This is a genomic window from Pseudomonas sp. FYR_7 (assembly GCF_043106155.1).
GTDB lineage: Bacteria > Pseudomonadota > Gammaproteobacteria > Pseudomonadales > Pseudomonadaceae > Aquipseudomonas > Aquipseudomonas parafulva_B.
Genome location: NZ_JBICMI010000006.1, coordinates 57,672 through 115,342, shown reverse-complemented (window position 1 = coordinate 115,342; position 57,671 = coordinate 57,672). Strand labels below are relative to the sequence as shown.

44 protein-coding genes and 1 pseudogene (2 of these 45 cut by a window edge) are annotated in these 57,671 nt (G+C 63.0%); 28 read left to right on the top strand and 17 right to left on the bottom strand.

Annotation, left to right across the window (positions count from 1 at the left end; translation table 11 throughout):
• Positions 1-1,028: the 5' portion of a TRAP transporter substrate-binding protein gene (locus ACF8R3_RS00635; protein ID WP_196125899.1), read on the bottom strand. It extends 4 nt beyond the left edge of the window; 1,028 of the gene's 1,032 nt are visible here — the first part of the coding sequence; it begins with the start codon at positions 1,026-1,028; its stop codon lies off the left edge, out of view.
• A 388-nt stretch (positions 1,029-1,416) separates the two neighbouring features.
• Between ACF8R3_RS00635 and ACF8R3_RS00630 the strand changes: the two genes are divergently transcribed.
• The 5 genes from ACF8R3_RS00630 to ACF8R3_RS00610 all read left to right on the top strand — a co-directional run bounded on the left by ACF8R3_RS00630 (position 1,417) and on the right by ACF8R3_RS00610 (position 6,497).
• A complete protein-coding gene (locus tag ACF8R3_RS00630; RefSeq protein ID WP_392514594.1) occupies positions 1,417-2,586 on the top strand; it encodes an acetyl-CoA acetyltransferase in 1,170 nt (389 codons plus the stop codon).
• On the top strand, positions 2,583-4,163 hold the full coding sequence (locus tag ACF8R3_RS00625) for an acyl-CoA synthetase (RefSeq protein ID WP_392514592.1): 1,581 nt from the start codon (positions 2,583-2,585) through the stop codon (positions 4,161-4,163). The genes ACF8R3_RS00630 and ACF8R3_RS00625 overlap by 4 nt, the downstream gene beginning before the upstream one ends.
• A complete protein-coding gene (locus ACF8R3_RS00620; RefSeq protein ID WP_058603456.1) occupies positions 4,160-4,711 on the top strand; it encodes a hypothetical protein in 552 nt (183 codons plus the stop codon). Before ACF8R3_RS00625 ends, ACF8R3_RS00620 begins: the two co-directional genes overlap by 4 nt.
• A complete protein-coding gene (locus ACF8R3_RS00615) occupies positions 4,708-5,106 on the top strand; it encodes a PPC domain-containing DNA-binding protein (protein ID WP_078478347.1) in 399 nt (132 codons plus the stop codon). The genes ACF8R3_RS00620 and ACF8R3_RS00615 overlap by 4 nt, the downstream gene beginning before the upstream one ends.
• Positions 5,107-5,171: 65 nt before the next feature.
• Entirely contained in the window at positions 5,172-6,497 is a 1,326-nt protein-coding gene (locus ACF8R3_RS00610) for an OprD family porin (RefSeq protein WP_078478346.1), read from the top strand.
• 259 nt (positions 6,498-6,756) lie between these two features.
• Here the strand turns inward: ACF8R3_RS00610 and cysG are convergent, their stop codons facing one another.
• From cysG to ACF8R3_RS00580, 6 genes are all read right to left on the bottom strand, one after another.
• The gene (gene cysG, locus ACF8R3_RS00605; protein ID WP_028686533.1) at positions 6,757-8,148 is read right to left on the bottom strand and encodes a siroheme synthase CysG; all 1,392 of its coding nucleotides are present in this window, start codon (positions 8,146-8,148) and stop codon (positions 6,757-6,759) included.
• Entirely contained in the window at positions 8,149-9,429 is a 1,281-nt protein-coding gene (serS, locus tag ACF8R3_RS00600) for a serine--tRNA ligase (RefSeq protein WP_392514590.1), read from the bottom strand.
• Between the two features lie 29 nt (positions 9,430-9,458).
• On the bottom strand, positions 9,459-9,833 hold the full coding sequence (crcB, locus tag ACF8R3_RS00595; RefSeq protein ID WP_196132549.1) for a fluoride efflux transporter CrcB: 375 nt from the start codon (positions 9,831-9,833) through the stop codon (positions 9,459-9,461).
• Positions 9,830-11,155: a replication-associated recombination protein A gene (locus ACF8R3_RS00590; protein ID WP_058637922.1), complete on the bottom strand. Its 1,326-nt coding sequence runs from the start codon at positions 11,153-11,155 to the stop codon at positions 9,830-9,832. Before ACF8R3_RS00590 ends, crcB begins: the two co-directional genes overlap by 4 nt.
• A 12-nt stretch (positions 11,156-11,167) precedes the next feature.
• The gene (gene lolA, locus ACF8R3_RS00585; RefSeq protein ID WP_058603462.1) at positions 11,168-11,791 is read right to left on the bottom strand and encodes an outer membrane lipoprotein chaperone LolA; all 624 of its coding nucleotides are present in this window, start codon (positions 11,789-11,791) and stop codon (positions 11,168-11,170) included.
• Positions 11,792-11,852: 61 nt separating this feature from the next.
• Positions 11,853-14,444: a DNA translocase FtsK gene (locus tag ACF8R3_RS00580; protein WP_392514598.1), complete on the bottom strand. Its 2,592-nt coding sequence runs from the start codon at positions 14,442-14,444 to the stop codon at positions 11,853-11,855.
• Positions 14,445-14,825: 381 nt separating this feature from the next.
• On the opposite strand from ACF8R3_RS00580, the gene aat reads away from it, so the two are divergent.
• The 3 genes from aat (at position 14,826) to infA (ending at position 16,590) form a co-directional block, all read left to right on the top strand.
• The gene (gene aat, locus ACF8R3_RS00575) at positions 14,826-15,506 is read left to right on the top strand and encodes a leucyl/phenylalanyl-tRNA--protein transferase (RefSeq protein WP_078478344.1); all 681 of its coding nucleotides are present in this window, start codon (positions 14,826-14,828) and stop codon (positions 15,504-15,506) included.
• 56 nt (positions 15,507-15,562) lie between these two features.
• A complete protein-coding gene (locus tag ACF8R3_RS00570) occupies positions 15,563-16,270 on the top strand; it encodes an arginyltransferase (protein WP_058603464.1) in 708 nt (235 codons plus the stop codon).
• A 101-nt stretch (positions 16,271-16,371) separates the two neighbouring features.
• Complete coding sequence (gene infA, locus ACF8R3_RS00565; protein WP_002553999.1) at positions 16,372-16,590, top strand: translation initiation factor IF-1; 219 nt, start codon at positions 16,372-16,374, stop codon at positions 16,588-16,590.
• A gap of 85 nt (positions 16,591-16,675) precedes the next feature.
• Here the strand turns inward: infA and clpA are convergent, their stop codons facing one another.
• Positions 16,676-18,946 carry an ATP-dependent Clp protease ATP-binding subunit ClpA gene (gene clpA / locus ACF8R3_RS00560; protein WP_058637924.1) on the bottom strand — a complete coding sequence of 757 codons (2,271 nt, stop codon included), beginning with the start codon at positions 18,944-18,946 and terminating at the stop codon, positions 16,676-16,678.
• Between the two features lie 30 nt (positions 18,947-18,976).
• Positions 18,977-19,339: an ATP-dependent Clp protease adapter ClpS gene (clpS, locus tag ACF8R3_RS00555; protein WP_023534830.1), complete on the bottom strand. Its 363-nt coding sequence runs from the start codon at positions 19,337-19,339 to the stop codon at positions 18,977-18,979.
• Positions 19,340-19,569: 230 nt separating this feature from the next.
• Here clpS and cspD point away from each other — a divergent pair, with 230 nt between their 5' ends.
• The 11 genes from cspD to ACF8R3_RS00500 all read left to right on the top strand — a co-directional run bounded on the left by cspD (position 19,570) and on the right by ACF8R3_RS00500 (position 32,815).
• Positions 19,570-19,830 (top strand): cold shock domain-containing protein CspD, encoded by a 261-nt coding sequence (gene cspD, locus ACF8R3_RS00550; protein ID WP_145254748.1) that lies wholly within the window; start codon positions 19,570-19,572, stop codon positions 19,828-19,830.
• A 462-nt stretch (positions 19,831-20,292) separates the two neighbouring features.
• Positions 20,293-22,518, top strand: coding sequence for an NADP-dependent isocitrate dehydrogenase (locus ACF8R3_RS00545; protein ID WP_392514589.1), 2,226 nt, complete (start codon positions 20,293-20,295; stop codon positions 22,516-22,518).
• A gap of 95 nt (positions 22,519-22,613) precedes the next feature.
• On the top strand, positions 22,614-23,054 hold the full coding sequence (locus ACF8R3_RS00540; RefSeq protein WP_058603468.1) for an NUDIX hydrolase: 441 nt from the start codon (positions 22,614-22,616) through the stop codon (positions 23,052-23,054).
• Between the two features lie 58 nt (positions 23,055-23,112).
• The gene (mnmA, locus tag ACF8R3_RS00535) at positions 23,113-24,237 is read left to right on the top strand and encodes a tRNA 2-thiouridine(34) synthase MnmA (RefSeq protein WP_058603469.1); all 1,125 of its coding nucleotides are present in this window, start codon (positions 23,113-23,115) and stop codon (positions 24,235-24,237) included.
• Positions 24,234-24,860, top strand: coding sequence for a high frequency lysogenization protein HflD (gene hflD / locus ACF8R3_RS00530; RefSeq protein WP_058637928.1), 627 nt, complete (start codon positions 24,234-24,236; stop codon positions 24,858-24,860). The genes mnmA and hflD overlap by 4 nt, the downstream gene beginning before the upstream one ends.
• A 271-nt stretch (positions 24,861-25,131) precedes the next feature.
• Positions 25,132-26,502 (top strand): adenylosuccinate lyase, encoded by a 1,371-nt coding sequence (gene purB / locus ACF8R3_RS00525; protein WP_058637929.1) that lies wholly within the window; start codon positions 25,132-25,134, stop codon positions 26,500-26,502.
• An 81-nt stretch (positions 26,503-26,583) separates the two neighbouring features.
• Positions 26,584-27,750, top strand: coding sequence for a cupin domain-containing protein (locus ACF8R3_RS00520; protein ID WP_058637930.1), 1,167 nt, complete (start codon positions 26,584-26,586; stop codon positions 27,748-27,750).
• Positions 27,743-28,177, top strand: a complete 435-nt coding sequence (locus ACF8R3_RS00515; protein WP_058603472.1) for a GNAT family N-acetyltransferase — start codon at positions 27,743-27,745, stop codon at positions 28,175-28,177. The genes ACF8R3_RS00520 and ACF8R3_RS00515 overlap by 8 nt, the downstream gene beginning before the upstream one ends.
• Before the next feature lie 299 nt (positions 28,178-28,476).
• On the top strand, positions 28,477-30,447 hold the full coding sequence (locus ACF8R3_RS00510) for a DNA topoisomerase III (RefSeq protein ID WP_392514587.1): 1,971 nt from the start codon (positions 28,477-28,479) through the stop codon (positions 30,445-30,447).
• An 81-nt stretch (positions 30,448-30,528) separates the two neighbouring features.
• The gene (locus ACF8R3_RS00505; protein ID WP_392514586.1) at positions 30,529-31,902 is read left to right on the top strand and encodes a glutamine synthetase family protein; all 1,374 of its coding nucleotides are present in this window, start codon (positions 30,529-30,531) and stop codon (positions 31,900-31,902) included.
• A 133-nt stretch (positions 31,903-32,035) separates the two neighbouring features.
• Positions 32,036-32,815 carry a TSUP family transporter gene (locus ACF8R3_RS00500; protein WP_058603474.1) on the top strand — a complete coding sequence of 260 codons (780 nt, stop codon included), beginning with the start codon at positions 32,036-32,038 and terminating at the stop codon, positions 32,813-32,815.
• A 66-nt stretch (positions 32,816-32,881) separates the two neighbouring features.
• Here ACF8R3_RS00500 and nudC read toward each other — a convergent pair whose 3' ends face one another.
• Together nudC and ACF8R3_RS00490 are read right to left on the bottom strand one after the other, a co-directional pair.
• On the bottom strand, positions 32,882-33,715 hold the full coding sequence (gene nudC / locus ACF8R3_RS00495) for an NAD(+) diphosphatase (protein ID WP_058603475.1): 834 nt from the start codon (positions 33,713-33,715) through the stop codon (positions 32,882-32,884).
• 35 nt (positions 33,716-33,750) lie between these two features.
• Positions 33,751-34,563, bottom strand: coding sequence for a crotonase/enoyl-CoA hydratase family protein (locus ACF8R3_RS00490; protein WP_182138853.1), 813 nt, complete (start codon positions 34,561-34,563; stop codon positions 33,751-33,753).
• A 184-nt stretch (positions 34,564-34,747) separates the two neighbouring features.
• On the opposite strand from ACF8R3_RS00490, the gene ACF8R3_RS00485 reads away from it, so the two are divergent.
• Both ACF8R3_RS00485 and ACF8R3_RS00480 read left to right on the top strand, forming a co-directional pair.
• Positions 34,748-35,308: a lipocalin family protein gene (locus tag ACF8R3_RS00485; protein ID WP_392514584.1), complete on the top strand. Its 561-nt coding sequence runs from the start codon at positions 34,748-34,750 to the stop codon at positions 35,306-35,308.
• A gap of 30 nt (positions 35,309-35,338) precedes the next feature.
• Positions 35,339-36,298 (top strand): MBL fold metallo-hydrolase, encoded by a 960-nt coding sequence (locus ACF8R3_RS00480; protein ID WP_392514582.1) that lies wholly within the window; start codon positions 35,339-35,341, stop codon positions 36,296-36,298.
• 325 nt (positions 36,299-36,623) lie between these two features.
• Here ACF8R3_RS00480 and ACF8R3_RS00475 read toward each other — a convergent pair whose 3' ends face one another.
• The gene (locus ACF8R3_RS00475; protein ID WP_392514580.1) at positions 36,624-37,907 is read right to left on the bottom strand and encodes a Zn-dependent hydrolase; all 1,284 of its coding nucleotides are present in this window, start codon (positions 37,905-37,907) and stop codon (positions 36,624-36,626) included.
• Positions 37,908-37,985: 78 nt separating this feature from the next.
• Entirely contained in the window at positions 37,986-39,476 is a 1,491-nt protein-coding gene (locus ACF8R3_RS00470; protein WP_058637935.1) for an NCS1 family nucleobase:cation symporter-1, read from the bottom strand.
• Positions 39,477-39,812: 336 nt separating this feature from the next.
• Here ACF8R3_RS00470 and hydA point away from each other — a divergent pair, with 336 nt between their 5' ends.
• The 3 genes from hydA to preA all read left to right on the top strand — a co-directional run bounded on the left by hydA (position 39,813) and on the right by preA (position 44,034).
• Positions 39,813-41,252, top strand: a complete 1,440-nt coding sequence (hydA, locus tag ACF8R3_RS00465; RefSeq protein WP_078478334.1) for a dihydropyrimidinase — start codon at positions 39,813-39,815, stop codon at positions 41,250-41,252.
• Positions 41,253-41,391: 139 nt separating this feature from the next.
• Entirely contained in the window at positions 41,392-42,759 is a 1,368-nt protein-coding gene (locus tag ACF8R3_RS00460; protein ID WP_392514578.1) for an NAD(P)-dependent oxidoreductase, read from the top strand.
• A complete protein-coding gene (gene preA, locus ACF8R3_RS00455; protein ID WP_058606159.1) occupies positions 42,760-44,034 on the top strand; it encodes an NAD-dependent dihydropyrimidine dehydrogenase subunit PreA in 1,275 nt (424 codons plus the stop codon).
• Positions 44,035-44,337: 303 nt separating this feature from the next.
• Here preA and ACF8R3_RS00450 read toward each other — a convergent pair whose 3' ends face one another.
• From ACF8R3_RS00450 to gnd, 4 genes are all read right to left on the bottom strand, one after another.
• Complete coding sequence (locus ACF8R3_RS00450) at positions 44,338-44,958, bottom strand: TetR/AcrR family transcriptional regulator (protein ID WP_078478331.1); 621 nt, start codon at positions 44,956-44,958, stop codon at positions 44,338-44,340.
• A gap of 147 nt (positions 44,959-45,105) precedes the next feature.
• Positions 45,106-46,899, bottom strand: coding sequence for a glycoside hydrolase family 15 protein (locus ACF8R3_RS00445; RefSeq protein ID WP_058639580.1), 1,794 nt, complete (start codon positions 46,897-46,899; stop codon positions 45,106-45,108).
• A gap of 91 nt (positions 46,900-46,990) precedes the next feature.
• Complete coding sequence (gene zwf / locus ACF8R3_RS00440) at positions 46,991-48,499, bottom strand: glucose-6-phosphate dehydrogenase (protein ID WP_196127881.1); 1,509 nt, start codon at positions 48,497-48,499, stop codon at positions 46,991-46,993.
• Positions 48,496-49,479 carry a phosphogluconate dehydrogenase (NAD(+)-dependent, decarboxylating) gene (gnd, locus tag ACF8R3_RS00435; RefSeq protein ID WP_058639578.1) on the bottom strand — a complete coding sequence of 328 codons (984 nt, stop codon included), beginning with the start codon at positions 49,477-49,479 and terminating at the stop codon, positions 48,496-48,498. Before gnd ends, zwf begins: the two co-directional genes overlap by 4 nt.
• A 662-nt stretch (positions 49,480-50,141) precedes the next feature.
• Here gnd and glgA point away from each other — a divergent pair.
• The 4 genes and pseudogenes from glgA to ACF8R3_RS00415 form a co-directional block, all read left to right on the top strand.
• The gene (gene glgA, locus ACF8R3_RS00430; RefSeq protein WP_027916213.1) at positions 50,142-51,701 is read left to right on the top strand and encodes a glycogen synthase GlgA; all 1,560 of its coding nucleotides are present in this window, start codon (positions 50,142-50,144) and stop codon (positions 51,699-51,701) included.
• Between the two features lie 13 nt (positions 51,702-51,714).
• Positions 51,715-53,448, top strand: a pseudogene (treZ, locus tag ACF8R3_RS00425) (malto-oligosyltrehalose trehalohydrolase); the annotation flags it as partial.
• Between the two features lie 6 nt (positions 53,449-53,454).
• A complete protein-coding gene (malQ, locus tag ACF8R3_RS00420) occupies positions 53,455-55,524 on the top strand; it encodes a 4-alpha-glucanotransferase (protein WP_392514596.1) in 2,070 nt (689 codons plus the stop codon).
• Positions 55,521-57,671 carry the 5' portion of a malto-oligosyltrehalose synthase gene (locus ACF8R3_RS00415; protein WP_392514575.1) on the top strand. 624 nt of this gene lie beyond the right edge of the window, so only the first 2,151 of its 2,775 coding nucleotides appear in the window; its start codon is at positions 55,521-55,523; its stop codon lies off the right edge, out of view. Before malQ ends, ACF8R3_RS00415 begins: the two co-directional genes overlap by 4 nt.

Genomic DNA, 57,671 nt, shown 5'->3' with positions numbered 1-57,671 from the left:
GCCAGCTTCCCGGCGTATTGCTCAAGGATGCCCCAGGCCTGGTCGCCGAACTTGTCGTGCCACTGGGCGTAGTAATTGGCACTGCGCAGCTTGTCGCGAAACGGATCGGCAGGCGCCTCGACCAGTTCCAGGCCTTGCCCTTTCAAGGTATCGCGGGTACTGCCCTCGAGCTTGGCCAGGTCCTGGCGTTGACCCATCACCGCCGCGTCGATGTGCTTGCGCAGGATCGCCTGCATATCCGCCGGCAGGCGCCCGATCGAGGCACTGTTGCCGAGCATCCAGAAGCCATCCCACACGTGATTGGTCAGCGAGCAATACTTCTGCACTTCATACAGCTTGGCCGTCGACACCAGGGTCATGGGGTTCTCCTGCCCTTCGACGATGCGGGTCTGCAAGGCCGAATACACCTCGGCGAAGTTGATGCTGGTGGGCGCAGCATCCAGGGCGCGGAAGATCGACATGATGATCGGGCTAGGCGGAACACGCAGCTTCATGCCGCGCAGGTCGTCCGGGCTTGCGACCGGCCGGGTGCTGGTGGTGGTGACGCGAAAGCCGTTGTCCCACATGTGGTCGAATGCGAACAGGGTGCCGGTCTTGGCGATCTCCGCACGCACATGCTCGCCCAAGGCACCGTCCATGGCGCTCCACACTTGCTGGTAGTCCTTGAACGCAAAGCCCACAGCGCTGATCTGCACCGATGGAACCAGGGTGCCCAGGATCACGGGCGAGAGGGAAAACAGATCGACCGCACCGGAGCGCACCTGAGCAAGGGTATCGGTGTCGCTGCCCAGCTGGCTGCTTGGAAACACCTGCACCACCAACGCGCCGTTGGTCTCCTCCTTGATGGCCTTGGCCATGGCCCGAGCACGCACGTTCATGGGGTGGCTGATGGGCAGGTTGTTGGCAAACTTGAGTTTGAAGTCGGCAGCCCGGGCGCCAGTGCTATACAGGCCCAGGCCGGCAGCGGCGACGGCGGCCGATGCCAGGGAGGCAGTCTTGATGAAGGAACGGCGGGTGAAATCGCTCATGAAGCTCTCCTGACCTATTTGTTCTTATTGATCGAGTGGGATACGGCGATGGTGCAGATGACATTGCAATTGAGGTGCCACACTCAAGCGGGTGCACGGGATAGCGTAGTGGGCATCCACAAAGCGCGCTTAACTGACTGATTTTGAAGTGCTAAATAAAATCTCCTGGGGCATGGTGCTGCGCCAATGGGCATCTCGGACCTGCTTGAGGGTGTAACAGGTGTCTCCCTTGAGTGTCGCCTGCCACGTCACTGCGACACCTGTAGCACGTGTTCGCTACCCGCAGCCACCGTCGAACGTGCCACGAATGCGCATGGCAGAGCGCTTGCCGCAGGCCTGGCACCGTTCTTGCCATCGACCTCGCCAACCCCGAGCGAGGATTACTCTCATGCATTCACCCCTCATCAACGGCTGGTACCACGCCCCCTTCGGCAAGTTTCCCGACATCGACCCCGAGCGCATGATGGCTGACGCGGCCCTGGGCGCCCTCAACCACGCAGGGCTCGATGCGCAGCAGATCGATTCGGTACACGTCGGCCACTTCAATGCAGGGTTTCTCTACCAGGACTTTCCGTCCGCGCTGCTCGCCAATCACCTGCCAGCACTGCGTTTCACCCCGGCCGTGCGCGTGGAGAACGCTTGTTCCACCGGCTCGGCAGCCATTCACTCGGCCTTGCACGCCGTACTGAGCGGACAATCGCGCCATGCCCTGGTGGTGGGTTTTGAGAAAATGAACAGCCTGCCTACCGCCGAGGTGGGCAAGATCCTGCTCAAGTGCTGCTACACCCCCGAAGAAGCCAACATAGAGAACGGCTTTGCCGGGGTGTTCGGCAATATCGCCAGCGCCTACTTCGAACGCTACGGCGATCAGTCCGACGCACTGGCCATGATCGCCGCCAAGAACCACGCCAACGGCGCGCTTAACCCGTATGCGCACATGCGCCGCGACGTGGGCTACGACTTCTGCCGCACAGCCTCGGACAAGAACCCCTTCGTGGCGGGCCCCCTCAAGCGCAGTGACTGCTCGCTGATCAGCGATGGCGCGGCCGCCCTGGTGATCAGCCGGGGCGATCAACCGACCGGGGGCGGTCAAGCCGTGCGTTTTCGCGCAGCCGTCCAGGTCAACGACTACCTGCCGTTGTCACGGCGCGACCCCACGGTCTTCGAAGGCGCCGCACGGGCCTGGCAGCAGGCGTTGGGCCAGGCGCGCCTGACGCTTGACGACTTGTCCCTGGTGGAGACCCATGACTGCTTCACCATCGCCGAGCTGCTCGAATACGAGGCCATGGGCCTGGCCGAGCGCGGTCAAGGCGCACGGGTGATCGCCGAGGGCGTGAGCCGCAAGGACGGCAGGCTCCCCATCAACCCCTCCGGTGGCCTCAAGTCCAAGGGCCACCCCATTGGTGCGACCGGGGTCTCGATGCACGTGATGGCGGCCATGCAGCTCACCGGCCAGGCCGGCGACATGCAACTGCCGCGCGCAGACCGGGCTGGCGTGTTCAACATGGGCGGGGCGGCCGTGACCAACTACGTGAGCATTCTGGAGAGCGTACGATGAACGGAATCGACAATGTCATGAACCTGGGGGAGCTGCTGGGCCAGGTGGCTCGGCGTTTGCCTGACCTGCCGGGCTTCATTCGCGGCGAGCAACAGGTGTCCTGGCGTCAACTGCTGCACCGTGTAGACAGCGTCGCTGCCGCGCTGCGTGCACGCGGCCTGGGCAAGGGCGACCGCTTGCTGGTGCACTCGCGCAACAACCTGCCGCTGTTCGAAAGTGCCTGGGTGGCCTTTCGCCTGGGAATGGTCTGGGTGCCCACCAATGTGCGCATCACCCCCCCTGAAGCTGCCTACCTGGGCAGTTCCAGCGGCGCAGTGGCGATGCTCTACGACGAGGGCTTTGAGCATTACGTGGACGCTGTGCGCCAGGCATCACCGGCACTGCGGACCGTGATTGCCATGGCTGCGCCCCGCGCGGGTGAACTGGCCTACGATGCCCTGCTCGATGAAGGCGCCCCGCTTCAGCCTGGTTTTCGCCCGGCTGAGGTGAACTACAACGATCCGCTGTGGTTCTTCTACACCTCCGGCACCACCGGGCACCCCAAGGCAGGGGTACTGACCCACGGGCAAATGGCGTTCGTGGTCAACAACCACCTGGCCGACCTGATGCCCTGCCTGAGCCAGCAGTCACGCTCGCTGGTGCTGGCCCCCTTGTCCCACGGGGCCGGTATCCATGCACTGGTCAACGTAGCCCGGGGTGCTGCCTGCGTACTCCCTGTCGGGGACCGGCTGGACTGTGACGAGGCCTGGCGCCTGGTGCAGCAGCACCGTATCGACAACCTGTTCACGGTGCCGACCATCGTCAAGATGCTTACCGAAGACCCGGCCGTCAGCCGTTACGATCACAGCAGCCTGCGCTACGTGATCTACGCAGGTGCCCCCATGTACCGCGCCGACCAGTGCCATGCGCTACGCACATTGGGCAAGGTGCTGGTGCAGTATTACGGCCTAGGCGAAGTCACCGGCAACATCACGGTGCTGCCCGCCGACTGCCATGATGCCGACGATGGCCCTCAGGCCAAGGTCGGTTCCTGCGGCTACCCACGTACCGGCATGCAGGTGGCCATACTCGATGAGCAAGGCCGCGAGCTGCCCACGGGTACGGACGGCGAAATCTGCGTGCGCGGCCCGGCCGTGTTCGCCGGCTACTACAACAACCCCCAGGCCAATGCCGAATGCTTCCGCCATGGCTGGTTCCATACCGGCGATCTGGGGCATGTGGACGAGCACGGTTTCCTGTTCATCACCGGGCGCGCCTCGGACATGTACATCTCCGGCGGCTCGAACGTGTACCCGCGCGAAGTGGAGGAAGCGTTGCTGACCCACCCTGCCGTCACCGAAGTGGCCGTGCTCGGCATGCCGGACGACAAATGGGGCGAATGTGGTTGCGCGGTGATCGTCACCACTGCCCAGGTCAGCGATGACCAACTGCTCGCGCACCTGGAGCCCCGCCTGGCACGCTACAAATGGCCCAAGCAGTTTGTACGCTGGCATGAGATGCCAAAGTCCGGCTACGGCAAGATCGTCAAGAAACACATCCGCACGTTGCTCGAGACCGGCACGGAGCAACCGGCATGACGCCCCATTTCGAACTGCGCGGCGGGGTGCGCCACTTCAACCATGCAGGCCCGGCCCGCCTACCCAGGCTGCTTGACTGTGAAGTCGCGTGCAGCCAGGAGTTGCGCGTCGAGCTTGCCCCCGGCAGCCAGGTGGGCGAAAGCCTGCTGTCAGTGCTCGAGCGCTGTCGCTACCAGAGTGCAGTCGGCCGCGTGTTGTGGGGCAGCGCGTGCGCCTTGGCCTACCACCGCATGGTGACCACAAGCGACAGCCAACGCCCTTACGACTACGGCAAGCCCGTGGTGCTTACAGGCCCTGTCACCTTCATCAGTGGTGCATTGACTGTCGGCAGGGATGCCAGCGGCGCCCCGCTGCTGCATTGCCATGCCGGCATGCTCGACAGCCTTGGGCAACAGCACGGCGGGCATCTGGTATTGCAGCGAGTCGTGGTCGGTAGCGAACCCCTGGTACTGCGGCTATGCCTGTTCGAGCATGTCGCCTACCAGGTACAGCCAGACACCGAGACCCAATTCAACCTGCTGCACCCTGTGCTCAAGGAGGCCTCATGACACCTGCCCTGCCCTCTACTACCACGCAGGTCCAGCAAGGCCGTCTCGGGCGGCTGGTAGTCGCCCGCCTAAAGCCCAACGAGGATGTGATCGACAGCGCCGAAGCCCTCTGCGCCAGCCACGGCATCGCCTGCGCCGTGGTCCGTGGCGGGCTGGGCAGCCTGATCGACGGCGAACTGCGTTACCACGGCGAGCGCGGCCATCAAGCCATTCATGTACCCGGGCCTGGTATCGAGATCCTCAGCTTGAGCGGTGAGGTCATCGCCGGCCGAAGCCACCTTCAGGCAGTGCTCGCCGACGCCGACGGCAAGCTCTTCGCCGGCTGCCTGCAACGGGGTCGGAACCTGTCCTTCATTACCGTGGAGCTCACCCTGCAGGAGTGGCTGCCGGACTGACTGCCCACACTGCAGCACCCTTGGCGCCCGCTCTCTGGGCGCCTATCACCCTCAGGAAGAAAACAATGACAAGAAAGCCCTACGTGCCCCTGTACCTACTCACCTTGACCACCCTGGCCGTTCCGGCTGCCAAGGCGGCCTTCATCGAGGACGGCAAAGCCAACCTGCACCTGCGCAACTACTATTTCAATAACGATTACCGCGACCGCCCCGGCCCTGCCGGCCAGAGCAAGACGGCCGAATGGGCGCAGGGCTTCATGCTCGACTACAAGTCCGGTTTCACCGACGGCACCGTGGGGTTCGGCGTTGACGCCCTTGGCTTGCTGGGCCTACGCCTGGATGGCGGTGCAGGCAATCACCGAGGCAGTTCGATGATTCCGGATGCCAGCGATGGCAGCGCGGTGGACGAATGGAGTCGCCTGGGCTTGACCGGCAAGGTCCGTTTTTCCCAGACCGAGGCACGCTACGGTACGCTGCAACCGAAACTGCCGATTCTGGTGGCCAACGATGGGCGCTTGCTACCGCAGACCTTCGAAGGCGGGATCGTCACCTCGAAAGAAATCGATGGCCTGACCCTGACCGGAGGCCGCCTGGAGCATACCACCGGCCGGGGCTCGACCAACCGCTCAGGCCTGGCCGTGGCGGGGGGTACACGCGAGAGTAATGCGTTTGTGTTTGCCGGGGCCGATTACCAGCTCACCCCCGCCTTGAAGCTGCAATATTACGGCGCCCAGCTGGAGGATTACTATGTCCAGCATTTTGCGGGGCTCGTGCACACCTGGGCCCTGAGCGACAACCAGTCGCTGACCACCGACCTGCGCTACTTCAAGACCGACGCGGATGGACGCAACGACTCAGCCAGCGGGCGCGCGGCAGGGTATCGCGTCACCGGCCTGGGCGATACCGCAGGCAAAATCGACAATGATACCTGGAGTGCCATGTTCACCTACGCCATAGGTGGCCACTCGGTCTTGCTTGGCCATCAGCGGGTCTCGGACAGTGGCAATTTCGTGCAGATCAACCAGGGCAATACAGGCGAAGGCGCAGCTGGCTCGAGCCTGTATCTGTTCACCGACCGGCTGGTGACCAGTTTCACCCGTGCAGGTGAACGCACCACCTTCGGCCAATACAGCTACAACTTTGCGGCATTGGGCATGCCCGGCCTGATTGCCTCGCTCACCTACCTCAAGGGCACGCACATCCGCACCGCTGCCGGCGGTGACGAAAAGGAATGGGAGCGTGACATTGCCCTGGACTATGTGGTGCAGGACGGTGCGCTCAAGGGGCTGGGCTTGAGCTGGCGCAACGGCATGCTGCGCAGTGGGTTGCCCAGCGAGTGGGCACAGGATCAGAACCGGGTGACCGTCAGCTACACCGTGCCGTTGTTCTAGGGCACGGATGTCCGTGTTCAAGCAGCCTTGTGTGTGCTCAGCCTTGTGTGTGCTCAGCCTTGTGTGGGAGCGGCCTCGCGCCGCGATGGGGCGCGAAGCGGCCCCAGGATTTCAGCGTCGCCGCTAACGTTGCCGGGGCCGCTTTGCGGCCCATCGCGGCGCAAGGGCCGCTCCCACAGGAGGGCTGCATTGGATCTGCAGGCTTGAGGACCATGAGGGACAACTGCCTTGCTCACCCCCTCAAAGCGTCCGCAGACTGTCAGCCGTGCTGTGCCCCCTCGAACCAAGCCAGCTTCTCGCGCAGTTGCACCACCTCGCCCACGATCACCAAGGTAGGCGCATGCACTTCATGGCGTGCAACCAGCGCTGGCAAATCTGCCAAGGTACCGGTGAACACACGCTGGTTGCGCGTTGTGCCTTGTTGGATCAACGCGGCCGGCGTGCTCGCTGCCCGCCCGTGGCGGATGAGTTCTTCGCAGATGGTCGGCAAGCCGACCAGGCCCATGTAGAACACCAGCGTCTGGGCAGGCGCGACCAAGTCGTCCCAAGGCAGGTTGCTGCTACCGTCCTTCAAGTGCCCGGTGACAAAGCGCACCGACTGGGCGTGATCGCGGTGGGTCAGCGGGATGCCGCCGTAAGCGGCACAACCGCTGGCAGCGGTGATACCCGGCACCACCTGGAACGGGATGTTGTGCTCGGCCAGCTCCTCGATCTCCTCGCCGCCACGGCCGAAGATGAACGGGTCACCACCCTTCAGGCGCAGCACGCGCTTGCCTTGCTGGGCAAGGTCCACCAATAGCCGGTTGATCTGATCCTGGGGAACGGCGTGCTCTGCACGACGCTTGCCGACATAAATGCGCTCGGCATCCCGACGGCACATGTCGATGATCGCAGGCGCTACCAGGCGGTCGTACAGCACCACATCGGCCTGCTGCATCAACCGCAGCGCGCGAAACGTCAGCAGGTCCGGGTCTCCCGGGCCAGCACCGACCAGGTAGACTTCGCCGCCCTGCTGCACCGGCGCGCCATCGACCATCGCCTGCAGCAACCGCTCGGCCTCTGCGCCCTGCCCGGCCAGTTGGCGTTCGGCAATCGGCCCCTGGAAGACGGTTTCCCAGAAACCCCGGCGCTGGTTTACATCCGGGTACAACGACTTGACCGTGTGCCGGAAACGCGCCGCCAACCCGGCCAACTCACCGTAGGCAGCAGGGATCCAGGCTTCGAGCTTGGCTCGGATCAAGCGTGCCAGGACCGGTGCATCGCCCCCGCTGGACACCGCGATCACCAAAGGCGAGCGGTCGACGATGGCCGGAAAGATGACCGTGCACAAAGCCGGCGCATCGACCACGTTGACCGGCAGGCTCAAGGCCTGGGCATCGGCCGATACCTGGGCATTGAGCCCAGGATCGTCCGTGGCGGCGATCACCAGCCGGCAACCTGTAAGGTCACCCGGCTGGTAACCGCGCACCAGCACCTGGCCACCGCCTTCACGCGCCATGCTGGCCAGCTGGCCATCGATTTCTGGCGCCACCACACGCAGCGCGGCGCCAGCATCGGCCAGCAGACGCGCCTTGCGCAACGCGATCTCGCCACCACCAACCACCAGCACCAAGGCGCCCTGCAGTTTGTGGAACAGCGGCAGGTAGTCCATTTAGCGGATCACCTCAACGCCACCCATATAGGGCTTGAGCACTTCGGGCACCCGGATCGAGCCGTCGGCCTGCTGGTAGTTTTCCAGCACCGCGACCAACGTGCGGCCCACGGCCAAACCGGAACCGTTGAGGGTGTGCACCAGTTCCGGCTTGCCGGTTTCCGGGTTGCGCCAGCGCGCTTGCATGCGGCGGGCCTGGAAGTCGCCGCAGTTGGAGCACGAGCTGATCTCGCGGTATTTGTCCTGGCTGGGCACCCACACTTCCAGGTCAAAGGTCTTGACGGCGCTAAAGCCCATGTCACCGGTGCACAGTGCCAACACGCGGTACGGCAACTCGAGCAGCTGCAGCACACGCTCGGCATTGGCCGTCAGGCCTTCGAGCGCTTCCATCGACTTGCCGGGCTCCACCACCTGCACCATCTCGACCTTGTCGAACTGGTGCTGGCGGATCATGCCGCGCGTGTCTCGGCCCGAAGCACCGGCTTCACTGCGAAAGCACGGCGTGTGCGCCACGAACTTGAGCGGCAGTTGCTTGGCGTCGAGAATTTCCCCAGCCACCAGGTTGGTCAGCGACACCTCGGCGGTCGGGATCAGGTAGAAGTCCGCCTCGCCTTCGCGGGTGATCTTGAACAAGTCTTCCTCGAACTTGGGCAACTGGCCAGTGCCCTGGAGGGCTGGCGCCTGCACCAGGTACGGGGTGTAGTGCTCTTCGTAGCCATGCTCACCGGTGTGCAGGTTGATCATGAACTGCGCCAGTGCGCGGTGCAGCCGTGCGATCGGGCCGCGGAGTACGGCAAAACGCGCGCCAGACAGCTTGGCCGCCGCTTCGAAGTCCAGGCCACCGCTGATTTCGCCCAGAGCAACGTGGTCTTTGATCTCGAAGTCGAACGCCCTGGGCGTGCCCCAGCGACGCACTTCGACGTTCTCGTCTTCGCTGGCACCGACCGGCACACTGGGATCGGGCAGGTTGGGAATGGTCAGCACGATGCTGTCCAGTTCTGCCTGGATACCGTCCAGCTCGGTTTTGCCGGCGGCCAGCTCATTGGCCATGCGCTCCACATCCGCCATCAGCGGGGCAATGTCCTCGCCCTTGGCCTTGGCCTGGCCGATGGATTTGGAACGGGCATTACGCTCGGCCTGCAGTTGCTCGGTACGGGTCTGCACCGCCTTGCGACGCTCTTCCAGTGATTCGATGCGCGCGACATCCAGGCTGAAGCCACGGGAGGCCAGGCGATCCGCCACTTCCTGAAGTTGGCCGCGTAACAGTTTGGAATCGAGCATATCGTTCTCTCGTTATGTGTAGGTGTTGGTCAGAATCGAGTGAGGGACAATCCCGCCCAGGTCGCGAGCAGCCCGCCCACGACACTGATGGCCGAATAGCCCAACGCCAGAGGCACCTGCCCGCTTTCCAGCAAGCGTACGGTGTCCAGCGAAAAAGAGGAAAACGTGGTCAGGCCGCCCAGAAACCCCACGATCAAACCAGCCCGCAACTCGGCCGGGACCATGGGTTTGTGCAGAAACAGGCCATACAGCAGGCCGATCAACAGGCAGCCCACCAGGTTGACGGCAAGCGTACCTACATAGAAGTGCCGCGGCCAGTGGGCGACCACCCAATTGCCTGCGGCAAAGCGCAACAGGGTACCGGCGATACCGCCGGCACTGACGGCGGCGATCAGCGTGATCATGGCTTTCTCCGCTGTCGCGGGCTACTGCGATCAAGATCGGCCAAGTGCCGGAGTTTTTCGCCAATCTTGAGCTCGAGCCCGCGCGGCACGGGTTGGTAATACTGGCGTGGCTCCAGCGCTTCGGGAAAGTAGTCTTCACCGGCCGCGTAGGCATCCGGTTCGTCGTGGGCATAGCGATACTCATCGCCGTAACCCAGCTGTTTCATGAGTTTGGTTGGCGCATTGCGCAGGTGCAGCGGCACCTCCAGCGAACCATGCTCGGCCGCCTCGCGCAGGGCAGTCTTGAAACCGACGTAAACGGCGTTGCTCTTCGGGGCGCAGGCAATGTAGGTGATGGCCTGTGCCACTGCCAGCTCACCTTCAGGGCTGCCCAGCCGCTCCTGCACGTCCCAGGCAGCCAGGCACAGGCTCAGGGCGCGGGGGTCGGCGTTACCGATGTCTTCGCTGGCCATGCGCACCACCCGGCGCGCAATGTAGAGGGGGTCGCAGCCGCCATCGAGCATGCGCGCAAACCAGTAGAGCGCCGCGTCAGGGTCCGAACCCCGTACGGATTTATGCAACGCCGATATCTGGTCATAGAATGCTTCCCCGCCCTTGTCGAACCGGCGACGACTGTCTCCCAGCAGGCTTTGCAGCAGATCGACGTCGATCTCACTGCCGTCCTCGGCCAGGTCAGCAGCATTTTCCAGGAGGTTGAGCATGCGCCTTCCGTCACCATCGGCGGCAGCCCTGAGCATGTCGAAGGCCTTGTCGCCAACGCGCAAGTGACGTTTGCCTAGCCCCCGCTCCTCGGTGAGGGCGCGGTCTACAAGCTTGCGCAGCGCAGGCTCATCCAGGCTCTTGAGCACGTAGACACGCGCCCGTGACAACAGCGCGTTGTTCAGTTCGAAGGACGGGTTTTCGGTGGTAGCCCCGATGAACAGCAAGGTGCCGTCTTCCACGAAAGGCAGGAAGGCATCCTGCTGAGACTTGTTGAAACGGTGCACTTCGTCGACGAACAGGATGGTACGACGCCCGTACTGGCCGGCCTGCTGCTTGGCCACTTCCACCGCCTGGCGGATTTCCTTCACGCCCGCCAGTACCGCCGACACCGTTTCGAAATGCGCATCGCAAAATTGCGCCAGCAGCCGCGCCAGGGTCGTCTTGCCAACCCCCGGCGGGCCCCAGAAGATCATGGAGTGCAGTGCACCCTGCTCCAGTGCTTCACGCAGCGGTTTACCGCGGGCAAGCAGGTGCTCCTGGCCGACATACTCGTCCAGGTTGGACGGGCGCAGACGGGCGGCCAGGGGCTGGGCGACAGGTTCGCTTCGAAACAGGTCCATGACAGGCTCTGGTTACTCCTTGATGACGTCTGCACCTTTGGGGATGTCGAACTTGAAGGTACTGTCCGCCACCGCCTGATTGGCCTTGACGCCATTGAACAGGATGTTGGTACGCTGGCCAACGCTGTCGATCAGCTGCATGTCATTGATCAGCCCCTTGCGGAACGATACACGCAGCGAGTCGAACAGGGTGTCCTTGGTCTTGGGCTTGAGGGTAAAGTCCATCACATCGCCCTGCTGACGGGAGACGATATCGAAGCTCTGGCTGATCTTCGAGACATCACCGGAAAGCAGCAGCGCCGGCGTCTGGTTCAGGCGCACGTCGAGTTTCTTGACGGTAGCCTGCTCGAGGTCCGGGTCCCACAGGGTGACGTTCTTGCCGTCCGATACCACCACCTGCTCCTGGGGCGCATTGGTGTGCCAGTAGAACAGGCCTGGGCGCTTGACCGTCATCTTGCCAGACGTTTCCTGCAGGCTGGTGCCGCCTGCATCCAGGGTCAGCTGGGAGAAATTGGCTTCGATGGTCTGCGACTTTTCCAGCAACTGGGTCAGGCGCTGGACATCCTGCTCGCCGGCGAACGCCGAGACCGGGCCCAGGGCAAGGGCCGAAACCAACAGCATGCGAATAGCGCGCATGGGAATCCTCATTGAGCGTTGAATGGGCCGAGCACCACCGTTGGCGCCCGGCAGGGTGATATCAATCGCGTGGGCCGCCTGGAGCAATCACTTCCCGCGAGCCGTTGCTGTTCATCGGAGTGACCACGCCGGCCATCTCCATGGCTTCGATCATGCGGGCCGCCCGGTTGTAGCCGATCTTGAGCTTGCGCTGCACGGCGGAAATGGACGCGCGGCGGCTCTCGAGCACGAACTGTACAGCTTCGTCGTACAGGGCATCGCTTTCGGAATCGTCGCCATCACCACCGCCACTGCCACCTTCGAAGCCGCTGCCGGCTTCTTCAACACCGTTGAGGATGTCGTCGTTGTAGTCAGGGGCACCGCGCTGCTTCCACGCCTCGACCACACGGTGCACTTCATCATCGGACACGAATGCGCCGTGGACACGGATCGGCAGGCTGGTGCCAGGCGGCATGTACAGCATGTCACCGTGGCCCAGCAGCTGCTCGGCACCGCCCTGGTCGATGATGGTACGCGAGTCGATCTTGCTCGACACCTGGAACGCCATGCGCGTCGGGATGTTGGCCTTGATCAGGCCGGTGATCACATCCACCGACGGTCGCTGGGTCGCCAGGATCAAGTGGATACCGGCAGCCCGCGCTTTCTGCGCGATGCGCGCGATCAGTTCCTCGACCTTCTTGCCGACGATCATCATCATGTCAGCGAATTCGTCCACCACCACCACGATGGTCGGCAGCGTCTTCAAGGCAGGCGGTTCATCCTCCATGCTTTCGCGGCGATACAGCGGGTCGTGGATGATTTCGCCGGCTTCCTGGGCATCCTTGACCTTGCGGTTGAAGCCCGCCAGGTTGCGCACGCCCATGGCGGCCATCAGTTTGTAGCGCCGCTCCATTTCCGCCACGCTCCAGCGCAGGGCATTGGCCGCGTCCTTCATGTCGGTGACCACGGGGCACAACAAGTGCGGAATGCCTTCGTAGATCGACAATTCGAGCATTTTCGGGTCGATCATGATCAGCCGTGCATCTTCGGGGCTGGATTTGAACAGGATCGACAGGATCATCGCGTTCACGCCCACCGACTTACCCGAGCCGGTCGTACCCGCCACCAGCAAGTGCGGCATCTTCGCAAGGTCGGTGATGACCGGTTTGCCGCCGATATCGTGGCCCAGGGCCAGGGTAACCGGCGACTTCTGTTCGTCGTACTGCGGGGTGGCAAGTACTTCGGAGAAGCGCACCATCTGGCGATTTTCGTTGGGAATCTCGATACCCACAGTGGTCTTGCCCGGGATCACCTCGACCACCCGCACACTGGTCACGGCGAGCGACCGCGCCAGGTCCTTGGCAAGGTTGGCGATGCGGCTCACCTTCACCCCGGCGGCCGGTTGGATTTCGTACCGGGTAATCACAGGCCCTGGATGAATGGAGTCCACCGCTACCTCGACACCAAACTCCTTGAGCTTGATTTCCAGCAGTTGACCAACACCAGCCAAGGACTCGGGGGAATACTCGATCTTTTTCTGTTCAGCCGGGTCCAGGATGGAAATCGGCGGCAAGGTGCCTTCCACTGCGCTGTCGATGAATTGCGGCGCCGGGGTTTCTCTGGCGATGCGCTTGACTGGCTCGGGCGCCTTGGCAGCCGAGGGTGGCACGATGTTGGAGATCAGGGCCGGCGCGGCCGCTGGCGCGGGCGCCGAAGGCCGGGCCGGTGCCGGTTCGCGTGTGATCACAGGTTCGCGCTGCACCACCCCTTGCTCACGCGCAACCGGGTCACGCATCGTCACAGGCTCACCGCCCAGGGTCGGTTCGCGCGGCTCGGGCTGAGCAGGCGCAGGCTCGCGCTTGAACAAGCGTTCGCGCAGTGCAGGCTTGGCCGGCTCACGGGGTTCGGGCGCCACAGGCTTGGCCTTGATGACGGGCTCGTCCTCGCGCAGCTGCGCTTCCAGGCGCTTGCGTTCGTTACGCGCCTCCCACCAGCGCGAGGCCGCGCCCTGCACCAGTTCCAGCAGATCCAGCGTGATCTTGCCGGTCATGTCCATCACCTTGAACCACGACAGGTCGGTGAACACCGTCAGCCCGAACAGGAACAGGGCGATGAACATCAGGGTGCTGCCCTGCACGTTCAGGAAGTTGCGAGCCAGGTCGCCCAGGCTTTCGCCTAGGGCGCCGCCGGCTGAGAACGGGATGCTTGCCGGAGGATGGAAGTGGATATGGGCCAGCGCGGCCCCGGACAACACCAGGAATATCAGGCCTATCAACCGCCAGGAGAACAACCAGCCGCTCCAGTCCCAGGGCTGATGGCGCTGGCGGAAAATCTGCCAGGTCTTGATCGCCAGCAGCAACGGGAAGATGTAGGCGAAGTAGCCCAGCACCATGAACAGGATATCGGCGAAATAGGCGCCGGCTCGCCCGGCGGCATTCTGCACCTGGTCGACGGTGGCGGTGTGGCTGAAGGCCGGGTCCGAGGTGTCGTAGGTCAGCAGCGCCATCCACAGGTACAGGCACAGGGCGCCGACAGCGATCAGCGCACCCTCCTTGAGACGGTAGTGCAGCTGCTGCCGCCACAGGGGCACGGGCAAGGGAGCTGGGGTTGCGGTGGATTTCTTCAAAACGCGTCTATTCCTGCGCGTGGTGCGCGTCCAATAGTGATCGGCCAGGGCCGAAGCCAACGGATCACTACTTTTAACATTACTGCCCGCCAGCCGCCATGGCGGCACGCCGTCTGGGGATCTGGCCGGGGGCGACTTTCCAATAGCTGCAATTTGAGCACGCATTGTCTTCTGTGACAAAGGCTTATGCTGTGTTTTTGCACAGGTGTGACAGCAAATGTCGCCGATGGTGCCGGCCGTAGCTGTAATGTGTCCGAAATTGTCCAGATCACTGCGAGACACTGCCTACACCGGCCCTGCCCATGGCCCGCAGTTCCGCACAAGCCACTCGATCACTGGCGCAGCGCTCAATCGCGACCTTGAAGTAATTGACCCCATTTGCCCATCGCGCCATGCTGGCCACCCCCCTCCCCTACCGCATGACCGACCATGTTGACCTGGCTGAAACGCGATTCCTTGACTTTCCCTGCGCTGGACCGCGCCTTGCAAGAGCCCAACGGCCTGCTCGCCGCAGGCGGCGACCTGACGCCCGAGCGGCTTGTCCAGGCTTACCGTCACGGCTGCTTTCCGTGGTACCAGGATGGCCAGCCGATCCTGTGGTGGTCGCCTGACCCGCGCACCGTGCTGGCGCCTGCTCGATTGCATGTGTCGCGTTCGTTGGCCAAATGGATGCGCCAAGGCCGCTACCAGGTCAGCTTCGACACCGACTTCGCCGCAGTCATCGCAGCCTGCGCGGCGCCGCGCGATTACACCAACGGCACCTGGATCACCGACCCCATGCGCATGGCCTACTGTGAACTGCACGCACGCGGTATTGCCCATTCGGTCGAAGTTCGCCAGGACGGTGAGCTAGTGGGCGGCCTGTATGGCCTGGCCATGGGGCAGCTGTTTTTCGGGGAATCCATGTTCAGCCGCGCGGACAATGCCTCGAAGGTTGGCTTCGTGACGCTGGTCCGGCACCTGGAAGCAGCCGGCTTCGTGCTGATCGACTGCCAGATGCAGACCGATCACCTGCAGAGCCTGGGCGCCCATGCCATCAGTCGGCGTGAATTCGCAGGCTATCTGGCACGCTACCTCGATCAGCCCAACACCGCCACCTGGGTTTGCTAGGCGCGTTTTCCACACCTGGCTTACACTTAGGCAAAGTCTCACCGAAGGGGTTGACCATGACAGAGCTGGCGCGGTTGAAGTTCTATGCCACTCAACCCCACACCTGCAGCTATCTGCCCGACGAGCAGGCCACCACGTTGTTCCTGGATCCCAGCCAGCCAATGGACGTTAACGTGTATGCCGACCTTTCGGAGATGGGGTTTCGCCGCAGTGGCGATCACCTTTATCGCCCTCATTGCCAGAACTGCAACGCGTGCGTGCCTGCGCGCATACCGCCGGCACGGTTTGTGCCCAGCCGTCAGCAGCGTCGAATTCTCAAGCGCAACGCCGATGTAACGGTGACCGCTGCACGTCCCGCCTTCAAGGAAGAGTATTTCGATCTGTACCGGCGCTACATCGAGGCGCGTCACGCTGACGGGGACATGTATCCACCCAGCCGCGATCAGTTTTCCACGTTTCTGGTTCGCCAATTACCGTTTTGCTGGTTCTACGAATTTCGCGCCAGCGGCCGGCTGCTGGCAGTCGCCGTCTGCGACCTGCTGCCCAATGGCCTGTCTGCCGTGTACACCTTCTACGAGCCTGATGAAGAGCGCCGCAGTCTGGGCCGGTTTGCCATCCTCTGGCAGATTGGCGAGGCGTTGCGACTCGATCTGGACGGCGTTTATCTCGGCTACTGGATCAAGAACTGCAAGAAAATGAACTACAAGACGCAGTATCGGCCTATCGAGTTGTTGATAAACCAGCGTTGGGTTGCCCTCAACTGAAAGCATTGGCTTGACACACAGTTTTCGGGCATAATCCACGCCACTTTTTTGCCCGGTGCGGTTATGCGTCGGGCCAACACTGGATCCGAGGGCTCTACTGCATGTCGAAAGAAGACAGCTTCGAAATGGAAGGCACTGTCGTCGACACCCTGCCCAACACCATGTTCCGCGTGGAGTTGGAAAACGGGCACGTCGTAACCGCGCACATCTCCGGAAAGATGCGCAAGAACTACATCCGTATTCTCACTGGCGACAAGGTTCGCGTCGAACTGACGCCGTATGACCTGAGCAAGGGCCGCATCACGTACCGTGCGCGCTAAGCTCCAGCCATGAAAAAGCCCGGCATGTGCCGGGCTTTTTTGTGCCTGTGTGGATAAGGAAGGGGCCGCATGCGGCCCCTGAGGCTTAGGCCACCTCGGCAGTGGTCTCGTAGTCGAAGACCAGTTCGCCATCGCGCAGGTCCACGTGCACCACACCACCGTGCTCGGCCAATTCGCCGAACAAAATCTCCTCGGCCAAGGGCCGCTTGATCTTGTCCTGAATCAGTCGACCCATCGGCCGCGCCCCCATCTGCACGTCGTAGCCCGACGCCGCCAGCCAGCCACGCGCCGCGTCGCTGACCTCCAGAAGCACGCGCTTGTCCTCAAGTTGCGCCTGCAGCTCGATGAGGAACTTGTCAACGATACTCTTGATGGTCTCGGTGCTCAGGCGGCCGAACTGGATGATGGTATCCAGGCGGTTGCGGAACTCCGGTGTGAAGCTCTTGCGGATGACTTCCATGGCATCGGACGCATGGTCCTGGTGGGTAAAGCCGATGGACGCCCGCGCAGCGGTTTCAGCACCCGCGTTGGTGGTCATGATCAGGATCACGTTGCGGAAGTCCGCCTTGCGCCCGTTGTTGTCGGTCAGGGTACCGTGGTCCATGACCTGCAGCAGCAGGTTGAAGACTTCCGGGTGGGCCTTCTCGATCTCATCGAGCAGCAACACGCAGTGCGGCTGCTTGGTGATGGCCTCGGTCAACAGACCGCCCTGGTCGAACCCGACGTAGCCAGGTGGCGCACCGATCAGGCGCGACACGGTGTGACGCTCCATGTACTCGGACATGTCGAATCGCACCAACTCGACCCCCAGCGCCTTGGCCAACTGACGCGCTGCCTCGGTCTTGCCCACGCCGGTAGGGCCGGCAAACAGGAACGAACCCACAGGCTTGTCAGGCGACTTGAGCCCTGCACGCGACAGCTTGATGGCGGTCGCAAGCGAATCGATGGCTGCGTCCTGACCGAACACGGTCAACTTCAGATCCCGCTCCAGGTTACGCAGCAACTCCTTGTCGGAACTGGTGACATGCTTGGGTGGAATACGGGCGATCTTGGCGACGATGTCCTCGACCTGAGGGACGTCGATCCGCTTCACGCGATTGGCCTCAGGCTGCAGGCGCTGGTAGGCGCCAGCTTCGTCGATGACGTCGATGGCCTTGTCGGGCATGTGCCGGTCATTGATGTAGCGCGAGGCCAGCTCCGCCGCTGCACGCAGCGCTTCGTCGCTGTACTCGATGTTGTGGTGGCTTTCGAAACGCCCTTTCAGGCCGCGCAGGATACCAACGGTGTCCTCCACGGAAGGCTCGCTCACATCGACCTTCTGGAAGCGCCGCGCCAGAGCCCGGTCCTTCTCGAAAATCCCGCGGAATTCCTGGAACGTCGTGGAACCAATGCAGCGAATTTCGCCCGACGACAACAACGGCTTGAGCAGGTTGGAGGCATCCATGACGCCGCCAGACGCTGCGCCGGCACCAATGATGGTATGGATTTCGTCGATAAACAGGATTGCCTGTGGCCGCTTGCGCAGTTCACCGAGCAGCGCCTTGAAGCGCTTCTCGAAGTCGCCGCGGTATTTGGTACCGGCCAGCAAAGCACCCAGGTCAAGGGAGTAGACCACGCTCTGGGCCAGCAGATCAGGCACCTGACCATCGACGATGCGCTTGGCCAGGCCCTCGGCAATGGCAGTTTTGCCCACGCCGGCCTCACCTACCAGCAGGGGATTGTTCTTGCGGCGACGGGCCAGGATCTGGGCCACGCGCTCGACTTCCTGTTCGCGCCCAACCAACGGGTCGATACGCCCGGCGCGGGCCAACTCGTTGAGGTTGCTGGCGTAGGCGTCCAGTGGATTGCTCGAAGAGGTGGTTTCACCGCCCTCATCGTCCGGCATTTCCTGGTCGCTGTCCGAATGCGGCCCATGGCCGGGCACCTTGGAGATGCCGTGGGCAATGTAGTTGACCACATCGATGCGGGCCACGCTCTGCTGCTTGAGCAGGAACACGGCTTGGCTTTCCTGTTCGCTGAAGATCGCCACCAGCACATTGGCACCGGTGACCTCGCGCTTGCCGGAGCTTTGCACATGGAACACCGCACGCTGCAGCACGCGCTGGAAACCCAGGGTAGGCTGCGTCTCGCGGTCTTCGTCGCTGACGGGAATCAAAGGGGTCGTAGAATCGATGAACTCTTGCAGGTCATGCTTGAGCTTGTCGAGATTGGCGCCACAGGCGCGCAGAACGGTCGCGGCAGCCTCATTGTCAAGGAGCGCCAGCAGCAGATGCTCGACCGTCATGAACTCATGACGCTTCGAACGGGCCTCCTTGAAGGCAAGATTGAGGGTGACTTCGAGCTCGCGGTTTAACATAGCTTCACCTCATACCCAAGTGGTCGGCGATTAACCGTCCTTCTCGATTTCACAGAGTAGCGGATGCTGGCTTTCCCTGGCGTATTGGTTGACCTGCATGGCCTTCGTTTCGGCGATGTCGCGGGTAAACAATCCGCATACTGCCCGCCCCTCGGTATGGACGGTCAGCATGATCTTGGTCGCCAGCTCGCGGTTCAGATTGAAAAACGTTTCGAGCACTTCGACGACGAAATCCATCGGCGTGTAGTCATCGTTGAACAAAACCACCTTGTACATAGGTGGCGCCTGCAGGATCGGCTTGGCTTCCTGAACCGCCAGACCAGCGCCATCGTCCTCGTTGGATTGAGGGCGATCCTGATTGAATGTTAGTCGAATCTGGCTGTGTGCATGCATGGAAAGAATTTCATCACATCGACAGGATAAGGTTATGGGTTGACCCTGCAGCAAGCGGTACGGCCTGGCCGCTGCATGACCTTGACTATCGGCAAAACGGTGTTACAACCAATAGGAACACACCGTGGTCAAGAAAGATCCGCGCAGTCAACCCGATTTTTTCCGAAGGTTCGTATGCGGATGACGTGGATGATACTCCAGTGATGGAGTCCTTGCAGAGGGACATAGGGATGGCAAGCGGTAAAGTCAAGTGGTTCAACAACGCCAAAGGGTATGGATTCGTGGTCGAGGACGGCAAGAGCGAAGACCTCTTTGCCCATTTTTCCGCGATCCAGATGGATGGCTACAAGACACTCAAGGCCGGGCAGTCCGTTCAGTTCGATGTCATCCAGGGCCCGAAGGGACTGCATGCTGTCAACATCCGTACCGAGGAAGCCGTGCAGGCGCTGTCACGTGACGCGACGCCGGTAGCCAGCACTGTGGGTGCGTGACGCCCGTATTTCCATCCTCGGAGGATCGTACGCACGATGATCACCAGCGTGCGGCGTATCTGTACGCATGAAGTTACAACTTCTTCATCCAGACTATCCTTAGCGCCTGCACGGGCTGTGATGCAGCTCCGTGCGACAACCGGTCACATTGTCGCTACGTCTTTGGTCTTATAAATGGGCCGATATCACTCAGTCTTGATGATTAGGCTGATTGGTTTGATATACTGCCCCGCGACCGCAGGGTCACCGGGGCGATCCCTAGGAAAATGCGGACCGTCCCAGGCCATCTCAGGCCACTAAGCCCGGGTTGTTACCGCAGCTCGGCACTTGACGCTCGACTGATGCATCCACCATCACAGCTCGCAGCCTCTCGACTTTCCGCCCATGGCGCTGCCAGGGCGGTGCGCCTACCCGGTGCACCACGAGACTCGAGCACGCTCAGCACACAGAGAGTTAGCCCGCATGCCCACCCGTTCCAAGATCATCTATACCTTCACCGACGAAGCTCCCGCCCTCGCCACCTACTCGCTGCTGCCGATCATCGAAGCCTTCACCGCTTGCGCTGACATTGCCGTCGAAACCCGCGACATCTCCCTGGCAGGCCGTATTCTTGCAGCCTTCCCGGAGCAACTCGGCGCAGAGAAACAGGTAGGCGATCACCTGGCGGAACTGGGCCAGCTGGCCACCACCCCTGAAGCCAACATCATCAAGCTGCCTAACATCAGCGCCTCGGTCCCGCAGCTCAAGGCTGCGATCAAGGAGCTGCAAGGCAAGGGCTTCAACATCCCGGACTACGCCGACGAACCGGCTACCGCCGAGGAAAAGGAATCGCGCGCCCGCTACGACCGCATCAAGGGTTCGGCCGTGAACCCGGTCCTGCGCGAAGGCAACTCCGACCGCCGCGCACCGCTGTCGGTGAAGAACTACGCACGCAAGCACCCTCACAAGATGGGCGCCTGGGCGGCCGACTCCAAGTCGCACGTGGCTCACATGAGCCAGGGCGACTTCTACGGCAGCGAGAAGGCTGCACTGATCGAGGCTGACGACAGCCTGCGCATCGAGCTGGTCGGCGCCGACGGCACCACCACCGTTCTGAAAGAAAAAACTGCCGTCAAGGCAGCTGAGATCATCGACTGCGCCACCATGAGCCGCAAGGCCCTCAAGGCCTTCGTCGCCGAGCAGATCGCCGACGCCAAGGCATCGGGCGTGCTGCTGTCGGTGCACCTGAAAGCGACCATGATGAAGGTTTCCGACCCGATCATGTTCGGCGTCATCGTCGAAGAATTCTATAACGATGTACTGGCCAAGCACGCTGCCGCCCTGGCCGACGTAGGCTTCAATGCCAACAACGGCATCGGCGACCTGTACGCCCGCATCAAGGACTTGCCAGCCGAGAAGCAGGCCGAAATCGAAGCGGACATCCAGGCCCTGTACGCCGAGCGCCCTGCACTGGCGATGGTCAACTCCGATAAAGGCATCACCAACCTGCACGTGCCAAGCGACGTGATCGTCGACGCCTCGATGCCGGCCATGATCCGTGATTCGGGCAAGATGTGGAACAGCGCAGGCGAGCTGCAGGACGCCAAGGCGATCATCCCTGACCGCTGCTACGCTGGCATCTACCAGGCCACCATCGAAGACTGCAAGGCCAATGGCGCCTTCGACCCGACCACCATGGGCAGCGTGCCGAACGTTGGCCTGATGGCGCAGAAAGCCGAGGAATACGGCTCCCACGACAAGACCTTCCAGATCAAGACCGATGGCGTGGTGCGCGTTGTCGACACCAAGGGCAACCTGGTGCTGGAACAGCAGGTCGAAGCGGGCGACATCTTCCGCATGTGCCAGGTCAAGGATGCGCCGATCCAGGATTGGGTCAAGCTGGCTGTCAACCGCGCCCGCCTGAGCGATACCCCGGCCGTGTTCTGGCTGGACCCGGCTCGCGCCCACGACAGCGCCATGATCGAGAAGGTGCAGACCTACCTCAAGGACCACGACACGTCCGGCCTTGATATCCGCATCATGTCCCCGGTCGAGGCCATCAAGTTCTCCCTGGCTCGCATCCGCGAAGGCAAGGACACCATCTCGGTGACCGGCAACGTGCTGCGCGACTACCTCACCGACCTGTTCCCGATCATGGAACTGGGCACAAGCGCCAAGATGCTGTCGATCGTACCGCTGATGAATGGTGGCGGTCTGTTCGAAACCGGCGCTGGCGGCTCGGCACCCAAGCACGTGCAGCAGTTGGTGGAAGAGAACTTCCTGCGCTGGGACTCGCTGGGTGAATTCCTGGCCCTGGCCGCATCCCTGGAGCACCTGGGCAACACCTACGACAACCCACGCGCCAAGGTGCTGGCCCAGACCCTGGATCAGGCGACCGGCAAGTTCCTGGACACCAACAAGTCGCCTTCGCGCAAGGTCGGCGGCATCGACAACCGCGGCAGCCATTTCTACCTGACCCTGTACTGGGCACAAGCACTGGCAGCCCAGGACGACGATGCGGCCCTGAAAGCTCGCTTCGCTCCGCTGGCCAAGGCCTTGAGCGACAACGAAGAAAAAATCGTTGCCGAACTCAACGCTGTCCAGGGCAAGCCAGTGGACATCGGTGGCTACTACGCCCCTGACGCCGACCTGACTGCCAAGGTCATGCGCCCAAGCCAGACCCTGAACAGCGCCATCGCTGCCCTGTAAGGCTCGCTTGACGTAACCCACGAACCCCGGCCACGCACCGGGGTTCGTGCTTTCTGGGCCGCAGAACGGCCAACTCGCTCACCCTGGAGCATTGCATGACCTGGCACCCCCATATCACCGTCGCCACCGTTGTCGAAGACAACGGCAGGTTTCTGTTTGTCGAAGAGTTCAAGGCCGGGAAACATGTTTTCAACCAGCCTGCCGGTCACCTGGAACCCAATGAAACCCTGGCCCAGGCGGCGCTGCGTGAAACCTTGGAAGAAACGGCCTGGGAAGTCGAGCTGACCGGACTGGTTGGCATCTACCTGTATACGGCCCCGAGCAACGGCGTGACCTACCAGCGCATCTGCTTTGCCGCCCGCCCGGTCCGTCATCGGGTCGACAGCCCCCTGGACAGCGATATCGAGCGCGCCTTGTGGCTGACGCGTGACGAGCTGCTCGCCGACCCCGCGCGCTGGCGCAGTGAACTGGTGCCACGCTGCCTTGACGACTACCTGCAAGGCCCGCTGCACAGCCTCGACCTGCTGCGCGACTGACGCGCCGCTGCGGGTTTGGTAGTATCGGCGTTTTTCCTCTTGATCTACATCGGTAACCATGACCAGCCCAGCACTCAAAGACCCCGCCAAGACCCGCGTCATCGTCGGCATGTCCGGCGGCGTGGACTCTTCCGTCTCCGCCCTTCTGCTCATGGAGCAGGGCTACCAGGTGGAAGGGCTGTTCATGAAGAACTGGGAAGAGGACGACGGCACCGAATACTGCACGGCCCGTGAAGACTTGGCAGATGCCCAGGCTGTTTGCGACCGCATCGGCATCACCCTGCACACCGCCAATTTCGCGGCCGAGTACTGGGACAACGTGTTCGAGCACTTCCTTGAGGAATACAAGGCCGGCCGCACCCCGAACCCCGACATCCTCTGCAACCGCGAGATCAAGTTCAAGGCCTTCCTGGACTACGCCCTGTCCCTGGGCGCCGACCTGATCGCCACCGGTCACTATGTGCGCCGCCGCGACACGGGCGAGCTGACCCAATTACTCAAAGGCCTGGACCCGAACAAGGACCAGAGCTATTTCCTGCATGCCGTGGGCGGCAAGGAAATCGCCCGCACCTTGTTCCCGGTGGGTGAGTTGGAAAAACCCGAGGTGCGCGCCATTGCCGAGAAACACGGCCTGGCCACAGCCAAGAAGAAAGACTCCACCGGCATCTGCTTCATCGGTGAGCGGCGTTTCAGCGACTTCCTCAAGCAGTACCTGCCGGCCCAACCCGGCGACATCGAAACCACCGACGGTGACGTGATCGGTCGCCATCATGGCCTCATGTACCACACCATTGGCCAGCGCCAGGGCCTGGGTATCGGCGGTCTGAAGGATGCCGGGGACGAGCCTTGGTATGTACTGCACAAGGACCTGACCCGCAATGTGCTCGTGGTCGGCCAAGGCAATGAACACCCTTGGTTGTTCTCCCGCGCCCTGCTGGCTTCCGAAATCTTCTGGGTGAACCCGGTCGACCTCGACAGCCCACGCCAGCTCACTGCCAAGGTTCGCTACCGACAACACGACCAGCAGTGCACCCTTCACCGCACGGCCACTGGTTATCGGGCCGTGTTCGATGAGCCGCAGCGCGCCGTCACGCCTGGCCAGTCGGTGGTGTTCTATGACGGCGAGGTCTGCCTGGGCGGCGGTGTGATCGAAGCAGCCGAGCCCTGGAGCCCACGCTCGTGAACCGCGTGCAGGAACAGTTGATCGCGCTGGGTGGCGTGTTCCAGGCGGCCGTGCTGGTGGACCGCATCGCCCGTACCGGGCAGGCCAGCGAAGCCGATATCGGCTGCATGCTGGGCAGCCTGCTGGTGCGCGACCCCAAGGATACGCTGGAGGTATTCGGTGGCGACGACCTGAACTTGCGCGACGGTTACCGCGCACTGGTCGGGGCGCTGGAGCGCGACCCCAGCAGCCTGCAGCGCGAGCCTTTGCGTTATGCCTTGTCAATGCTGGGCCTGGAGCGGCAGTTGAACAAGCGCGGCGACCTGCTCGAGACCATCGGCAACCGCCTGCCGCAGATCCAGTCCCAGGCCGATCACTTCGGCCTGGTGCACGAGAACGTCATTGCGTCGAGCGGCGCGCTGTACCAGGACACCTTGAGCACCTTGCGTCAGCGCATCCAGGTGCACGGCGACATGCGCTTCCTGCAACAGCCCAACAACGCCTCCAAGATCCGTGCGTTGCTCCTGGCCGGTATCCGCGCTGCACGGCTATGGCGTCAGCTGGGCGGGCACCGCTGGCAATTGGTGTTCAGCCGGCGCAAATTGCTCAAAGAGCTTTACGACATGATGCGCACAGCGCCCTGAGACCCGCCCACCTACCCAGGCGCGCAGACCCGAACCTTTTTGGCTGACCACATCCCTGGTAGGAGGGGCCTTGTGCCCCAATGGGCTGCACGGCAGCCCCGGCGCGCGCTCACAGAGATCAGTCATGGCGTTTTCCCCGCTACCGAATCGGTGCAGCGCCCGCTCAGCAAACCGAGCAGATTCAAGCAACCTTTGGTCAGCCCCCCGACTCCAGCGCATTTTTCATGTATGATATGCGCCCTCCAAAAGCCTGACTGTCCGAGAACACCCCATGCAGCTTTCTTCGCTCACTGCGGTTTCCCCTGTAGACGGCCGTTACGCCGGCAAAACCCAGGCCTTGCGCCCCATCTTCAGCGAATTCGGCCTGATCCGTTTCCGCGCCCTGGTCGAAGTGCGCTGGTTGCAGCGCCTGGCCGCCCACCCGCAGATCAGCGAAGTGCCGGCGTTCTCCGCCGAAGCCACCGCGCTGCTGGACAACCTGGCCACCGATTTCAAGCTCGAGCACGCCGAGCGAGTCAAGGAAATCGAGCGCACCACCAACCACGACGTCAAGGCGATCGAATACCTCCTCAAGGAGCAGGCCGCTCAGCTGCCTGAGCTGGCCAAGGTCAGCGAATTCATCCACTTCGCCTGCACCAGCGAGGACATCAACAACCTGTCCCACGCCCTGATGCTGCGCGCCGGCCGTGACGAGGTGCTGTTGCCGCTGATGCGCCAGATCGCCGACGCCATTCGCGCCCTGGCCCATGCCCACGCCGACGTGCCGATGCTCTCGCGCACCCATGGCCAGCCTGCCTCCCCGACTACCCTCGGCAAGGAGCTGGCCAACGTCGTGTACCGCCTGGAACGCCAGATCGCCCAGGTCGCTGCCGTGCCGCTGCTGGGCAAGATCAACGGCGCCGTGGGCAACTACAACGCCCATCTGTCGGCCTACTCGCAGATCGACTGGGAGCAGAACGCCCGCGCCTTCATCGAAGACGAGCTGGGCTTGCAGTTCAACCCCTACACCACCCAGATCGAGCCGCACGACTACATCGCCGAGCTGTTCGACGCCATCGCGCGCTTCAACACCATCCTCATCGATTTCGATCGGGACGTGTGGGGCTACATTTCGCTGGGCTACTTCAAGCAGAAGACCGTTGCCGGCGAAATCGGCTCTTCGACCATGCCGCACAAGGTCAACCCCATCGACTTCGAAAACTCCGAAGGTAACCTGGGCATCGCCAACGCCCTGTTCCAGCACCTGGCCAGCAAGCTGCCGGTTTCGCGCTGGCAGCGTGACCTGACCGACTCCACCGTGCTGCGCAACCTGGGCGTGGGCTTTGCCCATAGCGTCATCGCGTATGAAGCCAGCCTCAAAGGCATCGGCAAGCTCGAAGTGAACCATGCCCGCATCGCGGCCGACCTGGATGCCTGCTGGGAAGTGCTGGCCGAGCCGATCCAAACCGTCATGCGTCGCTTCAACATCGAGAACCCCTACGAGAAGCTCAAAGAGCTGACCCGCGGTAAAGGCATCACGCCAGACGCCCTGCTCAGCTTCATCGATGGGCTGGACATGCCCGCCGAAGCCAAGGCCGAACTCAAGCAACTCACCCCCGCTACTTACATCGGTAACGCGGCAGCGCAGGCAAAACGCGTCTAACGCGCGCTCTGCGCCCAACGCCCGGCCTGGCCGGGCGTTTTTATTCCCGTCTGAAAATTACGTTTTTTCAATAGGTTGAAGATGAATCCTGATACTCCACTGCAGCTGCTGGGCGGCATTACGGCCCGTGAATTCATGCGCGACTACTGGCAGAAAAAGCCGCTGCTGGTGCGCCAGGCCTTCCCCGATTTCATCAGCCCGATCGATCCGGACGAGCTGGCTGGCCTGGCGCTGGAGGATGAAGTCGAGTCCCGTATCGTGCTCGAGCACGGCGCGCACCCGTGGGAGATGCGCCGCGGCCCGTTCAACGAGGACACGTTTGCCGAGCTGCCAGAACAGGACTGGACGCTGCTGGTACAAGCCGTAGACCAGTTCGTACCGGAAGTTGCAGAGCTGCTGGAGAACTTCCGCTTCCTGCCCAGCTGGCGCATCGACGACGTCATGATCAGCTTCGCAGCCCCCGGCGGCAGCGTTGGTCCGCACTTCGACAACTACGACGTGTTCCTGCTGCAAGGCCATGGGCAGCGCAACTGGAAGATCGGGCAGATGTGCGACAGTGACAGCGCCCTGCTCGAACACAGCGACCTGCGCATCCTGGCCGATTTCAAGCAAAGCGGCGAGTGGACCCTGGAGCCTGGCGACATGCTGTACCTGCCGCCGCGCCTGGCTCACTACGGGGTTGCCGTGGACGAATGCCTGACCTACTCGGTCGGTTTCCGCGCACCGAGCGCCGCCGAGGTGCTCACCCACTTCACCGACTTCCTCGGCCAGTTTCTGCCGGACGAAGAGCGCTACAGCGACGCCGATGCACAGCCGGTCAGCGACCCTCACCAGATCCAGCATGATGCCCTGGACCGCCTCAAGGCCCTGCTGGACAAGCACATGGGGGACAAGGATTTGCTGTTGACCTGGTTTGGCCAGTTCATGACCGAGCCGCGTTATCCGGAGCAGATCGTTGGCGAAGAATTGTCCGAGCAGGAACTGCTCAACGCCTTGCAGCAGGGCGCCATCCTGATTCGCAACCCGAGCGCCCGTATGGCCTGGTCCGAGTTCGAGAGCGATTTGTTGCTGTTCGCCAGCGGACGTAGCTGCCCGCTGCCTGGAAAGCTGCGCGACCTGCTCAAGCTGGTATGTGCTGCCGACGCCTTGCATATCGAGAATCTCGGCCAGTGGTTGCAGGATGAAGATGCAGTGATGCTGATCCAGCAGTTGGTCAAGCAAGGCAGCCTGGGTTTCGCCGATGAATAAGATTCGGGTGCGCTTGGCCGATTGGGTCAAGGACAACGCCGACATTCGCCGCATCCGTGAGGCGGTGTTCGTCGCCGAGCAGCACATCCCGGTCGAACTGGAGTTCGACTCCGAAGACCAGGATGCCTTGCATTTCCTGGCTCTGGAGGGCGACTACCCGATCGGCACCGCGCGCTTGCTCGCCGATGGCACCATCGGCCGAATCTCGGTGCTCAAGGATTGGCGTGGCTTGAAAGTGGGCGACGCGCTGGTCAATGCCGTCATCACCGAAGCGCAAGGCCGTGACCTCAAGCCGCAACGGCTAAGCGCGCAGGTGCACGCCACACCGTTCTATGAGCGGCTGGGCTTCAAAGTGGTCAGCGAGGAGTTTCTCGAAGCCGGCATCCCTCACGTAGACATGGTGCGCGAGTCGCACTTGCCTTCGTGAAACGTGCCAGGCCTGCGTGCCTCTGAACCACGGCGTGCTGGGGTGATTGCCGCTCTTGTCCATACGGGAGCGGCTCGAGCCCACGTGCCCAGGTGTCCCGGTCAGAAGCTGCTTGCCGGCCGCAGGCTGACCGGTAGCCGTATTCAATCACGCTGATATCGCGCCAATCCTGTGCCGGCTCTTATCGACCGGCACATCCGGATACGCCTTGCACTGTACATCCATCCACATAAAACTTGCCTACTTCGTTGCGCACCCGCATCCTAGCGCTCATATCCATCGATGAAGCGTCAGTGGCCATGCGGCTGTTTCTGTGTGAAAAACCCTCCCAGGCAAAAGACATCGCCAAAGTGCTCGGCGCCAATCGCAAAGGCGATGGCTGTTGGCAAGGCACCGACGTGTGCGTGACCTGGTGCATTGGCCATCTGCTGGAAACGGCCCCACCCGACAGCTATGACGAGCGCTACAAGCGCTGGACCCTGGCCGACCTGCCGATCATCCCGCAACAGTGGAAGATGCTGGTCAAGCCCAAGACCGCCAGCCAGTACAAGGCGGTCAAGCGTTTATTGGGCGAAGCCCGCGAGTTGGTCATCGCAACCGATGCCGACCGCGAAGGCGAAATGATTGCCCGCGAGTTGGTCGAACACTGTCGCTACCGTGGCCCGGTACAACGCCTCTGGTTGTCCGCGCTCGATGATGCGTCGATTCGCAAGGCGCTGGCCCGCCTGCTGCCGGGGCAGGAAACCTTCAACCTTTACCACTCGGCGCTGGGCCGTTCACGTGCCGACTGGCTGATCGGGATGAACATGAGCCGGCTGTTCACGCTGCTGGGGCGTCAGTCCGGCTACCAGGGCGTACTCCCGGTGGGTCGTGTGCAAACGCCGACCCTGCGCCTGGTAGTGGACCGAGACCGCAGCATCGCACAGTTCGTACCCGTGCCCTTCTGGGCCATCGATGTCCGTCTAAGCCACGCCGACCAGGCGTTCATGGCCCAGTGGCGGGCGCCGGAGGATGCCTGCGACGACCAGGGTCGCTGCCTGAACCAGGCATTGGCGCAGCAAGCAGCTGCCGCCATCGAGCAGGCCGGTGTCGCCCAGACCGTTAAAATTACAACGGAACGTGTACGCGAAGCCGCACCCCTGCCCTTTGACCTCGGTACCCTGCAAGAGCTGTGCTCGAAAAAGTTCGGCCTGGGCGCTCAGGAAACCCTGGATATCGCCCAGGCGCTCTACGAGACCCACAAGCTGATCACCTACCCGCGCAGCGACTGCGGTTACCTGCCGCTGAGCCAGCACGGGGAAGCGCCGGCCATTCTGGCGGCGCTGCAGCGGGCCGATGCCAGCCTGGCCCCCTTGCAACCTCATCTTGAGCCCCAGCGCCGTTCACGTGCCTGGAACGATACCAAGGTCAGTGCCCACCACGGCATCATACCGACGGTCGCCGCCAGCGACCCAGGGCGCCTGCCAGCCAAGCACAAGTCGGTGTACACCCTGATCCGTGCGCGTTACCTGGCACAGTTTCTACCCCACCATGAATACGACCGCACCCAGGCAGACTTCGACTGCGCAGGCCACGCCTTGCGCGCCGTGGGTAAACAGATCGTCGAGCCAGGCTGGCGTCGCGCCTTGCCAGAAGCGTTGACGCCAGCCAAGGGCCGCGAAGCCGCCCCGCCCCAGGTACTTCCAACGTTGCGCGAAGGCCAAGCCTGCGCGGTCCAGGATGTCCAGCTCAAAGACCTGTGGACCCAACCACCCAAGCCCTTCACCGAAGGTGACCTGATCAAGGCCATGAAGAACGTGGCCAAGCTGGTGGACGACCCTCGGCTTAAGCAAAAGCTCAAGGAAACCACTGGGATCGGTACCGAGGCCACCCGTGCCAGCATCATCCAGGGCCTGCTGGACCGAGGTTACCTGGTCAAAAGTGGCAAGGCGCTGGCAGCAACGCCTGCCGCTTTCAGCCTGATCGACGCCGTACCCCGCGCCATCGCCGACCCCGGCACCACTGCCATCTGGGAGCAGGCACTGGACATGGTGCAAAGCGGCGACATGAGCCTGGAAGAATTCGTGGCCCGGCAATCGGCCTGGATGGGCAAGCTGGTAGAACGTTGCCGCGGTCTGCGCATGACCATTACTGGGCCGGCGGCGGGCGCTGCCCCGCCCTGGAAGAAAAAGCGCAGAAGCAGCGGTAAGGCCCGATCGACGTCAGGTAAGGCAGCAGGCGTCAAAAGTGGCGCAAGTAAAGCCAGGCAACCGAGGAAGAAGCCCACATGAACCTGTGGGTGCAGGCCATAGCGGGCGGATTGGGCGGCATCTGCTAGATTTCCCTGGACCTGTTCCACTGTGGAGTCGCCCATGAGCCTGGACTCGGAACGCACGCCTGCGCAAACGAGCTTCCCGAATGTACTCGCTGAAGTTCGCACCTTTCGTGCCCGGTATCCCGACGTGCGCCATGTCGACCTGATCAGCCTCGACATCCCAGGCCATTTCTATGGCAAGCGCTACCCGATCGACATGCTTGAGAAGGTCGCCGCCGGTAGCCCGCTCAAACTGCCCCAGAACGCGGTGCTGCTCGGCACCCAGGGTGGCCTGTTCCAGATCGGCGACTACTGCTTCAACGACGGCGACCCTGACGCCCTGCGCCGGCTGGTGCCCGGCACATTGAAGCCCGTCACATGGGAAGCGCAGCCCTTGGGGCAGATGCTGATCAGCAGCGACGCAACGCCAGCGCCCATCGCGTTCGAGCCTCGTGAGGTGCTGGCGCGTGTTCTGCAACGCCTGGCACGCCGCGGGATTCATCCGGTCGTGGCGTTCGAGCTGGAGTTCTATCTGTTCGACCGCGCGCTCAAAGCGGGCCTGCCGCAGTTTCCTCGCGACCCGCTGAGCGCCGATGAGGACGACCAGCCCAACTTGCACATTGAGCGCTTGAGCCGCTTCGCAGACGTACTGCATGACATGGTTGCCACAGCCAACGTGCAGGGCGTGGATGCCAACGTCATCACCGCCGAGCTGGGGCCAGGCCAGTTCGAGATCAATTTCGGACACTGCAATGACGGGCTGCAAGCGGCGGACTGGGCGGCGTTGTTCAGCCGTAGTACGCGCGGTGTCGCGCGCAAGCACGGCCACCGCGCCTCGTTCATGAGCAAACCCTACCTGCATGCGCCCGGCAGTGGCATGCATGTGCATGTCAGCCTGTATGACGAGGGAGGCAACAACCTGCTGGCCGCTGATGGTCAGCGTCCGCTGCGCCATGCAGTAGCCGGATGCCTGTCTCTGCTGCCCTATTGCATGCCAATCTTCGCCGCCAACCACAATGCATTTCGCCGTTACGGCGCCATGGTCAACGCCGCCAGCCGGGCCAGCTGGGGGTACGAAGACCGCGATGCCTGTATTCGCATCCCCGAATCCGATGCCCGCAACTTGCGCATCGAACATCGTCTGGCCGGCGCCGATGCCAACCCCTACCTGGTGCTGGCCGCCATCCTGTGCGGCCTGGAGCAGGGCCTTGACGCCGCGCAGGAACCCATCGCACCGTTGAACGACGACCGCACCAGCGGCATCGACTTTCCCAAGGACATGCTCAGCGCAGTGACGGCCATGCAGCACGCGCCTGCGGTGATCGAAGGCTTGGGGGCCGAATTCGTTAAGGTGTACTGCGAAAACAAGCGCCAGGACCACCTGGCGTTCATGCATGAGATCAGTGCTCGCGAGTACCGCTGGTTCCTGTGATCACGACCGTATCGTGCTGGCGCGGGTACCTCGATCAACACCCGCGTTGGCACTTGCACGGTAGGGGTATTAACATGTCCCGCTTATCGAGCGGCGTTTTGTCGCATACCGTCACATTGCCTGCCAGATTCCCATGCCATTCGAACTTACCGTAGAACCCTTGACCCTGCTCATCCTGGCAGTGGTCGCTTTCGTCGCCGGTTTCATCGATGCCATCGCGGGCGGCGGCGGCCTGCTGACCACGCCCGCCCTGCTGACAGCCGGCATGCCGCCTCACCTGGTACTGGGCACCAACAAGCTCAGCTCCACGTTCGGCTCGGCCACGGCCGGCCTGACGTACTACAGGCGCAAGCTCTTTCACCCGGTGCAGTGGCGTCGTGCCCTGTTCGGCACCTTGGCCGGGGCCCTGCTAGGGGCGGTCGTTGCGCACTACATGCCCGCCGAATGGTTGAACAAGATGCTGCCGGTGATCGTGTTCGCCTGCGGCCTGTACCTGTTGTTCGGCGGTACGCCAAAGGCGCCACTGGACGCCGATGCCCCGATTCGCAAGAAGTGGCAGCTGCCGCAAGGCCTGACCCTGGGTTTCTATGACGGCGTGGCTGGGCCGGGTACAGGTGCGTTCTGGACGGTCAGTACCCTGCTGCTCTATCCCATCGACCTGGTTCGCGCCAGTGGCGTGGCCCGCAGCATGAACTTCGTCAGCAACATCGCAGCCCTGACGGTGTTCGTGATTTCCGGGCAGGTGGATTACATCGTCGGCCTGTGCATGGGCCTGTCGGTCATGGTCGGCGCCTTCTTCGGCGCGAGAACGGCAATCAGCGGTGGCAGCAAGTTCATCCGCCCTGTGTTCATCACCGTGGTGCTGGCCCTGACCGTGCGCCTGGCCTGGCAGCACTGGTTTGGCCAGGCATGATACGCCAGCCAGGGACTGCACGCATAACGGGTTAGGAGCCGCGCCCTCTGGAGCGGGCCTGATCGGTCACTGTCCGGGGAAAGCTGGTTCGGCATGGCCCAGTCGGCGGGCTACGTACAGGTCGATCAGGTAACGGGCAATCGACCGCCCCGCCGGCAGCGGCGGCAGGTCGTGCACATTGAACCAGCGGGCGTCCTCGATTTCATCCGGCTGCATGACGATGTCGCCAGCGGCGTATTCGGCATGAAAGCCCAGCATCATCGAGTGCGGGAAGGGCCAGCACTGGCTACCCACGTACTGGATGTTCTTGACCTCCAGCGCCACCTCTTCGCGCACCTCGCGCACCAGGCAGTCTTCGGCCGACTCGCCGGGTTCGGCGAAGCCTGCCAGGGTACTGTACACACCTGCCACGAAACGCGGCGAGCGTGCCAACAGGACCTCGTCGCCCCGTGTAATCAACACGATCATGCTGGGCGAGATGCGTGGGTAGCTGCGCAGGTCGCACGCGCTGCAGTGCATGGCGCGCTCCCAGCGAATTTGCGACATGGGCTGGCCGCAACTGCCGCAGAATCGATGTTCGCGCGCCCAAGTGCCGATCTGCGCGGCATAACCCAGGACCGTGTAGGTCTCGGCATCCCCTTCAAGCATGAACGTACGCAGGCCGCGCCAGCTGCAACCGGCTATTTGGGCGGCCTTGGCGAGCTCAAGTAGAAACACCGGCTGGCCGTCGAAGTGGCCGATGCCGTGCTCGCACAGCACATCCAGCCCCTGGCGCTTGAGCCAGTCGCGCTGGAACAACGCGCCCTCTTCCCCAACCAGAAAACCCTCCGGGCTGTGGGCCACGGCCAGTCCGGCGGGCGTTTGCGGGTCGAGTACTGCGGTCGTCCAGCGTGCTGACATAAGGGCATTCCTGTGAGGTGCGCCCGTCGACTCTGTCAGTCGGCGAACGACGGTTTGTGTTTGTTCATGTGTGCGGCCATGGCCAGGCGCATGTCTTCGGACTGCAACATCGCCGCATTCCAGGTGGCGATGTACTCAAGGCCGTCGTCGATGCGGTGATCACGCATGTAGCTGAGCATGTGCTTGGTACCCGCCACGGCGATCGGTGATTTGGCTGCGATGTCCCGGGCAATGGCGAACACACCTTCGAGCAAGGCGGCCTGGTCATCGTAGACCCGGTTTACCAGGCCGATGCGCAGCGCCTCTTCGGCTTCGACGGTGCGTCCCGTGTAGGCCAGTTCCCGCATGATGCCGTCGTTGATGATGCGTGGCAAACGCTGCAGTGTGCCGACGTCCGCGGCCATGCCCATGTCGATCTCCTTGATGGAGAACTGCGCGTCACGGCTGCAATAGCGCATGTCGCAGGCTGACAGCAGGTCGATGGCCCCGCCGATGCAGTAGCCCTGCACCGCCGCCAGCACGGGCTTACGGCAGCGGTCGACGGCGTTGAACGAGGCTTGCAGGCTCAGGATGGTCTTGCGCAACGTCCGGGCGTTGCGCGAAGGGTCCTTGCCCATCTGCCCCGCGACCGAGGCCAGCATGGCCAGGTCGATACCGGCCGAGAAATGTTTGCCAGCGCCGCTGATGACCACGGCCCGGACCGCGTCGGTGTCATCCACCCACTGGAAGATCTCGATGATTTCCTCCCAGAACGCGGCATTCATGGCGTTGAGTTTTTCCGGGCGGTTGATCTGAACGTGGGCAATGTTCTCGTTCAGCTCGACCTTGAACGCGCTGTACTGGGTCACGGGCGACACTCCTGTGGGCTCTGGCAATGACAGCGATGGTAGCGCAGCCCGGTTGCCGTGCGTCTGCCAAAAGCGGGACTGCCGGAACGGGCGGACGGTGGAGGCCTGGCAACGAACGCGCGTACAACTTTTGCTCAAGGCAGGCATCGAATCTGTGTAAGCACTCACTCTCAGGAGAAACACAATGGCGATACGCAAGGCATTGATGCTTTCCTGCATGGCCCTTGCCCTGGTTGGCTGCGCCGGCAATGATCACCCTGCCCCACCGCGCACGCAGCAGGTAGACCTGCAACGCTACCAGGGCACCTGGTACGAGCTGGCAAGGTTGCCGATGTTCTTCCAGCGCAACTGTGTGCAATCAGAAGCCCGCTACGCCCTGCGCACCGATGGCCGAATCGATGTGACCAACCGCTGCAGGGAGAAAGACGGCCAGTGGAACGAGGCCAAGGGTATCGCCGAAGCGCAGCAGCCGGGCAGCACCGACAAGCTCTGGGTACGCTTCGACAACTGGTTCAGCCGTCTGGCGCCTGACCTGACCAAGGGTGAGTACTGGGTGCTCTATCACGACAAGGACTACCGCGTAGCGCTGGTCGGCCATCCTAACCGCGAGTACCTGTGGCTGCTGTCCCGCACCCCGGCCATTCCGGACAAGACCCGTGACCAACTGCTGGAAATTGCCCGCGAGCAAGGCTATGACACCAGCAAACTGGTCTGGCGCCAGGCTGACAGCACAGGCGTCGAATAAGACTTTGATGGCGCATGACAAGGAGTAGACATGGACCTGCTGTTTCTGGGCACCAGCGCCGGTGCCCCGACCAAGGCCCGCAACGTGAGCGCAACGGCGCTGCTGGAGGCGACGGGTAAACGCTGGTACTTGATCGATTGCGGTGAGGGCACTCAGCATCGTCTGCTGCACACATCGCTGTCGACCCATGACCTGGGCGGCATTTTCATCACCCATGTACATGGCGACCACTGCCTGGGTTTGCCCGGCCTGCTGGCCAGTGCAAGCATGAACGGGCGGCGCCAACCGTTGGATGTGGTGCTGCCCCGGGCCTTGCACGATTGGGTGCGCGTCAGTTTGGCGGTTACAGACAGTCATCTGTCCTTCGATCTGCGGCTGTTGCCCGTCGAAGAGTTCAGTGGCTGGCACAACGCGGCCGTAACGGTGAGCACCGTCACTTTGTCGCACCGCGTGCCTAGCGTGGGCTACCTCTTCGAGGAGCGCTGCCCCGAGCCACGGCTGGACAGCAGGCGCCTTGATGCCGAAGGCGTGCCTCGTGGGCCGCTGTGGGGAGCGCTGGCGAAAGGCCTGGCAGTGAATCACCAAGGTCGTGAGCTGCAAGCGGCGCACTACCTTCAGCCTGGTCGAGCTGCCCGCCGCATCATGATCTGCGGCGACAACGACACGCCCGAACTGCTGGCCGAGGCAGCGGCAGATGCCGATGTGCTGGTGCATGAAGCGACCTTTACGCAACCTGCGGTGGAGCGATTCGGCGTGACATATGGCCACAGTACTGCGGCGGCAGTGGCTCGGTTTGCCGAAGCGGCCGGAGTGCGTAACCTGGTGCTGACGCACTTCAGTGCGCGCTACCAGGCTGACAATCGGCGCAGCCCCTCGATCGATGACATCAGGCAGGAGGCTGCCCTGCACTATGCCGGCAACCTCACATTGGCCGCGGACCTTCAGCGGTATCATTTGGGGCGTGAGGGTGTTTTGTTGCCAGTCGATTGAGCGACCTGCATGTGCCCGGGTGGTATTGGAATGGGTATGAGTCGCCTTGGACTTCCTGGGTGAATTATAGATCGTGGGGTCCGCTGCGCGGCCCATCGCGGCACTAGGCCGCTCCCACAATGGATCTGCGTAGTCCTCACATTTCTGCAAGCACCGCTACCCGGTGTGGGAGCGGCCTAGTGCCGCGATGGGTCGCGCAGCGGACCCGGCAATGTAAACCGCGAAGCTGAACCATCGCACTGCCCACAGCTTCATCCTCGCAGCGCCTGTCAACCAGACTGCTATAGCGCCCACGGCGTCCACAACAGCGTGAACAGCCCCGTACCTATGCCGCCATTCGCCCCTTGGCCACCGCCTCGGACGCCGCCAACATGGCGCGCAGCAGCACGGCACACCCCGCCGCCAGATCCTCTGGCGTAGCGTTCTCGATTTCGTTATGGCTGATGCCGTTTTCGCACGGCACGAAGATCATGCCAGCGGGCCCGAGTTCAGCCAGGAAGATCGCGTCGTGCCCTGCCCCGCTGACGATATCCATGTGCGGCAAACCCAGTGCCTGGGCCGACTCACGTACCGCACCCACGCAGCCGTTGTCGAAATACAAGGCCGGAAAATCTGCGGTGGGCACCAGCTCATACGTCAGCCCATGCCGTTCGCAGGTCTGTTCGATCACGCTGCGGACCTCGGCAATCATTCCCTCTAGCCGGCCCCCCTCGAGGTGACGCAAATCCAGGGTCATGCGCACTTCGCCAGGAATCACATTGCGCGAGCCAGGATAGGCTTGCAGGCAGCCCACCGTACCGCAGGCGTGCGGCTGGTGGTCCAGGGCGGCGCGGTTGACCGCTTCGACCACGGCAGCGGCGCCGACCAGGGCATCCTTGCGCAGGTGCATGGGTGTTGGCCCGGCATGGGCCTCCACCCCACGCAACGTCAGGTCGAACCATTTCTGGCCCAGGGCGCCGAGCACCACGCCGATGGTCTTGGCCTGGTCTTCCAGGATCGGGCCTTGTTCGATGTGGGCTTCGAAATACGCCCCCACCGGGTGGCCCGTCACCGCCCGTCTCCCGGCGTAGCCGATTTCATTCAACGCTTCGCCCACGCTGATCCCTTGGGCATCGCGTTTTGCCAGCGTCTGCTCGAGACTGAACTTGCCGGCAAAGACCCCCGAGCCCATCATGCACGGCGCAAAGCGCGAGCCTTCCTCGTTGGTCCATACCACCACTTCCAGCGGTGCTTCGGTTTCAACGCCCAGGTCGTTGAGGGTGCGGATGACCTCCAGCCCGGCCATGACCCCATAGCAGCCATCGAACTTGCCACCGGTGGGCTGGGTGTCGATGTGGCTGCCCGTCATAACCGGCGGCAGCGCTGCGTTGCGCCCTGGCCGGCGGGCGAACAGATTACCCACCCCGTCGACCGTCACCGTGCACCCTGCCGCCTCGCACCACTGCACGAACAGGTCGCGGGCCTGTCGATCCAGATCGGTCAAGGCCAGGCGACACACGCCACCCTTGGGGGTGGCCCCCAGGCGCGCCAGGTCCATGAGCGATTGCCACAGGCGTGCGCTATCGACATGCCGGGCAGTCGATTGAAGAACGTCTTGAGCGCGGGTCATAGGTTTCTCCTCAGGCTTTTCTTGTCGGATGTGTAAGCCACGGCGCGGGGCCTGCCCGCACTGCGACGAGCAGGTTACTCAAGGCAAAGGCTTGGCCATGCGCGCCGGGCTGCGGGCGGCCATGGCGGCGAAGACGTAATACAAGCCAGCGCCAAGCAGCGAGCCGGTGAACCAGCCATAGTCGTAGAACCAACTGAAGTGACTGTTGCCAATGGCCATTACTGTGAGCGCCACGGGCAACGCAAAGGCCGCAAAACCGGGCCAGTGCCAGGCGGGATAGACGTCATCGCGGTACAGCCCGGCCAGGTCCAGGTACTGACGCCGGACCAGGAAATAATCCACCACCATGATCCCGGCAATGGGACCCAGCAGGCTGGAATACCCCAGCAACCAGTTGGAATAGACGCTTTCAAGGCTGATGTCGGAAACGATCCAGCCCAGCTTCTTGAGCAGCTCGTGGCCCATCAGCGCCAGCCCGATGAAACCGGTCAGCCACACCGCCCGGCTGCGGCCGATCAAGCGCGGCGCAATGTTCTGGAAATCGTTCGTGGGCGAGACGATGTTGGCCGCCGTATTGGTGGACAAGGTAGCGATCACGATCAAGGCCATGGCCAGCGCTACCCAGAAGGGGCTCTGAATCTTGCCGATCAGCGTCACCGGATCGGAAACAGTCTCGCCCACCAGCGAGGCCGAGGCCGCCGTCAACACCACACCCAGCGAGGCGAACAGGAACATGGTCAGGGGCAGGCCGAATATTTGCCCCAGAATCTGGTCCTTCTGGCTACGGGCATAACGACTGAAGTCCGGGATGTTCAGCGACAGGGTGGCCCAGAAGCCCACCATGGCAGTGAGCCCTGCGCAGAAGTAGCCCACCACGCTGGCCCCTTGCGGACGCTTCGGTGGCTGGGCCAGCAACTCGGTCATGGACATGTGCGGCAGCGCCCACACCAGCAGCCCGATACCCACCGATACCAGCAAAGGTGCGGACAAGGTTTCCAGCCACTTGATCGATTCGGCGCCGCGCAGCACCACCCATAGGTTCAGGCACCAGAAAATCACGAAACCGATCACCTCGCCGGTGCCGCCCAAGGCCTTCCAGCCCTCGAATACCGAGCCCAGGAACAGATGAATTGCCAGCCCACCGAACAGCGTCTGGATCCCGAACCAGCCGCAGGCGACCACCGCTCGCACCAGGCAAGGCACATTGGAACCCAGGATGCCGAAGGATGCACGCAGCAGTACCGGGAAGGGTATGCCGTACTTGGTACCGGGGAAGGCGTTGAGCGTCAGTGGAATCAGCACGATGAGGTTGGCCAGCAAAATGGCCAGCAACGCTTCACCCACGCTCAGGCCGAAATACGCCGTGAGAACGCCGCCCAGGGTGTAGGTGGGCACGCAGATGGACATGCCTACCCACAGGGCGGTGATGTGCCACCTGTTCCAGGTGCGCTGATGCACCTTGGTGGGAGCGATGTCGGGGTTGTAGCGCGGGCTGTCGAGCACGTCAGCGCCTTCGCACAGCTCTACCAGGCCGTTGCGATCAACCACGTGCGATCTGCTCTGTTGCATGGGGCCTTCTCCAGAATGTTGTTGTAGTTGTTCGCTCATCGGGGCGAGTCGATGGCCGGAGTACACACGCAGAATGTGGGTAGAAATTTCGACCAAATTTGGATCTTGTCAAGTACGTCAGCCTGATCCGAAACGCCTATGCTAGAGCCACCCTCATTTTTATTTCCTTATTAATCAGCAGGTTAAAAACCACAAATTCCGTGTGATTTATTTCTTGCTGAATCCAGAATCTGCATCTAGCCTCGAATCTTGTCAGCGATGACAGGATCGCTCTGCCACCCTGGCCTACCAATTCCAAGAACCGGCACAGACCGGTCAGCCTGCGAGGAAAACGGCATGTCCCTGTTGATCCGTGGCGCCACCGTGGTCACCCACGAAGAAAGCTTCAGCGCCGATGTCCTGTGTGCAAACGGCCTGATCCAGGCCATCGGCCAAGACCTCGACCCACCGGCCGGTTGCAAGGTGCTCGATGGCAGCGGCCAGTACCTGATGCCCGGCGGGATCGACCCGCATACCCACATGCAGTTGCCATTCATGGGCACCGTGGCCAGCGAGGACTTTTTCAGCGGCACCGCCGCCGGGCTCGCAGGCGGTACCACCTCCATCATCGATTTCGTGATCCCCAATCCCCAGCAGTCGTTGATGGAGGCGTTTCACACCTGGCGCGGATGGGCAGAAAAGAGCGCCAGCGATTACGGCTTTCACGTGGCCATCACCTGGTGGAGCGACCAGGTAGCCGAGGAAATGGGTGAGCTGGTTGCCCACCATGGGGTGAACAGTTTCAAGCACTTCATGGCCTACAAGAACGCCATCATGGCCGCTGACGACACCCTGGTCGCCAGCTTCGAGCGCTGCCTGCAACTGGGCGCCGTGCCCACGGTGCACGCCGAGAACGGCGAGCTGGTGGATCACCTTCAACGCAAGTTGCTGGCCCAGGGCCTGACAGGGCCTGAGGCGCATCCGTTGTCACGTCCGCCCCAGGTCGAGGGCGAAGCGGCCAGCCGCGCCATCCGTATCGCAGAAACCCTCGGTACGCCGTTGTACCTGGTGCATGTCTCCAGCCGCGAGGCGCTGGATGAGATTGCCTACGCTCGCGGCAAGGGGCAGCCGGTCTACGGCGAGGTCTTGCCTGGCCACCTGCTGCTGGACGACAGCGTCTACCGCGACCCGGACTGGGCCACGGCAGCAGGCTATGTGATGAGCCCGCCCTTCCGACCGCGTGAACACCAAGAGGCGCTGTGGCGCGGCCTGCAGTCAGGCAACCTGCACACCACCGCCACCGACCATTGCTGTTTCTGCGCCGAGCAGAAGGCCATGGGACGCGACAACTTCAGCCGCATTCCCAATGGCACGGCCGGTATCGAGGACCGCATGGCGGTGTTGTGGGATGCCGGTGTGAACACAGGTCGCCTGTCGATGCACGAATTCGTCGCCGTCACGTCCACCAACACGGCGAAGATCTTCAACCTGTTCCCACGCAAAGGCGCCATTCGTGTCGGCGCCGACGCCGACCTGGTGCTGTGGGACCCACAGGGCACGCGCACGTTGTCGGCCAAGACCCATCACCAGCAGGTGGACTTCAACATCTTCGAAGGCCGCACCGTGCGCGGCGTGCCCAGCCACACCATCAGCCAGGGCAAGGTGGTGTGGGCCGACGGTGACTTGCGCGCCGAAGTCGGTGCTGGACGGTATGTCGAACGCCCGGCCTACCCGTCGGTGTACGAACTGCTCGAGCGTCGGGCCGACCACCATCGGCCCATCCCCGTGCCCCGCTAGCCGCTGACACTGATCGACCGGCCTTCATTGCAAGACCGACTCGTCAGGCCAACCCGTGCCTGGGGCACGGCGTGCCGGTGAGCGGGGCCGCCTGCGCTCCACCCTTTCAAGCCCACGACAAGAAAGAGAGGCTACCACCGTGATCGACGCACTGAACCATTTGCCGCGCCCTAGGGCCGGTAGCGACCAGCTGGCCGAGCATTTCAGCGACCTGGTCCCACCACTGACCGCGCGCCAGGCCGCCGTGGAGAGCGCGCGCTGTCTGTACTGCTACGATGCCCCGTGCATCAACGCCTGCCCCAGCGACATCGACATTCCGTCCTTCATCCACCGCATCAGTGATGAAAACCTGGAAGGTGCTGCCGAACGAATTCTGTCGGCCAACATCCTCGGCGGCAGTTGCGCTCGTGTCTGCCCGACCGAAATCCTTTGCGAACAGGCCTGCGTGCGCAACAACGCGCAGGAATGCGCGCCGGTGCTGATTGGTCAGTTGCAGCGCTATGCCCTGGACAACGCCCAGTTCAGCGGGCATCCCTTCCAGCGCTCCCCGACCACCGGCAAACGCATCGCCGTGGTCGGCGCCGGCCCGGCGGGCTTGTCCTGCGCACATCGCCTGGCCATGCACGGGCACGATGTAGTCATCTTCGAAGCCAGTGATAAACCGGGTGGTCTGAACGAGTACGGCATTGCCCGCTACAAGCTGGTGGATGACTTCGCCCAGCGTGAAGTGGCGTTTTTGCTGGGCATCGGTGGCATCGAGATCCGCTACGGCCAGCGCCTGGGCAGCAACCTGGGGCTCGGTGACTTGCGGGATCAGTACGATGCCGTATTTCTTGGCCTTGGGCTCAGTGCCGTGCGGCAACTGGGCCTGCCCGATGAGCAGGCGCCGGGCCTGCTGGCTGCCACCGACTACATCCGCGAACTGCGCCAGGCGGATGACCTCAGCCGCTTGCCTTTGGCCGACCGCTGCCTGGTGATCGGCGCCGGCAACACGGCGATCGACATGGCCGTGCAGATGAGCCGCCTGGGGGCACGCGACGTCAACCTGGTGTATCGCCGTGGGGCGCCCGACATGGGCGCCACGGGCCACGAGCAAGCCATCGCCAAGGCCAACCAGGTGCGCCTGCACACCTGGGCGCGCCCCGACACCGTACTGCTGAGCGACGATGGCAACGTACGCGGCATGCGCTTCGCGCGCACGGCGATGGTGGACGGTCGCCTGGGTGATACCGGGGAAACCTTCGAACTGGCTGCCGACGCGATCTTCAAGGCCATCGGGCAGCGCTTGGAAGACCAAAGCCTGGTCGACCCTGTTGCCGCGCAACTGGCGCGCGACGGCGAACGCATCCGCGTCGATGGGTGCATGCAGACCAGCTTACCGGGCGTGTATGCCGGCGGTGACTGCACTGCCCTGGGCCAGGACCTCACCGTGCAGGCCGTACAACATGGCAAGGTGGCGGCCCAGGCCATCCATGCCCAACTCATGCTCAATGTGGAGGCCGCGTAAATGGCTGACTTGTCTATCGTCTTCGCCGGCATACGCGCCCCGAATCCCTTCTGGCTGGCCTCCGCCCCGCCCACCGACAAGGCCTACAACGTGGTACGCGCCTTCGAAGCGGGCTGGGGTGGCGTAGTCTGGAAAACCCTGGGGGAAGACCCTGCGGCGGTGAACGTCTCGTCGCGCTATTCGGCGCACTTTGGCGCCAACCGCCTGGTTCAGGGCATCAACAACATCGAGTTGATCACCGATCGGTCATTGGAGATCAACTTGCGGGAGATCACCCAGGTCAAGAAGGATTGGCCGGACCGGGCACTGATCGTGTCGCTGATGGTGCCGTGCGAGGAGGCATCGTGGAAATTCATCCTGCCGCTGGTCGAGGCCACCGGGGCCGATGGCATCGAGCTGAACTTCGGCTGCCCCCATGGGATGCCCGAGCGTGGCATGGGGGCGGCGGTGGGCCAGGTGCCTGAGTATGTGGAGATGGTCACGCGCTGGTGCAAGACCTACTGCTCGCTGCCGGTGATCGTCAAGCTTACCCCCAACATCACCGACATTCGTCAGTCGGCCCGAGCCGCGCACCGGGGTGGCGCCGATGCGGTGTCGCTGATCAACACCATCAACTCCATCACCAGCGTGGACCTGGACCGCATGGTGGCCCACCCGATCGTCGGCGACCAGAGCACGCACGGGGGTTACTGCGGCTCGGCCGTCAAACCCATCGCGCTGAACATGGTCGCGGAAATCGCCCGCGACCCCGCCACCCAGGGCTTGCCGATCTGCGGGATCGGCGGTATTGGCAATTGGCGTGACGCTGCCGAGTTCGTGGCTCTGGGCAGCGGCGCGGTGCAAGTCTGTACGGCCGCCATGCTGCATGGCTTTCGCATCGTCGAGGATATGAAGGACGGCCTGGCACGTTGGATGGATCAGCATGGGCATGCCCGTCTTGAGGACTTCCGAGGCCAGGCAGTCGGCCACACCACCGACTGGAAGTACCTGGACATCAACTACAAGTCCATCGCGCACATCGATCAGCATGCTTGCATTGGTTGCGGCCGGTGCCACATCGCCTGCGAGGACACCTCGCACCAGGCCATCGCCAGTACGGTGAAGGCCGACGGAACCCATGCCTATAGCGTGATCGAGGAAGAATGCGTGGGCTGCAACCTGTGCCAGATCACCTGCCCCGTGGAAGACTGCATCGAGATGGTTGCGCAGGACACTGGCAAGCCGTACCTGAACTGGACGCAGGACCCGCGCAACCCCTATCGGGAGGCTGGCTGAGGGTGGGCGTGTGAATGCAGGCGCCCGCCGTTTTGCCAGGCGCCGGATCCGTCGCGGTGGGGCGCACATGGGCCTTGATGATTGGGATTCAGGGCTGAAATCGTGGGGCCGCTGCGCGGCCCATCGCGGCACAAGGGCCGCTCCTACAAGGGGTAGCTGCAGCGCAACGTTCGATTTCCAAAATTCGAGAAGGCATCCGCTTTCTATCGGATCTGGAGGCTATCGAATTCAGTGCGGGAGCGGCCTAGTGCCGCGATGGGCCGCGCAGCGGCGCCACGATTTCAGCCCTGCATGGTAGTTCGCTCAAGGCTCCAACCCAATGCCCCTCAGGATTACGCTGGTCACCGTCTGCACGGCGCTTTCGAAATCCCGGTCGGACAGCGGCTCGCCGTCGTTGAGCAAGGCCACCTGGTATCCGAAGTCGGCATAATGCTGGGTCGATGCCCAGATCATGTACAGCAGCGCCGACGGCTGCACTGGCAGAATGCGCCCCTGCTCCACCCAGCGGCGGATCTTGGCTTCCTTGAGTCTGGCCCAGGGCACCAGGCTTTCATCCAGGTTGGCCCTGAGCACCGGCGCACCGTGCAGCATCTCCTCGGCCCAGATTTTCGAGCCCAGCGGCCGTGAACGGGAGTGTGCCATCTTCGCGCGTATGTAGCTGGTCAACACGACGCGGGGGTCATCGAAGTGCTCGAAACTCAGGGCATCCTGTTTCCAGACTTCAAGCAAGTCCTGCAATACCGCACGAAACAGGTCGTCCTTGGTCTTGAAATAGTAATGAAGGTTCGAGCGCGGCAGCTGCGCCTGCTCGGCGATGTCGCCCATGGACGTGGCAGCGAAGCCCTTTTCGGCGAACACACGCTCGGCGGCCTGCAGAATCTTCTCGATGTTACGACGACGGATTTCAATCTTGTGGTTGGCCATCAAGCGCTGACCGTGAACTGGATGTTGTCGATCTGCCAATCCATACCGCCAATGCCCATGGTTGCTCCGTGCTCTCGCAAATGTCCCGTAGTCTACTCCGCTTGCGCAGCGAAACCATCAGCCGGCGCAAGCGCCGGCTGCCAAGCTTCAGGCACTGGCGCGCACGCGCGCAGGGCACTGCGCACGGTGCAGGTTGAGCGCGGTATTGATGATGCCGATATGACTGAACGCCTGCGGGAAGTTGCCCAGCATGCGCTTGCCTACCGGGTCGTACTGCTCAGCCAACAGGCCCACATCGTTGCACAGGTCTGTCAGCCGCTGATACAGCGCATGCGCTTCGTCCTGGCGTCCCAGCAGCACGTACACGTCGGCCAGCCAGAAGGAGCACACCAGAAACGTACCCTCGCCCGCCGTCAGGCCATCGGTACAGCTGTCGGTGTCGTAGCGCAGCAACAGGCCGTTGTGCAGCAGGCGTTTTTCGATCTGGGCCAGGGTGCGCAGAAAGCGCGGGTCATGGGCCGGCAGAAAGCCGGTCAGCGCGATGTGCAGCAGGCTGGCATCCATCTCTGAAGAACCGTAGGCCTGCACAAAGTGCTGGCCCTGGGCATCGAGGCCCTGCTCGCACACTTCGCGGCGGATCTGATCAGCGACCTGCCGGTAGTGAAGGCCCCGTTCACGGTCCTCCTCGGTGGTGTCGGCAAGCTCTGCGGCGCGGTCGAACGCCACCCAGGCCATGACCTTGGAGTGCACGAAATGCTGCCGACCACCGCGCACTTCCCAGATGCCTTCATCAGGTTCACGCCAGATGCTTTCCAGGTAAGGCATGATCACCCGGCTAATGGCCGCGCTGCGCGGGTGCCTGGGCAGACCGCCGCGGATGGCCTGGCTCATGGCGTCGGCCAGCTCACCGTAAATGTCCAGCTGGGTCTGCGCGGCGGCTGCGTTGCCCACCCGCACCGGCTGGGAGTGCTCGTAGCCGGCCAGCCAGGGCAAGGTGTATTCCTGAAGATCACGCTCACCGGCCAGGCCGTACATGATCTGCATCTGCTCCGGGTTGCCCGCCACCGAACGCAACAGCCATTCGCGCCAGGCCTGGGCTTCTTCGAAGTAGCCCAGGTTCATGAAGGCCAGCAAGGTCATGGTGGCATCGCGCAGCCAGCAGAAGCGGTAGTCCCAATTACGCTCACCGCCCACGCGCTCGGGCAACGAAGTCGTCACTGCCGCCACAATCCCGCCCGTTGGGGCATAGGTCATGGCCTTGAGCACCAGCAACGAGCGCCGCACCAGGGCCGTGTACGGCCCCACGTCGGGGCACTTGGCTGCGAAGACCTGCCACTGATCCACGGTGGCCTTGAGGCAGGCATCGATGTCCTGTTCGGCGGGCACCGGCAGGTGGGACGGGTGATGACGCAAGCTGAACACGTGGCGCTCGCCCTCGCCTACCCGCACACGCGCCACCGTGTGGTGATCGCGGGCATGGGGCGCCACGGTCGAGGACAGGACCAAGCGGTCCGGGCCTGCCACCGCGCTGAGGGTCAGCGGGTCGAGCCGCTCCACCCAAGGGACGCTGCGCCCGTAGTCAAAGCGCATCACCAGGTCCATTTCGAACGTGGTCTGCCCCGAAAGGCCTTCGACGATGCGCACCACTGCGTTCTCGTCACCCAAGGGCATGAAGTCCAGCACCCGCGCCTTTCCCGAGGCCGTGACCCAGACGGTCTCAAGCACCAGCGTGTCGTCCAGGTAGCGCCGGGTGCGTTCTATCACAGGGTCCGAAGGCGCCAGGCGCCAACGGCCATTTTCCTCGTTACCCAGCAAGGCCGCGAACACCGCTGGCGCATCGAAACGCGGCAGGCACAGCCAGTCGAGCGAGCCGTCGCTGCTGACCAGGGCTGCGCTGCGGCAATTGCCCAGCAGGGCATAATCTTCAATATGGGCAGGCATCGAGACTCCAGAAATTCAGTGCGTACATTGTGCCGAGCCTGCCTTCACCGACAGGCCCGGCACCACGCGATCGAATCAAAACGGTGCGCTATCAACCCAGCCGGTGCCACTCGCGCTTGTCCCGGGCCAGCAGTTCGCCGCCCGCCTGCGGGCCATCCTGGCCGGCCTCGTAGTCATGCACTTCCCCGCCCTGGGCCCAGGCATCGAGAAACGGCTGGACGGCGCGCCAGCCGTTCTCGATGTTGTCGGCACGCTGGAACAAGGTCTGGTCGCCCGTCAGGCAGTCATAGATCAAGGTCTCGTAGCCGGTGGCCGGGGTCATCTTGAAAAAATCCTTGTAGGCAAACCCAAGCTCTACGTTCTCCATGACAAGCTCCGGCCCTGGCCGTTTGGCCTGCAGGTCGAACCACATGCCTTCATTGGGCTGGATCTGAATCTTCAGGTAATTGGGCTTGGGCCTTTGCAGCGCGGACTCACGGAACTGGGCATACGGCGCCGGCTTGAAGCAGATGGCGATTTCCGTATCGCGCACGCTCATGCGCTTGCCGGTGCGCAGGTAAAAGGGCACACCGGCCCAGCGCCAGTTATCGATCATGATCTTCATGGCCACGAACGTTTCGGTCTGGCTGTCAGGCTCCACCTTGGTTTCCTGACGGTATCCCGGCACGTTCTTCCCATCCAGGGTGCCGGCTACGTACTGGCCCCGAACCGAGTTCTTCAACGCCATCTTGGTCGACCACGGGCGGATCGCGCCGATCACCTTGGCCTTCTCCCCGCGAACCGCGTCAGCGGCAAACGCCGCAGGCGGCTCCATGGCTACCATCGCCAGCAGCTGGAACAGATGATTGGGCACCATGTCGCGCATCGCACCGGTGCTGTCATAGAACGCACCGCGGGTTTCGACCCCTACGGTTTCAGCGGCGGTGATCTGCACATGGTCGATGTAGTGATTGTTCCAGAACGACTCGAACAGCCCATTGGAGAAACGGCTGACCAAGATGTTCTGGACGGTCTCCTTGCCCAGGAAATGGTCGATCCGGTAGATCTGACGCTCGCCCATCACGTTCAGCAGACAAGCGTTGAGCGCCTCGGCGCTGGCAAGGTCGTGGCCGAACGGCTTCTCGATGACCACCCGGCGAAACCCGCCGCCCGACTCGTCCAGCAACCCGGCCTCCCCAAGGCGTTTGGCCACTTCTGGGAAAAACCGTGGAGACGTCGCCAGGTAGAAAATCGCGTTGCCATGGCTGGTCTTGTCGATGCGCTTGGCAATAGCCTCATAAGTCGCAGCGTCGAGAAAGTCCCCGGTCTGGTAGTCCAGGCGCTTGGCAAGGCTGGCCCAGAGCTTTTCGTCCAGGTTCGCCGGGGCACCCTCTGCGCCTTTGTCGCGCTCGGCCATGAACGCGTGCAAGCGTTCAGCAAATGCCTCGGCACTGACCGCGTTGTGGTCGACACCCACGATGCGCAGGTCTTTATCGAGCAGGCCGTCGCGGCTGAGGTTGTAGAGTGCGGGCATCAGCAGGCGCTTGACCAGGTCGCCATTGGCACCGAACAGGAACAACGTGCAGGGTGGAGCAGCAGGCGTTGCCGGTTTTTTGCTCATTCAGGTTTCTTCTCGACGTGTCCACCGAACCCAAGGCGCATGGCCGAGAGAATTTTGTCGCCATAAGTGCCTTGTTGCTGTCGCGAACGAAAACGCGCGAACAGTGCACTGGACAGCACCGGAACCGGCACCGCCTGCTCGACGGCCGCATCGATGGTCCAGCGCCCTTCCCCGCTATCGGACACCGAGCCGCTGAACTGAGCCAACTGCGGGTCGGCCACCAGTGCGTCGGCGGTCAGGTCCAGCAGCCAGGACGTGACCACGCTGCCACGGCGCCACACCTCGGCGATCTCGGCCACGTTCAGGTCAAAGCGCTGGTCCTCAGGCAGCTCGGCACCGCCTTTGCTGCGCAGCAGGTCGAAGCCTTCGGCGTAAGCCTGCATCAAGCCGTATTCGATACCGTTGTGCACCATCTTCACGTAATGCCCTGCGCCCGGCGGGCCGGCGTGGATATAGCCATGCTCGGCGCGCTGGTGTTCACCGGTGCGCCCGTGGGTGCGTGGGATATCACCGACACCGGGTGCGAGCGCTGCAAACAGTGGCTCCAGACGTTCGAACACGTCCTTTTCCCCGCCGATCATCATGCAGTAACCACGCTCCAGCCCCCATACCCCGCCGGAAGTACCCACATCCAGGTAATGCAGCCCACGCTGCGCCAGTTCTGCAGCGCGGCGCATATCGTCTTTATAGAAGGTATTGCCACCGTCGATGATCGAGTCGCCAGGTTCCAGCAAGTCAGCCAGCTGGGCAATGGTCTGCTCGGTAGGCGCCCCAGCGGGAAGCATGACCCAGACGGCACGAGGCGCCTGGAGTTTCTCGACCAGTGCGGCCAGGTCAGCCGCCCCCACGCTACCTTCGCCCTCAAGGGCGGTGATCGCTTGTGCGTTGCGATCGTGCACCACCGTGTGATGGCCGGCGAGCATAAGCCGCCTTGCAATGTTGCCGCCCATGCGGCCCAGCCCGACAATTCCCAATTGCATGAGCAGGTGCTCCCCTTCTGGAATGAGTGACGACGTTTCGCCTTTCAGGTTAGTCCAGTGGACTGCATGAGGGTTCAGCGACGGGCGGTGTGTTCATGTTCGTTCGCTGGGGCCGAAGTACCTTTCTCTTCGCCCGTTCGGGGCGCCAGAGGCATTCAGCAGCGCTGAATCAATCAGAGCGCTGTCATGCAGCACCGACCGCACCATTAAGGTGCAAGGCACTGGGCAAAGCGCCACTCGTCGCCTAGCGATCGTGTGTGTTCAACGCGCTCGGCATATGCGGCGGGCGAATGCCAACGTCTGCGTCTAGCACGCGGGCCGCCTGGAATGACCGTTCGGTCACATTTGTAATATTTCTCTCCTACACTCAGGTTCCGGCCCGCCATTTGCTCAATGGAAGAGCAACGGAAAAAAAGTCGAACTTTAAGGAAAGACGGCAGGTCAGGAACTAAGCAGGCCAGATGAAATGGGTTATTCCCACGCATGGCCCGCCCACCCCAACCAGTCCACTCGCCTTTTGGCCAGAATGCCGAATGCGCTGTGCCTGTGCGCACGACTCGGGGGCAAGGATTGCATTACGCAGAATTCGCAAAGAGAGAATCAACACGAAAGACCGCCGCGGTTTATCAGTGCCCGGCCAAGCTTAGGGACGGAGAGAAACAATGATCAGTGCCGCTGTCGCGACTCAAGTAGCTACCTTTACCTCGGAACATCGCGAACCGCTCATCCCGGAGCTCGCCAAGACAGGCAAGGCACCTGGCGCCCAGCGCCAGAACAACCCGAACAAACGCAAGATCCTTTTCGTCACCTCGGAAATCGCTGACCTGGTGAAGACCGGTGGCTTGGGCGACGTCTCCGCTGCGCTGCCACGGGCACTGGCGCACCTGCACGACGTGCGCGTGCTGATCCCGGGCTACCCGCAGGTCGTCGAAAGCGACAACCCCATCCACATCGTCGGCGAGCTGGGCGGCCACGCGGCCTTGCCACCTTGCAAGATTGGCCGGATGGACTTGCCCGACGGCCTGGTGATCTACGTGTTGATCTGCCCGGAGCTCTACCAGCGCCCTGGCACGCCCTACGCAGCAGAAAACGGTCGCGACTGGCCGGACAACCATATCCGTTTCGCCCGCCTGGGCCTGGCGGCTGCAGAAATCGCAGCCGGTGAAGGCATGATCCACTGGAAACCGGAGATGGTGCATGCCCATGACTGGCCAGCGGGGCTGGCCCCTGCGTACATGCACTGGCGCGGCTTGAGTACGCCGACCCTGTTCACCATTCACAACCTGGCGTATCAAGGTGTCTACAGCCGTGGCTGCAGCCCGGAGCTGGCCATTCCCGACCATGCCATGCAGCAGGAGGGCATGGAGTTCTACGGCAAGCTCTCCTTCCTGAAAGCTGGCCTGGCCTACTCCAGCCACATCACCACGGTCAGTGCCACCTACGCCCAGGAAATCACCACGCCCGAATTCGGCTGCGGCCTGGACGGTTTCCTGGCCAGCAAGGCGCAACAAGGGCTGTTGGGCGGCATTCCCAACGGTATCGACGAAAGCTGGGATGCGGCGACCGACAAGCACCTGCAGCATAATTTCAGCATCAACGACTGGGAGGGCAAGGCGCGTAATGCCCAGGCGGTGCGCGAGCTGTTCCAGCTGGACCCTTCCGAGGGGCCGCTGTTTGCCGTGGTCTCGCGCCTGGTCTACCAGAAAGGCCTGGACCTGACCCTGGGCGTTGCCGAGTACATCGTCGAGCAAGGCGGCCAAATTGCAATCATCGGCCGCGGCGAACCCGAGGAAGAGCAGGCCATGCGCGAACTGGCCCTGCGTCATCCCGGCCGCGTTGGTGTGCGCATCGGCTTCAACGAAACCGATGCACGCCGCATGTTCGCCGGCAGCGACTTCCTGTTGATGCCCTCGCGCTACGAGCCCTGTGGCCTGAGCCAGATGTACGCCCAGCGTTTCGGCTCGCTGCCCGTTGCGCGCAAGACCGGCGGGCTGGCCGACACCATCGAGAACGGCGTTACAGGTTTCCTGTTCGATGAATCGACGGTGGAAAGCTACCGCGAGGCGCTCAGCCGGGCGTTCTACATCTACCAGAAAAAAGACCTGCTCAATGCCATGCGCTGCCTGTCCATGACCCAGCCATTCAACTGGTGCCAGGCAGTGGAACCCTACGCACGCCTGTACGAAGACCTGGTCAAGCAAGCCCAGCTGGCTCATTACTGAAGAGAGGTCGAAGATGCAAAGGCATGGCGCACACTTAGAGGACGCCACGTCGGCGCGCTTCGCCCTCTGGGCACCCGACGCGCGCAGCGTGAGTGTGGAATTGCAACACCAGGAAGCCGTCGCCCTCGCCCCCGAGGCCGATGGCTGGTTCACCGGCACCGCCCCTGCCAAGCCAGGGGACTTGTACCGCTACTGCATCAATGGCGAGCTTCGCGTTGCTGACCCTGCATCGCGCTTCCAACCCGAAGGCGTTCATGGCCCCAGCCAGGTCGTGAACCTGGGCGGTTACGCCTGGCAGCATTGCTGGCAAGGCCGCCCCTGGTACGAAGCGGTGATCCAGGAGCTGCATGTGGGCGTACTTGGTGGCTATGAAGGCGTGGCAAGCCATCTGCAACGTATCGCCTCGACCGGCATTACCGCCATCGAACTGATGCCAATCAGCCAATTCCCAGGTACCCGCAACTGGGGCTACGACGGCGTGCTGCCTTATGCAGCGCAGCACAACTACGGCACTCCTGAGCAACTGTGCAGCCTGGTGGACCAGGCACACGGCCACGGGCTGATGGTGATGCTCGATGTGGTCTACAACCACTTCGGCCCGGATGGCAACTTCCTGCATGAGTACGCCAGCTCGTTCTTCCGAGAGGACCGCCACACTCCCTGGGGGGCCGCCATCGACTTCCGGCGGCCGGAAGTGCGCGAATTTTTCATCCAGAACGCGCTGATGTGGATATGCGACTACCGCATCGATGGCCTGCGACTCGATGCGGTACATGCCATCGACCAGCCGGACTTCCTCGAGGAGCTGGCCCAGCGTGTGCGCGAGGCCGTCGAGCCGGGTCGACACGTCTGGTTAGTGCTGGAAAACGAACACAACCAGGCTTTCTTGCTTGAACAAGGCTTCGACGCGCAGTGGAACGATGATGGCCACAACGCGCTGCACGTGTTGCTGACCAATGAAACCGAGGGTTACTACGAAGACTACAAGGACGACCCGATCGGCAAGCTGGCGCGCTGCCTTGGCGAGGGCTTCGTGTTCCAGGGCCAGCCCAACCGCCACGGCGAACCACGCGGCGAACCCAGCGGCCACCTGCCGCCCAGCGCCTTCGTGCTGTTTTTGCAGAACCACGATCAGATCGGCAACCGCGCCATGGGCGAGCGCCTGACCCGGCTGACTTCGCCTGCGGCCCTGCGCGCAGCGACCGGGCTGTTGCTGCTCAGCCCCATGATTCCCTTGCTGTTCATGGGCGATGACGACGGTAGCCGTGCACCCTTCCTGTTCTTCACCGATTTTCATGATGAGCTCGCTGATGCGGTGCGCGAAGGCCGGCGCGGTGAGTTCGAACATTTTGCCGCCTTTGCCGACCCCGAAAAGCGCGCGCGTATACCCGACCCCAACGCCGAGCAGACCTTCCACGCCTCCAGGCCTGACCCGCAGGACGTGATTGCCGGCTGGCATGGGCTGTACCAACAGCTGCTCACGACGCGCCGTCAGCACCTGGTCCCACGCCTGCCCGGTACCCGCCCCCTGGGCGCCGAGGTGTTGGCTGACAAGGCACTGACTGCACGCTGGCAGCTGGGCGATGGCAGCACATTGCGCATCGACCTAAACCTGGGCGACCAGTCTCTGCACCTGGAGGCTGCGCCTGCCGGCAGCTGCCTTTTCGACAGCGGCGACAAGGCGCACGCCGGCTCGACGCTTTCGCCCTACAGCTGCGTGGTCACCCTGCTACCCCCCAGACCAGAAGATGCAATGAGCGATTCCCTGCTTCACCGGCTCGCTCAGCGCGCGGGCCTTGCCCGCGACTGGGTGGATGCCAACAACAAACCGCAGCAAGTGACCGATGAGGTACTGCGCAAACTGCTTGAAGCCCTTGGCCATAAGGCTAGCGACGAGGCGCAATTGCAGGACAGCCTGTCCAGGCTCGAACGTAGCGACGACGCACAACACGTTCCGCCGCTGCTCACTGCCGACCAGGGCAAGCCGCTCGACCTCTCGCGGTATTTCCCAGCGCAGGCCGGCGTGCGCGGACAGTTGGAAGATAGCAGCAGCATCGACTTGCAGCTTGATGCCCAGGCCCACCTGCCAGGTGATTTGCCGGTCGGCTATCACCAACTGGAGGTGGCCCAGCACCGCTTTACGCTCGCTGTCGCGCCGTCCGCTTGCCCATCGCTGCATGACTTGGTTCAGGCGGCCCCCGCGCGCTGCTGGGGCTTGTCGGCGCAGCTCTACAGTCTGCGCCGCCCAGGCGATGGGGGCTACGGCGACTGCATGGCCCTCGAGCAACTGGTACGCAGTGCCGCTGAACGGGGCGCCGATGCAGTGGCGATCAGCCCTATCCATGCCTTGTCGGCCTTCGATCAGCAGCACTATAGCCCCTACTCGCCATCGAGCAGGCTGCTGCTCAATACGCTTTACGCAAGCCCGGCGGCCATCCTGGGTGAGCGCACCGTGCGCCTGGCTATCGAGGCCTGCCACCTGGAGCAGACACTGACCTCGCTCGAGCAAGAGCCTTTGGTGGACTGGCCGCGCGCAGCCGATGCCCGGTACAAGCTGCTGGACGCGCTTTACCAGCACTTCAGCCAAGGCGATCACCCGCAACGCGCTGATTTCGAAAGCTATCGCCAGGCCGCAGGCGAGGCGCTGGAGCACCATTGCCGTTTTGAAGTACTGCAAGCCGAGGCGGTCGACAAAGGCCATGGCGCTGATTGGCGCAACTGGCCAGAGGCGTGGCGCGACCCATTTGGGACCGAAGTCCGCGCCTTGGCCGAAAGTTATCCGGCCAGGGTGGAGTTTCACGCGTTCTGCCAATGGCTGACCGAGCGCAGCCTGCAGCGCGCCCAGGAGGCTGCCAAAGGCAGCGGCATGGTAGTGGGCCTGATTGCCGACCTTGCCGTTGGCGCCGATGGCGCTGGCAGCCAGGCCTGGAGCCGCCAGGACGAACTGCTGGCCAACCTTACCGTTGGCGCGCCACCTGACATCCTCAATCGCTCGGGCCAGGACTGGGGCATCTGCGGGTTCTCGCCCGAAGGGCTCAAGCGCAACGGCTACCGCGCGTTCATCGAGATGCTGCGTGCGAACCTTGCCCACGCCGGTGGCCTGCGCATCGACCATGTGATGGGTTTGCAACGGCTCTGGCTGATCCCGCGCGGCTGCAAACCCAATGAAGGCGCCTACCTGTACTACCCGCTCGAAGACATGCTGCGCTTGCTGGCGCTCGAAGCCAGCCGCCACGGTGCAATCATCCTGGGTGAAGACCTGGGCACGGTACCGGACGGTCTACGCGAGGCCTTGGCGCAGAAAAACATCCTGGGCATGCGCGTGCTGCCCTTCGAGCAGACCTCCCCAGGCCAATTCACCCCCCAGCTACAGTGGCCCGACGACGCCTTGGCGACCACCGGCACCCATGACCTGGCGACCGTGGCAGGTTGGCTGAAAAACCGCGACGTCGAATGGAGCCGGCGCCTGGGTTTGATTGATGAATCCACCGAGCAGCAATGGCGCGATGACCGCCGCAAAGAACACGACGGCTTGCGCCGCACGCTTGAAACCCACTATGGCCCGCTGAAGGACGACACTGCCGTGATCGATGCCGCGATTGGTTATGTAGGCCACACCAAAGCTCCGCTGGTGCTGGTCCCGCTTGAAGACCTGCTGGGTCTGGAAGAACAGCCGAACATGCCCGGCACCACCGAAGGGCATCCCAACTGGCGCCGCCGCTTTACCGAGGCGGCAAGCCACATGCTTGACGACAAGGATGCCGCACGGCGCCTGGAAGTGCTGGCGCAAGCGCGCGAGCAGGCATGGGAGCGCGACCGATGAAACCGCTTACCGCGACCCTGCGCCTGCAGTTCCACAGCGACTTTACCCTGGACCATGCCCTGCCGTTGGTGCCGTACTTTGCCCAACTGGGCATCAGCCACCTGTACGCCTCGCCGATCCTCAAGGCCCGCGCAGGTTCGCGCCACGGCTACGACGTCGTCGATCCTACCCAGGTCAACCCGGAACTGGGCGGCGAAGCGGCGCTCGAGCGCCTGGTCAAAGCGCTGCGCCAGCATGGCATGGGCCTGATCGTGGACACCGTGTCCAACCACATGGCCGTTGGCGGCGCTGACAACCCCTGGTGGCAGAGCCTGCTGGCCTGGGGGCGCCGCAGCCCGTATGCGGAGTTCTTCGATATCCAGTGGCACTCCACCGACCCGCTGCTCGCTGGCCAATTGTTGTTGCCGTTCCTGGGCAGCGATTACGGTGTAGCGCTGAAGGAAGGCCAGATCCCCCTGGAATTCGACGCCGACCAGGGGGTACTGCAAATCGCTCACTATGAGCACCGCTTCCCGATCTGCCCGGTCGATTACGGCTGGGTGCTGGCGCTCAGCGCTGACCCGACCCTGACCAGCCTGGCCGAACAGTTCACCGCCCTTGGCGAGTCCGCCACCCCGCTTGACGATGCCGCGCCGTTGCAAGCCGAACTGGCCCGTCGGGTGCGCGAAGGCGCCGACCTGGCCTCGGCCCTGGTGGCATTCGACAGCCGCAGCGAGGCCGGCTTCAAGCGCCTTCACCTGCTGCTCGAGCGTCAGACCTATCGCCTGGCCAGCTGGCGCACCGCTGCCGACGACATCAACTGGCGGCGCTTTTTCGACATCAATGAGCTGGGCGGTTTGCGGGTCGAGCGCCCGGTGGTGTTCGAAGCCACCCATGCCAAGCTGTTCGAGTTGATTGAACGCGGCCTGGTCGATGGCCTGCGCATCGACCACATCGACGGCCTGGCAGACCCACGCGGTTATTGCCGCAAGCTGCGCCGACGCGTGGACAGCCTGATGGCCAGCCGCCCACTGGACGCTTGCGTTGAGCACTTCCCCATCTACGTCGAGAAAATCCTGGGCGTCGATGAGCATCTGCACCGCGACTGGCTCACCGATGGCACCACCGGCTACGAGTTCATGAACCAGGTCTCGCTGTTGCAGCACGACCCGGCCGGTGAGGCCCCGCTGACCGAACTGTGGTCGACGGTCAGCGAGCGCCCCGCGTTTACCGAAGAAGTGCGCCTGGCGCGCCATCTGGTGCTCAACGCAAGCCTGGCAGGTGACTGCGAATCGGTGGCGCAAGCCCTGCTGCAGGTTGCGCGCAACGACCTGATGACCCGCGATTTATCCTTGGGTGCCATTCGTCGCGCCCTGCAGGCACTGGTCGCGCACTACCCGGTTTACCGCACCTACTTCAACGCGTGCGGCCGCCCGGCCGAGGATGAGGCATTCTTCCAGCAGGCCCTGGCCGATGCCCGCCAGGACCTGAGCGAGGCCGACTGGCCCTTGCTCGAGCAACTGGAAAAATGGTTGGGCGGCGAAGGTTGGCGCCAGCTGCCACCTGGCCGTACCCGCAAGCAACTGCGCCACGCCTGCGTACGCTTCCAGCAGCTGACGGCCCCCAGCGCGGCCAAGGCCGTCGAAGACACCGCGTTCTACCGCAGCGCAAGGTTGCTCTCGCGCAACGATGTGGGCTTTGAGGCCGAACGCTTCAGCGCTCCGCTGGAGCACTTCCACAACGAGGCTCAGCGACGCCTGCGGGACTTCCCGGACAACCTGCTGGCCACCGCCACCCATGACCACAAGCGCGGTGAAGACACGCGCGCCCGCCTGGCTGTGCTGAGCGAGCGCGGGCCCTGGCTGGCCAGCCGCATGGCGCACTGGCGCGAGCTGGCAGCGCCATTGCGCACACCGCTCGAGGATGGGCTGGCGCCGAGCCCTGGTGATGAAATGCTGCTGCTCCAGACCCTGTTGGGCACCTGGCCGTTGGGCCTTGCCGTCGATGACGGCCAAGGCCTTAAGCAATACGCCGAGCGTGTCGGTCAGTGGCAACAGAAAGCGCTGCGCGAGGCCAAGCTGCGCAGCAGTTGGAACGCCCCCAACGAAGCCTACGAAAAGGGCTGTGCTCGCTATCTCGAAGGCCTACTGCTGGAGGCCGATGCCCTG

Coding starts and splice junctions, on each gene's coding strand:
- ACF8R3_RS00570 (WP_058603464.1), top strand. CDS start 15,563: ATGACAGAGCTGGCGCGGTTGAAGTTCTATGCCACTCAACCCCACACC.
- cspD (WP_145254748.1), top strand. CDS start 19,570: ATGGCAAGCGGTAAAGTCAAGTGGTTCAACAACGCCAAAGGGTATGGA.
- gnd (WP_058639578.1), bottom strand. CDS start 49,479: ATGCAATTGGGAATTGTCGGGCTGGGCCGCATGGGCGGCAACATTGCA.
- glgA (WP_027916213.1), top strand. CDS start 50,142: ATGATCAGTGCCGCTGTCGCGACTCAAGTAGCTACCTTTACCTCGGAA.
- preA (WP_058606159.1), top strand. CDS start 42,760: ATGGCTGACTTGTCTATCGTCTTCGCCGGCATACGCGCCCCGAATCCC.
- hydA (WP_078478334.1), top strand. CDS start 39,813: ATGTCCCTGTTGATCCGTGGCGCCACCGTGGTCACCCACGAAGAAAGC.
- ACF8R3_RS00620 (WP_058603456.1), top strand. CDS start 4,160: ATGACGCCCCATTTCGAACTGCGCGGCGGGGTGCGCCACTTCAACCAT.
- clpA (WP_058637924.1), bottom strand. CDS start 18,946: ATGTTAAACCGCGAGCTCGAAGTCACCCTCAATCTTGCCTTCAAGGAG.
- ACF8R3_RS00630 (WP_392514594.1), top strand. CDS start 1,417: ATGCATTCACCCCTCATCAACGGCTGGTACCACGCCCCCTTCGGCAAG.
- purB (WP_058637929.1), top strand. CDS start 25,132: ATGCAGCTTTCTTCGCTCACTGCGGTTTCCCCTGTAGACGGCCGTTAC.
- ACF8R3_RS00510 (WP_392514587.1), top strand. CDS start 28,477: ATGCGGCTGTTTCTGTGTGAAAAACCCTCCCAGGCAAAAGACATCGCC.
- malQ (WP_392514596.1), top strand. CDS start 53,455: ATGAGCGATTCCCTGCTTCACCGGCTCGCTCAGCGCGCGGGCCTTGCC.
- aat (WP_078478344.1), top strand. CDS start 14,826: ATGTTGACCTGGCTGAAACGCGATTCCTTGACTTTCCCTGCGCTGGAC.
- ACF8R3_RS00590 (WP_058637922.1), bottom strand. CDS start 11,155: ATGGACCTGTTTCGAAGCGAACCTGTCGCCCAGCCCCTGGCCGCCCGT.
- ACF8R3_RS00540 (WP_058603468.1), top strand. CDS start 22,614: ATGACCTGGCACCCCCATATCACCGTCGCCACCGTTGTCGAAGACAAC.
- ACF8R3_RS00480 (WP_392514582.1), top strand. CDS start 35,339: ATGGACCTGCTGTTTCTGGGCACCAGCGCCGGTGCCCCGACCAAGGCC.
- ACF8R3_RS00445 (WP_058639580.1), bottom strand. CDS start 46,899: ATGCCTGCCCATATTGAAGATTATGCCCTGCTGGGCAATTGCCGCAGC.
- ACF8R3_RS00625 (WP_392514592.1), top strand. CDS start 2,583: ATGAACGGAATCGACAATGTCATGAACCTGGGGGAGCTGCTGGGCCAG.
- nudC (WP_058603475.1), bottom strand. CDS start 33,715: ATGTCAGCACGCTGGACGACCGCAGTACTCGACCCGCAAACGCCCGCC.
- ACF8R3_RS00485 (WP_392514584.1), top strand. CDS start 34,748: ATGGCGATACGCAAGGCATTGATGCTTTCCTGCATGGCCCTTGCCCTG.
- ACF8R3_RS00515 (WP_058603472.1), top strand. CDS start 27,743: ATGAATAAGATTCGGGTGCGCTTGGCCGATTGGGTCAAGGACAACGCC.
- ACF8R3_RS00610 (WP_078478346.1), top strand. CDS start 5,172: ATGACAAGAAAGCCCTACGTGCCCCTGTACCTACTCACCTTGACCACC.
- ACF8R3_RS00470 (WP_058637935.1), bottom strand. CDS start 39,476: ATGCAACAGAGCAGATCGCACGTGGTTGATCGCAACGGCCTGGTAGAG.
- ACF8R3_RS00520 (WP_058637930.1), top strand. CDS start 26,584: ATGAATCCTGATACTCCACTGCAGCTGCTGGGCGGCATTACGGCCCGT.
- clpS (WP_023534830.1), bottom strand. CDS start 19,339: ATGCATGCACACAGCCAGATTCGACTAACATTCAATCAGGATCGCCCT.
- ACF8R3_RS00505 (WP_392514586.1), top strand. CDS start 30,529: ATGAGCCTGGACTCGGAACGCACGCCTGCGCAAACGAGCTTCCCGAAT.
- cysG (WP_028686533.1), bottom strand. CDS start 8,148: ATGGACTACCTGCCGCTGTTCCACAAACTGCAGGGCGCCTTGGTGCTG.
- crcB (WP_196132549.1), bottom strand. CDS start 9,833: ATGATCACGCTGATCGCCGCCGTCAGTGCCGGCGGTATCGCCGGTACC.
- ACF8R3_RS00500 (WP_058603474.1), top strand. CDS start 32,036: ATGCCATTCGAACTTACCGTAGAACCCTTGACCCTGCTCATCCTGGCA.
- lolA (WP_058603462.1), bottom strand. CDS start 11,791: ATGCGCGCTATTCGCATGCTGTTGGTTTCGGCCCTTGCCCTGGGCCCG.
- ACF8R3_RS00615 (WP_078478347.1), top strand. CDS start 4,708: ATGACACCTGCCCTGCCCTCTACTACCACGCAGGTCCAGCAAGGCCGT.
- ACF8R3_RS00475 (WP_392514580.1), bottom strand. CDS start 37,907: ATGACCCGCGCTCAAGACGTTCTTCAATCGACTGCCCGGCATGTCGAT.
- serS (WP_392514590.1), bottom strand. CDS start 9,429: ATGCTCGATTCCAAACTGTTACGCGGCCAACTTCAGGAAGTGGCGGAT.
- ACF8R3_RS00450 (WP_078478331.1), bottom strand. CDS start 44,958: ATGGCCAACCACAAGATTGAAATCCGTCGTCGTAACATCGAGAAGATT.
- ACF8R3_RS00545 (WP_392514589.1), top strand. CDS start 20,293: ATGCCCACCCGTTCCAAGATCATCTATACCTTCACCGACGAAGCTCCC.
- zwf (WP_196127881.1), bottom strand. CDS start 48,499: ATGAGCAAAAAACCGGCAACGCCTGCTGCTCCACCCTGCACGTTGTTC.
- mnmA (WP_058603469.1), top strand. CDS start 23,113: ATGACCAGCCCAGCACTCAAAGACCCCGCCAAGACCCGCGTCATCGTC.
- infA (WP_002553999.1), top strand. CDS start 16,372: ATGTCGAAAGAAGACAGCTTCGAAATGGAAGGCACTGTCGTCGACACC.